Here is a 55,987-nt window from a genome sequence, read left to right as displayed (position 1 = left end):
ATACGGTCGGCTATCGGTGACGCGAGGGCGAAGCTGTTTTCCAGGCCGAAACGTTCGCGGGTAATGGTGTCGTTGCCGCGACGGTCACGGTACAGGTTGAAACCGCGCCCGCCGATGAACGGGCCGCCCACCGCGTTCTTCAGGTTGATGTCGCGATCATCCTTGTACTTCTCATATGTCAGGCCCAGGCGGTTGTCGTCACCGTAGTTCCAGCCCAACTTGGCCAGCACGTTGGTGGTGCGCGCGTCTTCCGGGTTGGCGCCGGTGCGGTCCAGCCCGGTGGCGTTATTGCCGTCATAGGATTCGGTTTCATGGCCGTTGCGCTGGCTCAGGTGCAGCAGGCCGTCGAAGTCCTGCACGCGACCGGCGAGGGTGCCGGACGTCAGCCAGCTCTCATCGGCGGAGCTGTAGCCGGTCTTCAGGCGGGCGCCGACATCCTGGCCGGGCTTGATGATGTCATCCGGGTCGAGGGTGAAATAGCTCACCGCGCCGCCGATGGCGCTGCTGCCATACAGGGCTGAGGCGGGGCCACGCAGGATCTCTACGCGCTTGACGATTTCCGGGTCGACATAGTTGCGGCGGGTCTTGGCGTAGGGGCCGTTGAAAAAGTTGTCGGGTACTTCCACGCCGTCCACTTGGGTGAGGATGCGGTCGCCATCGATGCCGCGGATGTTGAAACCGGCATTGCCCGACCGTGTGCCGGCGCCGCCCACCGACACGCCGGGCTCGTAGCGCGCCAGTTCGCGGATGGTGTTCACGTTCTGACGGTCCAGCGCTTCGCGTTCATGCACGCTGACGGTGCTGGGCACACTGTTCACATCCTGTTCGTTGCGAGTGGCGCTGATGGTCACCTGCTGCAGGTTGAGGGTGCCGCCGGCTGCGCGTTTCTCCAGCACGATGCTGTTATTGCCCAGTTTGCGGTAGCCCAGGTTGGTCCCCACCAACAGCCGGTCCAGCGCTTTTTCCGGCGGCAGCGGGCCGCGCACGCCAGGCGACGACACGCCTTGGCCGAGCTCTGCCGGCAGGCCGACTTGCCAGCCGGTCACGGCAGTAAATGCGTTGAGCGCCGAGACCAGCGGCTGCTGCTCGATGCTGAAGGTGTAATTGCCGTGGCTGCGCGCGGCGGGCTCGGCGGCGCTGGCGGTCATCACCGGCACGCCGGCCAGCAGGATGGCGGCGGTCAGCAAGGACAGGACGGGCGAAGAAGACCGGCGATTGAAACGAGAGGACATCGAGAGCGCTCCGGGGTACGAATCTTATAGTTGCGAACCGAACCAAATAGGAATCAGTTGCATTGGCTAAGACGAGACGTACCACCGAGGGCTATCGAGTAAAAATTGTTCTCATTTAATTCAGGATAACCAGCGCCGGGTATTCCGAGAGCGTGGCCGAGGTGATGTGTGCCAGGGAACGCACCACGTCCAGCGGCTGGTCGAGGCGGTAATTTCCGGTGACGGCGACGCGGGCGAGACGGTCGTTGGTGTTGACGATCCAGCCGGGATAATACCGACGCAATTCGGCAAGCACTTCGCTCATCGGGCAGTTTTCGAAGATCAGCCGGCCTTGGACCCAGGCCAGGTCTTTGTTGGCATCCAGCTTGGCCGGCTGGCCGAAGCCTTTGGGGCCGATGCGGATACTTTGCCCCGCGCTCAGGCGCACGCGGGCGTCGTCGACGGTGTTGCTCAGGTCGACATCACCACGCTGCACTTGCACCTGGGCCTCGCCATTGAGGTAGCGCACGGCGAAGGCGGTGTCACGTACGCTGGCGCGCACTGGGCCGGCGTCGATCTGCAAGGGCTGGTCGTGGTTCGGCGTGACTTCAAAAAACGCTTCGCCCTGGTACAGGCGGGCGATGCGCTGGTGATCCTTGACGTCGCTGGAAAACGCCGAGTTGGTGTTGAGCAGCACTTTGGAGCCATCGTCCAGTTGCAAGCGCTGACGTTCGCCGACCACGGTGAGGTGGTCGGCTTGCAGGCGCACCGGCAAATTGCTGAAGCTGAACAGGCCGATCAACAGCACGGCGGCTGTTGCCAGTGGCTTCCAGTACGGTTTGATCCGGCGCCAGGCGCTGGGCGTGCGCGGCGCCGCCAGGGCCGCGGCGGCGCTGTGTACCGGCGCGCCACCCCAGGCCGCCTGGGCTTTTTCGAAGGCATTGGCGTGGGCCGGGTCGCTGGTCAGCCAGCTTTCAAACTCGGCCTGCTGCCCGGGCTGCGGGCACTGCAGGGCGATCAGCCAGTCGAGGGCCTGGTCCATAGCCGCGTCTTGCAACACCTCATGAGCCAGCTCATGGGCGCGCAGTTTGTTCGGGTCTGTCACGGTGTGCCTCGGGTCTTCGCCACGTTCTATTCATTTTCTACGGCTTGGGTCGACATTTCTGTCGGATGCAGCTTAAGGCCGATCCAGCCGTTCGGCCACACCTACGCAAATGGCCATGATCAATTTCAGTTCTTTTTGCACGGTGCTCAAGGACACGTTCAACTGATCGGCAATCTCCTGGTAGCTGCAACCGTGCAGGCGGCTGAGGATGAAGATCTGCTGCTGGCGCGCGCTTAACTGGCCCAGGCTGACGCTCAGGTGTTCCAGCAACTGCTCGGCCTGGGTGGCGTCTTCGGGGGGGCTGATGGGGGCGGCAACGCTTTGTAGGATGTCCAGCGGTACATCTTCCTGCAACGTACGGGCCTGGATCCGACGCGCGCGCAGGTGATCCAGCGCCAGGTTGCGTGCGGTTTGATAGACGAAGGGTTCGAGGTGATCGATGGGCCGCTCGCTCAGGGCCCGGGTGACGCGCAGGTAGGTTTCCTGCAACAGGTCCTCGGCGGTGCTGTGGTTATTCACCATCCGCTGCAAGGTGCGTAGCAGAATCACCCGTTGGGTGAGAAAGACATGGTTAAAGCGAGATTGGCTCACAGGCGTACCCGACCGATTTTCAGTTAATGATAATGCTTATCATCAACTGAAATGGCAAGTGGCTATTGCTGCAGGCCTACATAGAGCAAATGCGGGAAGGGGGCTTGCCCCGATAGCGCGGTGTCAGTCACCCCCATCTCTGACTGATAAATCGCCATCGGGAGCAAGCCCCTCCCACAAAAGCCACATGCACAACGCTCGTTATTCGGCGTTGCACAGTGCCAGGCAGTTATCCAGCATGCGGTTGGAGAAGCCCCATTCGTTGTCGTACCAGGCCAGCACTTTGAGCAGCTTGCCGCTTACCTTGGTGTGGTTGGCGTCAAAAATCGACGACAGCGGGTTGTGGTTGAAGTCGCTGGAAACCAGCGGCAGGGTGTTGTAGCCGAGGATTTTCGAGTGCTGGCTGGCTTCCTTGAGCAGCGCGTTGACTTCTTCGGCGGTGGCTTCTTTTTTCAACTGTACGGTGAGGTCCACCAGCGACACGTTGATCACCGGCACACGCACGGCCATGCCGGTCAGCTTGCCCGCCAGCTCCGGCAGTACCAGGCCCACCGCTTCGGCGGCGCCGGTCTTGCTCGGGATCATGTTCTGGGTGGCCGAACGCGCACGGTACGGGTCGGTGTGGTAGACGTCGGTCAGGTTCTGGTCGTTGGTGTAGGCATGGATGGTGGTCATCAAGCCGCTTTCGATACCCAGCTCGCGATGAAGCACCTGGGCGACCGGTGCCAGGCAGTTGGTAGTGCACGAGGCGTTGGAGATGATCTGGTGGGACTGGCGCAGAATGTCATGGTTCACGCCATACACCACGGTGGCGTCCGCACCCTTGGCCGGTGCCGAGATGATCACCTTGCGTGCGCCGGCGGTAATATGGGCGGCAGCCTTGTCACGGTCGGTGAACAGACCGGTGCATTCAAATACCACGTCGATCTTGTGTGCGGCCCATGGCAGGTCGGCCGGGTTGCGAATGGCACTCACGGCAATCCGGTCACCATTGACGGTCAGGCTTTCCTGATCGTGGGCGACCTCTGCGTCGAAAGTACCGTGCACGGTGTCGAATTTAAGCAGGTGGGCATTGATCGAGCTGTCGCCCAGATCATTGATGGCGACGATCTGCAAATCCTGGCGATAGCCTTGGGTATACAGTGCGCGCAGGACATTACGGCCGATACGGCCAAAACCATTGATTGCGATACGAAGAGTCATTGGAAGGTGCCTGTCGTCGATTTGTTGTAAGAATTACAAGATTATTCGCATAAAAATAGAAAACAAGCCTTTTTAGTGGCAATATTTTGTTCAATCTACAACGAGTGACCTGAATCAACTGGTCCGATGATTTAAACGACACCCTGCCATCCCATGCGCTGCGGGCGTTTGATCAGCATAGACACTCAGGTCGCCACATCCGTTAGCCTGGAGTTCTACACATGCATCCCCGCGTTCTTGAGGTCACCGAACGGCTTATCGCCCGCAGCCGCGCCACTCGCGAGGCTTACCTTGCGCTCATTCGCGGTGCCGCCAGCGACGGGCCGATGCGTGGCAAGCTGCAATGCGCCAACTTCGCCCACGGCGTGGCCGGTTGCGGCACCGAAGACAAAAACAGCCTGCGCATGATGAATGCCGCCAACGTGGCAATTGTTTCTTCATATAACGACATGCTTTCGGCGCATCAGCCGTACGAACATTTCCCGGAACAGATCAAGAAAGCCCTGCGCGAAGTCGGCTCGGTCGGCCAGTTCGCCGGCGGCACCCCGGCCATGTGCGACGGCGTGACCCAAGGCGAGCCAGGCATGGAACTGAGCCTGCTCAGCCGTGAAGTCATCGCCATGTCCACGGCGGTTGCGCTGTCCCACAACATGTTCGATGCCGCGCTGATGCTGGGCATCTGCGACAAGATCGTCCCCGGCCTGATGATGGGCGCGCTGCGCTACGGCCACTTGCCGATGATCTTCGTACCGGGCGGCCCGATGCCCTCAGGCATTTCCAACAAGCAGAAGGCCGACGTGCGCCAGCGCTACGCCGAAGGCAAGGCCACCCGCGAAGAGCTGCTGGAATCGGAGATGAAGTCCTACCACAGCCCCGGTACCTGCACCTTTTACGGCACCGCCAACACCAACCAATTGCTGATGGAAGTGATGGGCCTGCACCTGCCGGGCGCCTCGTTCGTCAACCCGTACACACCGCTGCGTGACGCCCTGACCCGCGAGGCCGCGCATCAGGTCACACGCCTGACCAAGGCCAACGGCAACTTCACGCCGATCGGCGAAATCGTCGACGAAAAATCCATCGTCAACTCCATCGTCGCCCTCAACGCCACCGGTGGTTCCACCAACCACACCTTGCACATGCCGGCCATCGCCATGTCGGCGGGCATTATCCTCACCTGGCAGGACATGGCCGACCTCTCCGAGGTGGTGCCGACCCTGTCCCACGTGTACCCGAACGGCAAGGCCGACATCAACCACTTCCAGGCGGCGGGGGGCATGTCGTTCCTGATCCGCGAGTTGCTTGAGGCCGGCCTGCTCCATGAAGACGTTAATACCGTCGCGGGCAAGGGCCTGAGCCGTTACATCCAGGAGCCGTTCCTGGTCGACGGTGAACTGGTCTGGCGCGACGGCCCCATCGAAAGTCTCGACGAAACCATCCTGCGCCCCGTGGCCCGCGCGTTCTCGCCCGAAGGCGGCCTGCGCGTGATGGAAGGCAACCTGGGGCGTGGCGTGATGAAAGTTTCCGCCGTGGCCCCTGAGCATCAGGTGGTTGAAGCACCGGCGGTGGTGTTCCAGGACCAGCAGGACCTGGCCGATGCGTTCAAGGCCGGCCAATTGGAAAAGGACTTTGTCGCGGTCATGCGCTTCCAGGGCCCGCGCTCCAATGGCATGCCGGAGCTGCACAAGATGACGCCGTTCCTCGGTGTGTTGCAGGACCGCGGTTTCAAAGTCGCGTTGGTGACAGACGGGCGTATGTCCGGCGCGTCGGGTAAGATCCCCGCCGCGATTCACGTCAACCCCGAAGCCCAGAGCGGCGGGCCGCTGGCGCGGGTGCGCGATGGCGATATCATTCGCGTGGATGGCGTGACAGGTACCTTGGAGCTTAAGGTAGACGCCGAAGAATTTGCAGCGCGCACGCCTGCCACGGGCCTGTTGGGCAATAACGTGGGCGCCGGTCGCGAGCTGTTTGCATTTATGCGCTTGGCCGCAAGCTCCGCAGAGCAGGGCGCCAGCGCCTTTACCTCTGCCTTGGAGACGCTTAAGTGAAGCTTGCGCTGGTCGGTGATATCGGGGGTACCAACGCCCGTTTTGCGTTGTGGCGGGATTCGGCACTGCATTCGATTCGTGTGCATGCCACGGTGGATTACTCCAGCCCTGAAGAAGCGATCAAGGTCTATTTGCAGCAAGAAGGCCTGAACATCGGCGATATCGGCGCAGTCTGCCTGTCGGTGGCCGGGCCGGTGAGCGGCGATGAATTCAAATTCACCAACAACCACTGGCGCCTGAGCAAGGCTGCGTTCTGCAACACGCTGCAGGTGGAGCAACTGCTGTTGGTGAATGATTTTTCGGCCATGGCCCTGGGCATGACCCGTTTGCAGCCCGACGAATACCGTGTGGTGTGCGCGGGCACGCCGGAGCCGTTGCGCCCGGCGGTGGTAATCGGCCCGGGTACTGGCCTGGGTGTCGGCACCTTGCTGGACCTCGGCGCAGGTCGTTACGCGGCGTTGCCGGGCGAGGGCGGCCATGTCGACCTGCCCCTGAGCAGCCCGCGGGAAACTCAGTTGTGGCAACACATTTACAACGAAATCGGCCACGTCAGCGCCGAAACCGCCTTGAGCGGCGGCGGGTTGCCGCGTCTGTACCGGGCGATCTGTGCGGTGGACGGCCACACGCCGGTGCTGGAAACGCCCGAAGCCATCACGGCGGCGGGTTTGGCCGGCGATCCGATCGCCATGGAAGTGTTGGACCAGTTCAGCATCTGGCTGGGCCGGGTTGCAGGCAATAACGTGTTGACCACCGGTGGGCGCGGTGGCGTGTACATCGTGGGCGGGGTGATACCGAGGTTTGCCGACTTCTTTATCACCAGCGGTTTCGCCAAAAGCTTCGCGGACAAAGGCTGCATGAGTGACTATTTCAACGGCATTCCGGTGTGGCTGGTGACAGCGCCGTATTCGGGGTTGACCGGGGCGGGTGTGGCGCTTGAGCAGGCTTTTACGTAGGCATCAAGAACACCCCATAACAACAAGGAGGACCCCGTGAGCGTAATCAGTAAATCGATTCTCCTCGTCGACGACGACCAGGAAATCCGCGAATTGCTGCAAACCTACCTCAGTCGCGCCGGTTTCCAGGTGCGGGGCGTACCGGATGGTGCGGGGTTCCGTCAGGCGATGAACGAGGCGCCGTGCGACTTGGTCATCCTCGATGTCATGCTGCCGGACGAAGACGGCTTCAGCCTTTGCCGCTGGATCCGCCAGCACCCGCGCCAGGCGCAGGTGCCGATCATCATGCTGACCGCCAGTTCCGATGAGGCCGACCGCGTGATCGGCCTGGAGCTGGGCGCCGACGATTACATCGGCAAGCCGTTCAGCCCCCGTGAGTTGCAGGCGCGGATCAAGGCCCTGTTGCGCCGCTGCCAGTTCGGTCAGGAGCGCAGCAGCGGCGGCGATGTGCTGGTGTTCGATGAATGGCGCCTGGACATGATCAGCCATCGGCTGTTTCACGTGGATGGCGAAGAGGTGATCCTTTCCGGTGCCGATTTTGCCTTGCTCAAATTGTTTCTCGACCACCCACAGGAAATCCTCGACCGCGACACCATCGGCAACGCCACCCGTGGCCGCGACCTGATGCCGCTGGACCGTATCGTCGACATGGCCGTGAGCCGCCTGCGCCAACGCCTGCGCGACACCGAAAAGCCGCCGCGGCTGATCCGCACCGTGCGTGGCAGCGGCTATCAACTGGCAGCCAGCGTGGTTGCCGGCAATGCCCACTGAGCCTGTAACCGAACGCCGCCGCCGCTTCCCGGTGCCGCGCTCATTGCTGGGGCGCATGCTGCTGCTGACCTTGCTGGTGGTGCTGTTCGCCCAGGCTCTGTCCAGCGTGATCTGGGTGTCGCAGTTACGCGCGACCCAGCTCGAAGGCCTGGTCACCAGCGCCCGGAGCCTGGCGCATTCGATGACCGCCAGCGTGAGTTACTTCCGTTCGTTGCCGGTGGCCTATCGGCCGTTGGTCCTCGACCAATTGCGCAGCATGGGCGGCACCCGGTTCGTGGTGACGCTCAACGATCGCCCGCTGGAGATGCAGGTACTGCCCGAAACCCCGCGCAAACAAGCGGTGCTGGTCGCGGTCGATGAAGTACTGCGCCAGACCCTTGGTGCCGACGTGGTGATCTCAGTGGAGTTCGTCAGTGCCGAAGACCTGCGCATCTTCAATGCCGGCCTCAAGCTTGATGAGCTGCCGCGCTCCTGGGCTCATTACGCCTTGACGCTGGAGCCCGTGAACCCGCCGGTGCTGGTCACCCAGATTCAACTCGCCCCCGGCGAATGGCTGTACATCGCCTCGCTGTTGCCCGAGCCCTACACCAGCCTTGAGGAACAAGGCCTGCCGTCCCAGCAGGTGTGGTTTATCGTGCTGACCAGTGGTTTTCTGCTGTTATTCATCGGCCTGTTGGTGCACTGGCAGAGCCGCCCACTCAAGCGCCTGGCGCGGGCGGCGCGGGATATGTCGCTGGGCGCCGACGTGGAGCCGGTGGCCGAAGGCGGCGGCAGCGAAGTGGTGGAAGTGGGTCGTGCCTTCAACGCCATGCGCGAGCGCATCAGCCGTTACCTGACCGAGCGCAGCCAGTTATTCAGCGCGATTTCCCACGACCTGCGCACCCCGATCACCCGCCTGCGCCTGCGCGTAGAGCTGCTGGAAGACGAAAACCTGCAAACCAAATTTGGTCGCGATCTGGATGAATTGGAGCTGCTGGTGAAAGGCGCGTTGCAATGCGTCAAAGACACCGATATCCACGAGAACATCCAACCCGTCGACCTCAACCATGTGCTCGAATGCCTGGTGGAACCTTACGTCGCGCCGAACGGCAATGGTCGCGTGACCCTGGATGGCTACGCCCTGGCGGCCTACCCAGGCAAGCCACTGGCGCTCAAGCGCTGCATCGGCAACCTGATCGACAACGCGTTGAAGTACGGGCAGAACGCCCATTTGCATATCGAAGATGATGGCGCGCAGTTCATCCTGCACGTGGATGACGAAGGGCCCGGGGTGCCGGAACAGCGTTTGGAGCAGGTGTTCGAGCCCCACTTTCGTCTGGCCGGGCAGCAGCAGGGTTATGGGTTGGGCCTGGGGATCGCGCGCAATATTGCCCATAGCCATGGCGGGGAAGTGAGTTTGCAGAACCTTCGCGAAGGCGGGCTGAGGGTGACCCTTCAGCTCCCGCGAACGCTGGACTAACTGTGGGTCAGATGCTTTGGCGCAACCGGGCCAAGTCTCTGAGCGGCGGCGCACCAAATAGCCGGCTGTATTCCCGGCTGAACTGCGACGGGCTTTCATACCCCACCCGATACCCGGCCGCCGAGGCTTCCAGCCCCTCGGCAATCATCAGCCTGCGCGCTTCCTGCAAGCGCAGCTGTTTCTGGTACTGCAGCGGGCTCATGGCGGTAATCGCCTTGAAGCGATGGTGCAGGGTCGAAACGCTCAGGTTGACTTCCTTGGCCAGGTCATCGATGCGCAACGGCTGTTCGTAATTGCCATTGAGCCACTTGATCGCCTGGCTCACCCGATGGCTCTGACTGTTGGCCACGGCAATTTCATACAAACGATAGCCCTGTGGCCCACGCAGCAAGCGGTAGAGAATTTCGCGGTTGATCAGCGGCGCCAGCATGGCGATGTCTTTGGGCGTATCCAGCAAGCGCGCCAGGCGCAGTACGGCGTCGAGCAGTTGATGGTCGATCCGGTCCACGTACATCCCGCGCGACGTTGGGCGTGTAGGCACGCCCATGGGGCCGGCCTCGGCGATCAGCGCTGTGAGTTGCGCCGGGTCGATGTTGATGCGCACCGACAGGTTCGGGTCGTCCGGCGTGGCATCGATGATGCGCCCGGCCACCGGCATCGCCACCGAAAACACCAGATAGTTGAGCGGGTCATAGGCGAAGATTTCGTCAGCCAGGCGCACTTCCTTGCTGCCGTTGGCGAGGATGCACAACGCGGGCTCCACCAGCACCGGCATGAAGTCTCGCGGTGTGTTGTGACGGTTCAGGTACAACGAGGTGATTGCGGTGCCGTAGGAACCATCTTCCCAGGTATGCCGGTGCACGATGCTGGCCAGTTCGGCGCGCTGTTTTTCCATCTCGGCATCGAGGGGGGTGGGCTTATGTTCGGGCGACGACATGGCGCGTCCTCTGCGGCGGCTTTGATGGGGCTCAGCTTAGCGGCGGCCTTTGAAAAAGTGTTAGGTCGATTCTGCATAATCCTTGCCTGATCCTGCGGCCTGTCGTCAATCAGGCAAGCGCGAGGCGTTTCATCTGCCTGAAACATGGCGTGTGTGCGTGGAATAAAACCGCTGGGCCAACGTCCTATCTACGCTTCTCGCAGGATCGTGCAATAAGCCGGCAGGAATTGACTAACCGCGCGCTCACCCGCGCCGTTATCGTTGATCCTGTGGCAACACACCCTCACAGTGCTTGCCGAGCATCACTTCTCAACGGGAGAGTCGAACATGTCCACCCCCATTCCCGCGAGCCATATGGCCTTTATCCGCGCCCGCACCGGGTGCAGCACCGAACTCGGTGCACGCTTGAGCAGTTTGATCGAACCGGGCCGCCAGGCTCAGGGTTGCCTGCAGTTCTCGTTGCAGCATTCCCAGGTCGACCCCGATGTGTGGCTGGTTTCGGGCTTTTGGAGCAGTGAGCAGGCGATGAGCGCCTACTTCAACTCGCCGGCCCTGCTGATCTTTACCGAGCTGCTGAACGACATGGTCATCCGCAGCATGGACTTCCAGACCTTCACCGATGCATCCGCTGCACGCGCCTACGGCGAGTACCTGCAACTCGCCGGTTGAACCGGTTTAGAATGGCCGCCTTTCCATTGGCCAGGACCTGCAACATGGCACGTAAACAATTTGCCCTCCACGAAGCCGTTTCCGCCGTAGTACCGGGTGACGGAGGCTACAGCGCCGCCGTGGCCGTCAAGGCGCTGGATGGCATGGGCGCCCCGCGGTTTCACAAGATCCTGGATGGGCAGAGGTTCAAGACCGCCTCGGATGCTGATGATGCCGCCACTGTGCAGCTTGAGCGTCTGGTCGATGTGGACGTAGAGGGGCAACTGACGTGGGCACCTGCCGCTGACTAAAGGTGGGGCTTGCTCCCGATAGCGGTGTATCAGCTACAGATAGGCTGACTGACACAGCGCCATCGGGAGCAAGCCCCCTCCCACCATGGGTTGCATTCCACTCAGGGTTTTGCAGCGCCAGGCCGGTACATCTTGAACAACGCTTCGGGCCCCAGCTGGAAGTAATCCGCCGGGCCGCCGCCGCGTAGAATCGGTTCGGCGGCAGCGGTGTCATAGATGCCGTCCTTGAGCAGCCACTTGGCGATGTGCACCGCGACTACCTCGCCCAGTACCAGCCAGCTTGGCACCAGCTCCTTGTCGGCGCGTTGCAACTGGATGATCTGCGTCACCTTGCACTCGAACGACACCGGGCTCTCACCCACGCGCGGTACGCCAACGATTTTCGAAGCCACCGGCGTCAGGCCGGACAACTCGAATTCATCCACCTGCGGCGAGACCGCCGCGCAGCTCTGGTTCATCTGCTCGGCCAGCGGGCGCGTGGCCAGGTTCCACACGAATTCGCCGGTCTGTTCGATGTTGTTCAGGCTGTCTTTGCGCCCGACACTGGAAAACCCAATGATCGGCGGAATGTAATTGAACGCATTGAAAAAACTGTAGGGCGCCAGGTTCAGGTGGCCTTCACGGTCGTGTGACGAAATCCAGCCGATCGGCCGTGGGCCGACGATGGCATTGAACGGATCATGAGGCAGGCGGTGGCCGTTGGCGGGTTCGTAGAAGTGGATATCGTCGGACATGGGCCGGGGTTCCTGCTGCGGGGTTCTGGGAGGCGACCATACTGCAACCCATGGGCGCGAATTTCCATTGGCCCCATGGAATTTTCATTGATTGCCCACCTATTTTTCACAGCGTCCCGTTCAGTCTGCGGCCAAGGTCGACACTCCATAAGTCGGCCATTGAAAGACTGAGCTTCGGAGCCTTTACCCCTATGAATAAACTTCCTCAGATCACCCTGGCGTTCTGGGTCATGAAAATCTGCGCAACCACCCTGGGCGAAACCGCCGGGGACTTGTTGTCGATGACCTTGAATGTTGGCTACGCACTCAGTTCGATGATCCTGATCAGCGTGTTCCTGGTCACCCTGGTGACACAACTCTGGTCGAAAACCTATAACCCCATGCTGTACTGGATTGTGATTTTGTCCACCAGCACCGCTGGCACGACGATGTCGGACTTTATGGACCGAACCCTGGGCCTGGGCTACGCCACCGGTTCAATGATCCTGATCGTGATCCTGATGATCATCTTTGCGCTGTGGCACCTCAGTGGTGATTCGCTGAACGTGAACAAGGTGCAGACCTTGCGGGGCGAGTTGTTCTATTGGATGGCGATCCTGTTTTCCAACACCCTGGGCACCGCATTGGGTGACTTCCTGGCGGATGATTCGGGGCTGGGCTTTGCCGGCGGCGCCTTGTTGATCGGCTCGACCATCGCTGCGGTAGTGGCGCTCAAGTACTTCACCCAAATCTCGGCGGTGCTGTTGTTCTGGGTGGCGTTTGTGCTGACCCGGCCTTTCGGTGCGACCCTGGGCGACTTCCTGACCAAGCCCCATGAAAAGGGCGGGTTGGATTTCGGCACCATTGGTTCATCGGCCGTGTTGGCTGCAATCCTGGTGGTGATGATTGTCGGCGCGGCGTATGCACAGCGACGGTATGGGCGACCACCAGTGGCAGAGGTGTCCTGATTCACCAAGCGACATAAAACCGATGTGGGAGGGAGCAAGCCCCCTCCCACAGGTTTAGCGGGTCAGGCTTTTAGTCCGTGGTAATCCGCGAGTGCTTGCGGGTGTCCTTCATGGTCACGTAGACCAACAACGACACCGCAATACAGGCGGTCACGTACCAGTAGTAACCGGTTTCCATGCCGATGCTCTTGAACCACAGTGCGATGTATTCAGCGGTACCGCCGAAGATCGACACGGTCAGTGCATAGGGCAGGCCGACGCCCAGGGCGCGGATTTCGGTCGGGAATAACTCGGCCTTCACCACGGCGTTGATCGAGGTGTAGCCGCTGACGATAATCAGCGCCGCCATGATCAGGAAGAACGCGCCCCACCAGGTCTGGATGGTGTGCAGGGTGGTGAGGATCGGTACGGTGAACAGGGTGCCGAGGATGCCGAAGGCGATCAGGATCGGCCGACGACCGACTTTATCCGATAGCCCACCGACGATCGGCTGCAGGCACATGAACAGAAACAACGTGGCCGCCGAGATGGTGGTGGAGTCGGAGATGCTCATGCCGACGGTATTCACCAGGTATTTCTGCATGTAGGTGGTGTAGGTGTAGAACGCCAGGGTGCCGCCCATGGTCAGGCCGACCACGGTCATCAGTTCCTTGGGGTGGCGCATCAAGGTGCGCATTGCGCTTTCCTTGGCTTTTTCTTTTTTGCTGAACGACTCGGTTTCTTCCATGCCACGACGCAGGTACAGCGCGACCACTGCGCACAGGGCGCCGATGGCGAACGGGATGCGCCAGCCCCAGGCATAGAGTTGTTCGGTGGTGAGCACCTGTTGCAGCACGATCAGCACTGCCAGGGCAATGAGCTGACCGGAAATCAAGGTCACATATTGGAAGCTGGAGAAGAATCCGCGACGTTCCCGTGTCGCCATTTCGCTGAGGTAGGTGGCGGAAGTGCCGTATTCGCCCCCTACCGACAAGCCTTGCAGCAAACGGGCGAACACCAGCAGGATCGGAGCCCCGATACCGATGGTTTCGTAGCCAGGGCTCAGCGCGATCAACAGCGAGCCGAAGCACATCAGCAGCACCGAGGCCATCAGCGCAGCCTTGCGCCCCTTGTAGTCGGCGTACATGCCCATCAACCAGCCGCCGATGGGGCGCATCAGGAAGCCGACGGCGAAGATCGCGGCGGTGTTCATCAACTGAGCGGTGGAGGAGCCGGCTGGAAAGAAGGCTTTGGCGAAGTACAGCGAAAAGGCGGCGTAGACGTACCAGTCGTACCACTCGACCATGTTGCCGACCGAACCGCTGAAGATCGATTTGATGCGACTGGTGGTGGTGCGTTCCTGCGCAGGCGCAGCCACCGAGCCCAGAGGCAGGGAGTTGGAGTTATCCATTGAAGGATCCTTCATCTAGTTGTTTTTATGGAGCGGCGCGAACGCTGCCTGGCTGGGGCTATAGCAGGAGCTGTGCCAGGTGGATGAAGGCCCGGTCTAGAGGGGGTTGCGGTTTTTTTTGAGCGGAATGTTGCTGATGGTTTTGCAGCGGTGAGCGGAAATCCGCTCATTGATCCTTGAGAAACATGTCCCGTGCAAGGCCATGGCGCTGCATCTTTTCATTGAAGGTTCGGCGGGGCAGTTGCAGCTCCGCCAACACCTCTTTGATATCGCCTTTATGCCGGGTCAGTGCGGCTTTCAGGCAATGGGCCTCAAAGGCTTCCTGCTGCGCGGCGAGGGATTGCCCGGCTTCGATGCCTTCCGGTTCGGACTCGCCGAGGCCCAGCACCTGGCGCTCGGCGACGTTGGCCAGTTCACGCACATTGCCTGGCCAGTCGTGACTGAGCAGGCGCCCCAGCGCCGCACCGCTCAAGGGCTGGGCAGTGCGGCCCAAGCGCTCTGCGGCGTCATGGGCGAAGTGTTCATACAACAGCGGGATGTCTTCACGGCGCTCGCGCAGCGGTGGCAGGCGCAACTGGGCCACGTTGAGACGATATGCCAAGTCTTCACGGAAGCGTCCGGCGCGGGCCTCTTCCAAAAGGTCCGGCTTGGTGGCGGCGATGATGCGCAAGTCTACGTGGATGCTCTGGTTGGACCCCAATCGCTCCAGCTTCTGCTCCTGCAACACCCGCAGCAATTTCACCTGCTGGGCCAGGGGCATGCTTTCGATTTCATCCAGGAACAACGTGCCGCCGTGGGCGTATTCCAGCTTGCCGATGCGTTTGCCCTGGGCGCCGGTAAACGCGCCGCTTTCGTGGCCGAACAGTTCGGCCTCGAACAGTTGCTCGGGGATCGCCGCACAGTTGAGCGCCACGAACGGTTTTTTCGCCCGCGGCCCACAGTCGTGCAGGCAACGGGCGACCCGTTCTTTGCCGCTGCCGGTTTCGCCTCGGATCAGCACGTTGACCGGCAAGCTCGCCAAATCGAGCACCTGGCGGCGCAGGTTCTGCAAGCCACGGGACACGCCAAGCAGGCTGGATTCGAGTTGCGCGCGGTGATCGGCCTGCTGATGCAGGCGACGGTTCTCCAGGATCAGCCCACGTTTATCCAGGGCGCGGCGCAGACTGTTGAGCAGGGTATCGGGGCTGAAGGGTTTTTCCAGAAAGTCGTAGGCGCCGTCGCGCATCGCCTCGACGGCCATCGGCACATCGCCATGGCCGGTGAGCAGGATCACCGGCAAGTCGGCGTCGCGGCGTTGCACCTCGGCGAGCAGCTCCAGGCCGCTGAGCCCGGGCATGCGCACGTCGCTCAAAATGACCCCGGCAAAGTCCCTGGGCAATTGCGCCAGGCATTCTTGGGCACGGCTGAACAGTTGCACCTCAAACCCCGACAGGCTCAACCACTGTTCCACGGCCGTGCGAATGCTGGTTTCGTCATCGACCACAATCACCGCATTTAACATAGGTCCGGCGTCTCCAGCGCGATGGGCAGGGTCAGGGTGAACACCGCGCCGTCGCCGCGGTTACCGGCGATCAGGCGGCCGCCCAATTCATGCACGATAGCGTAGGACACCGCCAGCCCCAAGCCGAGGCCGTCGCCCACCGGCTTGGTGGTGAAAAAGGGGTCGAACACATTGCTCAAGTGTTCTTCGGCAATGCCGCCGCCGCTGTCGCTGACGCTCAAAACCCAAAGCTGCTGGTCGGCATGCACACGGATTTCCAGGCGTTTGCGCGGCTTGTCCACCATGGCGTCGAGGGCGTTGCGCAGCAGGTTGATCAGCACTTGTTCCAGGCGTATCGCGTCGCCGCGTACCCAGGCCGGGCGGGTCAGGTCCAGCACGACGCCGATGCCTTCATCACGCAGGCGTGCATCGAGCAAGTGCAGGGACTGGTCGACGACCGTGGCCAGGTCCAGGCGCTCGCGCAGGCCGCTGGGGCTCTTGCGCGCAAAGGTCTTGAGGTGGCCGGTGAGCGCGGCCATGCGCGTGAGCATGTCGTCCAGGGGCGTAAGCGCCTTGTAGGCGTCGTCCACGCGACCGTGATCCAGCAGCAGGCGCAGGGTCGCCAACTGCATGCGCTGGGCGGTCAGAGGTTGGTTGATTTCGTGGGCGAGGGCGGCAGACATCTGCCCCAGCGCGGCCAGCTTGGCCGATTGCACCAAACCCTCTTGGGCGGTGCGCAGGGCCTGGGTGCGTTCTTCCACCAGTTGTTCCAGCTCTTCGCGGCTGCGTTGGCGCAAGCGGGCCAGGCGCCAGCGTTGGCTCAGGAACAGCGCCAGGAACACCAGCGCCAGCCAGGAACCGGCGGCGGCCAGGCCAGCGTTGCGTTGGTCTTCAAACGGGAACTGCGGTTTGCGCAACAGGTGCAGGGTCCAGCCTTCGGCCTTCAGCGGCAGGGATTCCCAGATGTAATTGGCGCTGCCGTCGGGGCCGTTGACGCGCATCAGGTGGCTGTTTTCGTCAAAGCGTTGCAGGGTGCTGGTGTCCAGCGGTTGCAGGTGTTTCTTGTCGTATTGGCGGGTGGCCTTGAGTTCGGCCAGGTCGCTGTCCGACAACGGGCGCAGGTTGCGATAGCGCCAGCCCGGCTGGTTGGCGATAAATACGATGCCACGCGCATCACTCACCAGCAGCAGGTCATTGCCCTGGGCCCATTCGCGCTCAAGCTCCGGGAATTCCAGCTTGACCACCATGGCGCCGAGAAACTGCTCCTGTTCATCGAGCACCGCGCTGGAGAGGAAGTATCCCGGAATCCCCGTGGTCACCCCCACCGCATAGAAACGCCCGGTACCCTGGCTTCTGGTCTGGCTGAAATACGGGCGAAACGCATAGTTATGCCCCACATAACTACTCGGCAATGCCCAGTTGCTGGCGGCTACGGCCAGGCCGGTGCGGTCCATCAGCTCCAGGGTGGAGGATTGCGCAGCGCCGTTGATGCGTTCGAGCTTGCGGTTGAGCGTGTCTTGTGTGGCGGCATCCATCGGGCCTTTGAGCGCGCTGATCATTTCCGAGTCCAGCGCCAGCACGGCGGGCAGCGCGCGATAGCGTTCGATCAGGGTGTGCAGGGAGTTGGCGTACAGCGCCAATTGCTGGTTGGCGCGGGCGGCATCGTCGATCAGGGCCTGACGTTCGGCATGGCGCGTGGCCAATGCCGCGGCCAGCACCGCACCGGCGATGATCAACAGGGAATAAAAGGTCAGGCGCAGGGGGCGAGGAATCGCGATCATACGAAGATGAACAGCTGCAATAAGGGTGAGCACAATATCACGCGTTGCCCGGATCTTGTGGTGGCGCGCCCTCATAAAAAAAGGCGACCGGGCTTATCGCCTCGGTCGCCTTTATGGGCCAGTTAAAGTGCTTACTGCACCTCTACCGCCAGGCTCTCACTGATCTTTTTCTGCCAGATGGCAGGACCGGTGATGTGCACGGACTCACCCTTGCTGTCTACCGCGACGGTGACCGGCATGTCTTTGACGTCGAACTCGTAGATCGCTTCCATACCCAGTTCGGCGAAGGCGACAACGCGCGACTTCTTGATGGCTTGCGCCACCAGGTAAGCGGCGCCGCCCACGGCCATCAGGTACACCGCCTTGTTGTCCTTGATCGCTTCGATGGCGGTCGGGCCGCGTTCGGACTTGCCGATCATGCCCAACAGGCCGGTCTGCTCGAGGATCTGGCGGGTGAACTTGTCCATCCGCGTCGCGGTGGTCGGGCCCGCCGGGCCAACCACTTCTTCGCGTACCGGGTCAACCGGGCCGACGTAATAGATGAAGCGGCCTTTGAGGTCCACCGGCAGGCTTTCGCCCTTATTCAGCATCTCGACCATACGCTTGTGCGCCGCATCGCGACCGGTGAGCATCTTGCCGTTGAGCAGCACGGTTTCGCCCGGCTTCCAGCTTTGCACGTCTTCTGGGGTCAGGGTGTCGAGGTTTACGCGACGAGCCGACGGGCCGGCTTCCCAGACGATTTCCGGGTAGGCGTCCAGCGGTGGCGCCTCCAGCGACGCAGGGCCCGAACCGTCGAGCACGAAGTGTGCGTGACGGGTGGCGGCGCAGTTGGGGATCATGCACACCGGCAACGAGGCGGCGTGGGTCGGGTAATCCATGATCTTCACGTCGAGCACGGTGGTCAGGCCACCCAGGCCCTGGGCGCCGATGCCCAGTTGGTTGACCTTCTCGAACAGCTCCAGGCGCATCTCTTCGATACGGTTGGACGGGCCGCGCTTGATCAGCTCGTGGATGTCGATGGATTCCATCAACACTTCCTTGGCCATCACCGCGGCCTTCTCGGCGGTGCCGCCGATGCCGATGCCGAGCATGCCCGGTGGGCACCAGCCGGCGCCCATGGTCGGAACGGTCTTGAGCACCCAGTCGACGATCGAGTCGGACGGGTTGAGCATGGCCATCTTCGATTTATTCTCGGAACCACCGCCCTTGGCGGCCACGTCCACTTCCACGGTGTTACCCGGGACGATGGAGTAGTGGATCACCGCCGGGGTGTTGTCCTTGGTGTTTTTACGCGCCCCGGCCGGGTCGGCGAGGATGGATGCCCGCAGTACGTTCTCCGGCAGGTTGTAGGCGCGACGCACGCCTTCGTTGATCATGTCGTCCAGGCCCATGGTGGCGCCATCCCAACGCACGTCCATGCCCACGCGCACGAACACGGTGACGATACCGGTGTCCTGGCAGATCGGGCGATGGCCGGTGGCGCACATGCGCGAGTTGATCAGGATCTGGGCCATGGAGTCACGGGCTGCCGGCGATTCTTCGCGCAGGTAGGCCTCGTGCATCGCCTGGATGAAGTCCACGGGGTGGTAGTAGGAAATGAATTGCAGGGCGTCGGCAACGCTCTGAATCAGGTCGTCTTGCTTGATCACGGTCATGAGTCGCGCTCCTCTATAAGGGAACATTCAATAAAGGTGGCTTCAGTGTTGCATCGGTCGGCTGGAGCCACCTTTCCAAGGCACGCCAAGTGGTGCAGGCGCGACGCTAAAAAGGCGCGGCAGTATAACCCGGCGCGGTGGCCGATACACCCGACTATGGTCAAACTCTGCCGGGCATGATTCCCTGTGCGGGCCTTTTTGATTCGAGAGTTTCCATGCCTGAACTGTACGTCGGCGAACGCCATTGGTCGGTATCCACCGGCAGCAACCTGTTGGACGCCTTGAACCAGGCGGGCGTGGCGGTGCCCTACAGTTGCCGCGCAGGCAGTTGCCATGCCTGCCTGGTGCGTTGCCGAGGTGAGGTCGAGGACAAACAACCCGACGCCCTGAGCCCGGCGCAACGCCAGGATGGCTGGCGCCTGGCGTGCCAGTGCCGGGTGACGGCGGATGTGCAGGTCGAAGCGTTTGACCCGCTGCGTGATGGTTTGCCGGCCCAGGTGGTGGGGGTCGATTGGCTGAGCGCGACGGTGTTGCGCCTGCGTCTGCAACCGGAGCGTGGCCTGCGTTACCGCGCCGGGCAACATCTGGTGCTGTGGGCGGGGCAGTTGGCGCGGCCGTATTCCCTGGCGAGCCTGCCGCAGGAAGATGCGTTTCTGGAGTTTCATATCGACTGCCGCCTACCCGGTGAATTCTGCGATAGGGCCCGGCTGCTGCAGATCGGCGACCGCCTGCGCCTGGGCGAACTACGCGGCGGCGCGCTGCAATACGACCCCGACTGGCAATCCCGGCCGCTCTGGCTGCTGGCGTCCGGCACCGGGCTGGGCCCGTTGTGGGGGGTGTTGCGCGAGGCGTTGCGCCAGGATCACCAGGGCCCCATCCGTATGATTCACCTGGCCCATGATGCTGGCGGCCATTACCTGGCCGAACCCTTGGCCGCGCTGGCCGCCGGGCATCCGAACCTTACGGTGCAGCTGTGGACGGCGGCTGAGTCGATCCAGGCATTGGCGCAACTGCGGCTTGTTTCAAGGCAAACGCTGGCCTTACTCTGCGGGCACCCCGCCAGCGTCGAGGCGTTTTCCAAGCGCCTGTTCCTGGCCGGGTTGCCGCGCAATCAACTGCTGGCCGATGTGTTCCTGCCCCGTGGTTGAGCGCTGAACTTCACAGCCGCGAGACGCACCATGACCGACGCCATCCTGTTGCAACGCGAGCGCGGGTTGCTGACCCTGCAGCTCAACCGCCCGGACAAGAAAAACGCCCTGACCCGCGCCATGTACACGCAACTGGCCGAGGCTCTGGAGCGGGCCGATGCGGACGCCACCCTCAACGCCGTACTGATCCAGGGCAGCCACGAGTGCTTCACGGCCGGCAATGATATAGGCGACTTTCTCGATCAGCCGCCCAGCGATCTCGACAGCCCGCCGTTTCACTTCATGCAGAGCCTGTTCAACTGCCGCAAACCGGTGGTTGCCGCGGTAGCGGGGCCGGCGATAGGCATTGGTACAACCCTGCTGCTGCACTGTGACCTGGTGTATATCAGCCGCGATGCCAGATTGCGCATGCCGTTCGTCAACCTGGGGTTATGTCCGGAGTTTGGTTCGAGCCTGATCCTGCCGCGTCTGCTTGGGCATGCGAAAGCCGCGCAATTGCTGCTGTTGGGCGAGGCGTTCAGCGGTGAACAGGCCGCCGCGTGGGGAATCGCCACCGAGGCGCTGAGCAGTGGTGATGCGGCATTGGCCAAGGCGCGGGAAGTTGCGTTGCGCTTTGAACACCTGGCATTGGGGGCGGTGCAGGTGACCAAGCAATTGATGAAGAGCGTGGACCGTGAGCAGTTGCGGCAGGTGATCGAAGAGGAGGGCGCGTTGTTTACCCAGCGGTTGAGGTCGCCGGAGGCGATTGCGGCGTTGTCGGGGTTTATCACGCGCAGATAAAGCGTGTCGGCGGGGCCGTCGAATTGAATGAATCAGTAGCCGGCTACAGCAAAAAGCCCCGCCATTCACATGGCGGGGCTCTTGTTTTTCAGCGTGTCACTCAGACCTGCGGGTCGCCCACGTGCAGGATCTTCATGCCATTGGTGCCACCGGTGGTGTGGTAGCTGTCGCCCTTGGTCAGGATGACCCAGTCGCCTTTCTCTACGACGCCGCGTTTAACCAGCTCGTCGATCGCCTTCTGGCTGACTTCGTTCGGTGCCAGCGAGGCCGGATCGAACGGAATGGTGTACACGCCGCGGAACATCGCCGCGCGGGCCTGGGCTTCGCGGTGCGGGGTGAACGCGTAGATCGGCACCGAGGAGCGGATGCGCGACATGATCAGCGGCGTGTAGCCGCTTTCGGTCAGGGCAATGATCGCTTTCACGCCAGGGAAGTGGTTGGCGGTGTACATGGCAGCCAGGGCGATGCTCTGGTCGCAGCTTTCGAAGACCTTGCCGATACGGTGGCTGGAGGTCTTGCTGGTCGGGTGCTTTTCGGCGCCGACGCAGATACGCGCCATGGCCTGCACGGCTTCCAGTGGGTACGGGCCGGCAGCACTTTCAGCCGAGAGCATCACGGCGTCGGTGTAGTCGAGTACGGCGTTGGCCACGTCGGACACTTCGGCGCGGGTCGGCATCGGGTTCTGGATCATCGACTCCATCATCTGGGTCGCGACGATCACCGCTTTGTTATGGCGGCGCGCGTGCAGGATGATCTTTTTCTGAATGCCGATCAGCTCTGCATCACCGATTTCCACACCCAGGTCACCACGGGCAACCATCACGGCGTCGGACGCCTTGATCAGGCCGTCGAGGGTTTCGTCATCGGCCACGGCTTCGGCACGTTCGATCTTCGCCACCAGCCAGGCGGTACCGCCAGCTTCGTCGCGCAGTCTGCGGGCGTATTCCATGTCGGCGGCGTCGCGCGGGAAGGAAACGGCAAGGTAGTCCACTTCCATTTCTGCGGCGAGCTTGATGTCGGCCTTGTCTTTCTCAGTCAGGGCTGGTGCGGTCAGGCCACCGCCACGACGGTTGATGCCTTTGTGATCGGACAGCGGGCCGCCGATGATCACCGTGCAGTTCAGTTCGGTTGGAGTGGCGGTGTCGACGCGCATGACGACGCGGCCGTCGTCCAGCAGCAGTTCGTCGCCGACGCCGCAGTCCTTGACCAGATCGGGGTAGTCGATACCCACCACGTCCTGGGTGCCTTCGGTCAGCGGATGGCTGGTGGAGAAGGTGAACTTGTCACCGATCTTCAGCTCAATGCGCTTGTTGGCAAATTTGGCGATACGGATTTTCGGGCCTTGCAGGTCACCCAGCAGTGCAACGAAGCGGCCATGTTTGGCGGCCAGGTCACGCACCAGCTTGGCGCGAGCCTTGTGCTCGTCCGGGGTGCCGTGGGAGAAGTTCAGACGGGCAACGTCCAAACCAGCCAGAATCAGCTGTTCGAGGACTTCCGGCGAGTTGCTGGCCGGGCCAAGGGTGGCGACGATTTTGGTACGACGGACGGACATGCACGGACTCCTGAGTTCAAGCGCTGAGGAAGGCTACTATGCTCTTTCGTTGTAGTCATTGTTCGTTTGCACTACTTATCGACGATTGACTTGTTTTGGTTGTGGCTGAATAGACGAACTGCCTTGAAGATTTTTGACGAGGGGTCGATACACTGCACAAGACTGGAGAACCCTCATGCGAATTCTGCTCATTGCTGCACTGGCCGTCAGTGTTGTCGGCTGCACCCGCTGGTCAATGGACCACCATTTGAACAACGCCTACCGTGCTTACAAGGTGGGTGACTGTGAGCGCGTTACCCTGGAATTGTCCCAGGTCGACCGCACAAGCCGCACTCGGCGTTATGTGCAGCCCGAGGTCTCAATGCTGCGTGGGCAATGCCTGGAACGGCAGAAACTGTTCGTCGACGCGGTGCAGACCTATCAATTCATCATCAACCAATACCCGTCGAGCGAGTACGCCTACCGTGCCCGCGCCAGACTGGACACCCTGCAACAACTGGGGCATTACCCCGGTGCGAGCGTTGCGAAGCCGAGTCCAGCGTCACTGTAATGCTATTCGTCATTTGTTAACTGGCCTCTTGCCAGTCTTGGGCTATCCTTTGTATGTTCGTTTGTATAAGTTTTACTCGAACGAATGAGGGGCCCGGACTCGGCAGCTGTCCAGTGACAAAACGTTTTCTGTTGTCACACCGAGATCCAGGGAGAGCGAGTGTTTGTGCTCGTTCCGAATCACTGGCACGGCCAAATAATGGCCACTGGATGGCGATCTCACCATGTTTACCGACCGACGGATCGAGCGGCATCAACTACCTTATTTCCTGCAAGTGTTTAATCGTCTTACCGATAAACCTATCGGCTTCTTGGGTAATGTCTCGGGGAATGGACTGATGTTGATCAGCCAGTTGCCCATGATGGTCAATGCGCAATTCGAGCTGCGCTTGAAGATCCCCGAGGCTGACGGCACTTTCCATGCAATTGACCTTACGGCGACCTGCCTGTGGAGCCACGAAGATATCAACCCGCAGTATTACGATTCGGGGTTCAACGTGCTTCAGGCGCCCGAGGAATATGAGCAATTGATTGGTGTGTTGGTGCAGTACTTCAGGTTTGACCCCCTGCAGGCATCCGTCTGATTACCGCACGGTGGTTGACCCGGCTCGGGTAATGCTACCCGGGCCGTGGCCAGGCGTTAATGGTTCAGAACACGCCGGCTTTTTTCCAGCCCAGATAATGCGTCACCAGGGCCGCTCCCATGGCTGATGGCAAAGTGTCCAATACCGAGAGGCCGTGCGCGTTCAAACGGTCATGCAGTTCATCCCGGGTGTTGAGGTAGTCCACCGTTGCGCTGTAGGCCAAGGCTTCTGGCATTGTTTGCACGGGCGACTGGCGCAGTCGATCGAGTACTTCTTCACGCAAGCTGGCCACCAGCACCCGATGCTGGCGACTGATGCGCTTCACGGCAGTCATCAACGCTTCGTCATCTTCATCGCGCAGGTTGGTCACCATAATCACCAATGCCCGACGTTTTTGCCTGGCCAACAGTTGGCTGGCCGCCGCCTCGTAGTCGGCGGCTCGTCGAGTGGTGTCCAGGTCGTAGACCGAGTTGAGCAACAGGTTCAATTGGCCACTGCCTTTGACGGGAGCGAGGTAGCGTGGTTGGTCGCCGGCAAAAGTGTACAGCCCCACCGCGTCGCCCTGGCGCAACGCGACGTAACTGAGTAGCAGGCAGGCGTTGAGCGCGTGGTCAAAATGGGACAGTTCGTCATCCTGGCTGCGCATACGTCGGCCGCAATCGAGCATGAACACGATCTGTTGATCGCGCTCGTCCTGGTACTCTCGGGCAATGGGCGTACGTTGCCGTGCGGTGGCTTTCCAGTCGATCTGCCGCAGGCTGTCGCCCTCACGAAACTCGCGCAACTGATGAAACTCCAGGCCCAACCCACGCCGCTGGCGTTGACGCACCCCCAGTTGGCTCAGCCAGTTGTCTACGCCCAGCAGTTGCGCTCCATACAAACGGGCGAAGTCCGGGTAGACGCGAGTGGTGTCGTGGGCTTCGATAAAGCGCCGCGCGGACCACAGCCCCAAGGGGCTCGGCAGTTGGACTTCACAGCGACTGAACGTGAAATGCCCCCGTCGCAGAGGGCGCAGGCGATAGCCCAGCTCACTGCGTTCACCGGGGCGCAGTTCGATGGCCTGGGGTAGGTTTTCCCTGCCTAAACCATCGGGGACATGGTCGAACACCTGGACTGTCAGCGGCTGTGGGTAGTCGCATTCCAGGCTCAGGCGTACTTCGCCCCAGCGGCCCAACGCCAAGCTGCCGGGCATCTGCCGTTGCACCCGTGGCGAGGGCCGGTGCCGCAACCGTAGCGCGTCGAGCATGGCCAGCAGCAACAGCGCCAGGAGCAAGCCCCACGCCACCGAATGTACGGTGTCGGGCACTTTGAACTGCAATGCTGCGGCAGTGCCCAGCAAGATGTTCAAACCCAGCAATAGGCCGAGCCAGATCAACAGCAGACGGGTTGGCTTCATGGTCAGCTCATTGGCGGGGTGCTGGGATCTGGTCCAGCAGCTGCTTGAGCACCTGGTCGACCTCCAGCCCATCGATGTCCAGTTCTGGTGCAATGCGTACCCGATGGCGCAGTACCGCCAAAGCGCAGCCCTTGATGTCATCCGGGGTGACGAACTCGCCGCCGCGTAACAATGCCCGGGCGCGGGCGCCGCGCACCAGTGCAATGGACGCACGTGGGCCGGCACCTATGGCCAGCCCTGGCCAACTGCGGGTGGCCCGCGCCAGGCGCACGGCATAGTCGAGCACTTGTTCATCCAGGGCCAGTTCACTGGCGATTTGCTGCAATTGCAGCACGTCCGAGGCTTGCAGCACGGTGCGCAACGGTTGCACATCCAGCATGTCGGCCCGTGACGAGCGCGTCACTTCACGCACCATCTCCAGCTCTTGCTGTGCATCGGGATAGTCCATGCGCACCTTGAGCATGAAACGGTCCAGTTCTGCTTCCGGCAGGGGGTAGGTGCCTTCCTGTTCGATGGGGTTTTGCGTGGCCAACACCATAAACGGCTGCTCGATGGGCAGCGCCTCGCCTTCGAGGGTCACCTGCCGCTCCTGCATGGCTTCGAGCAAGGCTGCCTGGGTCTTGGCCGGGGCTCGGTTGATTTCATCGGCCAGCAACAGGTGGGTGAACACCGGCCCCTTGCGCAACTTGAATTGCTCGGTGTGCAGGTCGTACACGGCGTGGCCGGTGACATCGCTGGGCATCAGGTCCGGGGTGAATTGGATCCGCGCGAAGTCACCCTCAAAGCATCGCGCCAGGGCACGTACAAGCAGAGTCTTGCCCAGCCCTGGGACGCCTTCGAGCAATACATGGCCGCCGGCGATCAGTGCGGTGAGCACGTCGTCGATCACCTGCTCCTGGCCAATCACTGCTTTGCGCAGTTCAACGCGCAGAGCCTGGGCCTGCCGGCTGGCGCGTTGCAGGGTTTCGGTCGTCAGGGTGTTGGCGCTGGTAAATTCGCTCATAGGGCGTTCCTGAGGGTTTGCAGGCATGCCACCCGCCGGCTGAAATCGGCGCTGGAAAGCCGTTTTGCCGGGAGTGGGCCAAGGGCCTGGCTGATGACATGAGGGGGTTGGCGCGTCAGGTGTTCAAGTACTCGCCATTGTTCGGTGTTGTCGAGGTGCTCAAAGCCAGGATGGCGGCGCCGGGCGGCACGCTGGATATCGCGCTGCAACGCGTGCAATAGCGAACCCTGGCTGCTGCGGCGCAGCAGGAAGTCGGCGCTGGCCTTCAAGTGTTCCTGCAACTGCCGGCGAGCCTTGGGAGCGGGTGCCTGGATCGGGCCTTGGCGCATACCTGCCTGCCAGAGCGCCAGGGCGACCAGCGCAATGAGCGCGACCGCGGCCTGGGGGAAATAACGCAGCAGCAGGGTCAGCAGGTTGTCCACGTCACTGTTGAACAAGAAAGTCACCGCCGTACCCTGGTTCAGGTACCACAGCAGCCAGGCGTTGTCGTGTTTGCCGATATCGGTGGTTTTCCACAGGTCGCTGTCGGTAATCACGGTCACACGGCCTTGCCCGAGGTCTCGTTGCATCAGGTGACTTGACCTGGCGCTATTGGCTGAAAACTGGGCAAGGTGCTTGGGGTCGGTGAGGTTGAAGTCGGTGTCGAAGCTGAAGTACGCCGGGGCGGTTTCATTGTCGACATAGAGTTTGGTCAGGTCCGGCGCTTTCTTTTTGCGGGGTGGGGTGGGCTCAGCCGGCTCCTCACTCAGGGCCTGGTGGATATGCAGGCTATCGAGTAATAAGTCACCGCTTTTGCCGGTTTCTTCATCCCATAGCGCCTCGGCGACCAGGAGCAGATGGCCGCCGGATTTGGCCCAGTCGAGCAGTTGCCCGGCCTGGCGTGGCGACATATTGCTACGTTCGCCCAGCAACAACAGGCTGTTGCCCTTGGCGGGCAGGGTGGCCAGGCGATCAAGGCTATTGACATGCTCCACCGTCAGGCCTTGCTTGCGCAAAAAGTGTTCGGCCGCCAGGTAAGGGTTGGCCAGCACTTGTGGGGCAGGGCCGCGATCCACGACTTCGTCATAGGGCGTCGCGTTGCTCCAGGCGTAAAGGCCACCCGCTCCGATCAGGCATATCAATAACAGCCCAACCCACACCAATAGCCGGCTCATTGATGACCCCCGTAACTGAACAGGGCGCGCCAATCACTGCATAATTTTTGCTGGGTTGAGGCAGAGGGAAGGTGATGACCGTAGGCAAGGTTTTGCCAGTGTCGGGTCAACTCGTCGCTGAAGGCCAGCAGTTGCGGTTGCTGTAATTGTTGAACGCGTGCCAGCACCTGGCCTTCGGTATCGGCGCTCTTAAGCGGCAGGTTGAAGTCATGCAGTAACCGGCTCAGCAGGCCGCGATACAGAAGGCCAAGTGCTTCCCTCGGTTGAGTGGGCCACAGTTGCTCGGCGGTGCTGGCGATATCGACGGGCAAGGTGTCGGTGCCCAGCTCCAGGCCGAACAATTGCGTGGGGAGCGGTGGGGTTGCTTTGGCGCTGGGTGGCCCGCGTCGGCTGACAAATGTTTGCAGCCAGTCGCGATAGCGCCAGACCAGCAGGGCCAGGCCACCTGCCAGCAGACTCCATAACAGCACCTCCAGGCCTTGGGCAATGTGCTTGAAAGCATTGCTGTTGAGGTTGCCCAGTAGCGTTTGCAGCCATCCCGGCAGTTTACTGTCGGCGTGTGTCTTGTTTTTTGCGGCGGGCTTTTCTTCGCCAAAGCGATAGCGGGTCACGGTTTCCGGGTTTTTGAAGGGGGGCTTTTCCAGCATCGACTTGATGGATCGGCGCGCGTCCTGGGTACTCAGCGGCTTGGCTTCGCCTGCCATGACAGGAGGGTTGAAGGGCAACAGTGTCAGCCCGATCACCAGCAATAACAGCGTGGCCACATGACTCAGGCGTTGGCGCAAGCGGCGGAACACCAGCTCCAGGTCCCACGCCTCCAATACGGTGCGACGATTGAGATAAAGGCTGAAACCACACGCGACGTAAATGGGCTCCCAGAACACCAGGATCAACGCGTAGAAAGCGTTGCCCAGATGCTCCAGCCACAGTCCTTCGGTGGTGGTCGCCAGTGCCAGGCGCTGCCAATCCCAATCCAGTTCAAGTTGCTGCGGAATGAACAGGTAGAACAGCGCCATGCAGCCGAACCACAGTCCGATTTCCAGGTGTACGCCAACCGTGGTCAACCACCTCGCGGCACCGGCGTTGCGTTGTTGCAGCACGCCCAGGCGTTTTTGCCTTGCCTGGCCGTCCAGGCCTTCAAGTTGACTGACCGGCATCACAAAGCTGCGGCTGAGGCTGAGTCGGCGCCAGGTCAGGCTGGCCAAGAGTTGACCCTTGAGCAGGCGGGGCCACTGGCGCACGGCCTGCTTGAGGCTGGGCGTTTCTCCGAACAAGGCCTTGGACAGGATATAGAGCGGCAAGCGGTCGAAGGCCGGTTTGAACCACCAGAACAGGAACATGGCGGTGGAGGGGTATTTCCACAGCAGCGCGCTTAGCACGGCGAATACCGGCAAGCTCACCAGCGCCCAGCTACCCATTAGCAACCGGCGATGTTCCCTGGCCATTAGTACACCGAGGTCCATGGCTTCCCAGGCCGTGCGCGGTCGAATCACCACGCTGGAGTCACTCAGGCGCATGGCGAGCCCTCCCGGCAAAAGTCAGGTAAGCGATTACCAGCAGCCAGAGTGCAGCCCCAACCACGTATTTGACCCAGGGGGCGATCTGGGTAGTGGACGACCAGTAGGCTTCGATGAACGCGGCGATCAGCAAGAACATCATCACACCGCAAAGCAATTGCACGCTTTTGCGTGCCGCGAGCCGCAAGGATTCCCCGCGGGTCAACTGCCCTGGGGCGATCAGCGCCCAGCCCAACTGCAAGCCTGCCGCACCGGCGAGGGCGATGGCCGTCAACTCAAAGGCACCATGGCCGATGACGAATGACCAGAAGGTCTGGCCGTAGCCGATCTCGGTCAAGTGCCCGGAAATCGCGCCGATGATCAGCCCGTTGAAAATCAGGAAAAATACGCTGCCCAGGCCAAACAGCAAACCGGCGGCAAACGTCTGGAAGGCGATACCGATGTTATGCATCACGTAGTAGCCGAACATCATCCAGTCTTCGCTCGATGCCCGTTCGGCGGCGCGCCCCAGGCGGCTGGCTTCAGGGTTATACATACTTTGCATCTCGGCCACTTGTTGCGCGCTGACAATGCTGTAGATCAGGTCAGGAAACAGGTAGACCAGCAGTGCAATACCCAACAGGCTGGTAAAGAACAGCAGGCTGGCGATCAATACGAAGCGCCACTGCTCGCGCACCAGTCGCGGGAAGTCCGCCAGGACGAAGCTCAGCACGTTGCTCGCCAATTGGCTGCGATGACGGTACAGCTGTTGATGGCCGCGTAACGCCAATTGTTGCAAAGGATCCACCAGGTAACTGCTGTAGCCGCGCTCCTGAGCCAAGGCCAACTGCTGGCACAGACGCCGGTATTGATGGGGGAAATCGGCTACATCAGCGGCCTTGGCCTTGCCTTGTTCCAACTGCGTCAGTCGTTCGGCAAAGGCGTGCCATTGGGGCTGGTAGCGGCTTTCGAACATGCTTTGCTTCATGTCGGCCCCAACAGGCCGCGGGCCACGCCATTGAGTTGCTCGGCGGCGCGCGCCGGGGATACTTGCAAAGGCGTCGCGAGGATAGCGGCCAGTTCATGCACGCGTTCAGCAGAGAGTTCACCCTGGCGTTCGGCGAAGCCGAGGATCGCCCGTTGCTCACTCAGTTCCAGCGCAAACGGCAAGCGCAGGGCCGCAGCTTGCGGGACCCGAGGCCGCGCCAGGGGCAGTTCGCGGTAGACCACCAGCGTGCCGGCGGCCAAGTCGCCAAGGCGTTTGAAATTAGGATGCTGCAGGCAGCTGATAGCGCCAAGAAAGTAGCCGAAAGGCAACATGTCGACAAACCGCAGCAGGTTGCGAATGAGCGACGCCGACCAGCCGATGGGGGTGCCGTCGTCCTGTACGACGCGCAGGCCCATGACTTGTTTACCGGGTGAGCAGCCTTGGTTGAGCACTTCGAACAGCACCATGTACCACCAGCTCGCCACGAACAGCAGCAGTGAGCCCAGGCCGATTCCAATATTGCCGAGCAGCGCCAGCGGCACCAGAAGCACACCCATGACCACGCCGCGCGCACCAAGGTCGAAGGCGAAGGCCAACGCCCTGGGCACCAGGCCGGCGGGGCGCAGCGGGAGGTCGATACCCTCAGGGGTTTCGATCTGGTAGCGGGTGTCCAACGGGGTTGATGGCATCGCGATCCTTGGCAGTGCGGAGCGTTTGGAGACACGGATGCTAGCAGTGTCGGCGATGGAAGCAACTCTCCAAGATTTTACTGGGTGTTTGTACAGTGCATTTGGTGCTGGCCCCGAGTGCTGTTCAGCGCCTAGACTTTGCCGATCTTCAGCACAGGAATAGCCCGTGACCTCGATTTTCTGGTACGACTACGAAACCACCGGCATCAACCCGCGCAACGATCGCCCATTGCAGGTGGCGGGAATCCGTACCGATTTCGAGCTCAACGAGGTCGGCCCGCCGGTCAACCTTTATTGCCGGCCCAGCGACGATATCCTGCCCCATCCCGCCGCCTGTGCGATCACCGGCATCACCCCCGGAATACTGGCGGAAAAAGGCCTGGCCGAAGCCGATTTCATGACGCGGGTGCATGCGCAGCTGGCCGCGCCGGGTACCTGTGGCGCCGGCTACAACACGTTGCGCTTTGACGATGAAATGACCCGCTACAGCCTGTATCGCAATTTTTTCGACCCTTACGCGCGGGAATGGCAGGGCGGTAACAGCCGTTGGGACTTGATCGACGTGGTTCGCACCGCCTACGCCCTGCGGCCGGAAGGTATCGAGTGGCCGCTGGAGGGCGGGCGCGTGACGCTCAAGCTTGAGCGCTTGACCGCCGCCAACGGTATCGACCATGGCCAGGCCCACGATGCGTTGTCCGATGTGCGCGCCACGATTGCGCTGGCGCGGTTGGTTCGCCAGAAGCAGCCCAAGCTTTATGACTGGCTGTTTCAACTGCGCAGCAAGCAGCGCGTGATGGATCAGGTGCGCTTGCTGCAACCCATGGTGCATATCTCCGGGCGGTTTTCCGCCGAGCGTCATTATCTGGGCGTTGTGCTGCCGTTGGCTTGGCACCCACGCAATCGCAATGCGTTGATTGTCTGCGACCTCGGGCTCGACCCTCAGGCGCTGCTGAACGAGGATGCCGACACGCTGCGCCAGCGCCTGTACACCCGCCGTGATGAGCTTGCCGAAGATGAACTGCCGGTGCCGCTCAAGTTGGTACATATCAATCGTTGCCCGGTGGTTGCGCCCTTGAGCGTGTTGCGCGCCGAAGACCGTGCACGTTTGCAATTGGACATGGACGTTTATCAGGCGCGGGCGCTGCGGCTAACTGAAGCACAGGCACTTTGGTGCGATAAGTTGGCGGCCATTTATGCCACGGAAGATTTTGCCTCGAGTGCAGACCCGGAACAGCAGCTTTACGACGGTTTTATCGGTGATCGCGACCGACGCTTATGTGAACAAGTCCGCATGGCCGAACCCGCGCAATTGGCGCTCCAGCAGTGGCCTTTTGATGATCATCGGTTACCGGAATTATTGTTTCGCTATCGGGCACGCAACTTCCCCGATACGTTGAACAATGAGGAGCAACAACGCTGGAAACTTTTCTGTCAGCAGCGCTTGTCAAATCCTGAATGGGGCGCGCCGAATACCCTTGAGGCATTTAAGCTGGCCAGGCAGGAGTTGGCCGTTAATGCGACTCCGTTTCAGCAGCAGGTGTTGGCACTTTGGCAGGAATATGCTGATTCTTTAGCGGCCCGCGTGGCGCGGTAATCAGCGTTGTAACAAAATAGACGGGCATTAAAAAACGCCAGCAAGCTGGCGTTTTTTATGTGTTGCGTATCAGGTGCAGGCCTGTCGAAGCTTAGCCCAGCAGGGTAGCCCAGCCTTCAACGACGTCGCCGCCCCACTTGGCTTTCCACTCTTTCAGCGTTTTGTGGTTGCCACCTTTGGTTTCAATCACTTCGCCGTTGTGCGGGTTTTTGTATTGCTTGACCTTACGGGCACGTTTGGTGCCGGTAGTTTTCACGGCGCCGCGAGGTGCTTTAACTTTCGACTCTGGATCCAGCAGCGCGATGATGTCACGCAGGGATTTGGAGTATTCACCCATGAGGGTGCGCAGTTTGCCTTCGAATTCCAGCTCGGTTTTCAGTTTGTCGTCTTGGGACAGGTTCTTCAATCGGGCTTGCAGCTCTTTGATAGCTTCTTCGGTGGCACGGTATTCGTTGATCAGAGACATGTGGACTACCTTATGTAGAGCGCTGATTGACAGGGACAGTGGCCAATAATAGTCAGGCAGTTTGCCCAAGTAAACATTTAAGCGTGCATTTATGTGAATTACTTTGATTGTTTTTAGCGAATCTATGCAATCGAGTTAATTATAGGGCGCAGCGCTTAAGCCAATACCCCAGGTATTCAGGGTAACGCCCGCGGGTAACGCAATAGATTCATATATGAGGGATAAAACCCTGGGCTATTGAGGGGTATGACGCGGCATCGCGGTCAGAATAGGCGATAACGAATACTGCAGTTTTTCTGCGCAAACGCTAGAATGGCGGCCTTTGCGAAGTCCTGGAGTTCCCCCCTAATGCGCACTTTTCGGCTGGTGATTGCTTGCCCGGACCGGGTTGGCATCGTTGCCAAAGTCAGTAACTTTCTGGCCTCCCACAACGGCTGGATCACCGAGGCGAGCCATCACTCGGACAACCTCAGCGGTTGGTTTTTCATGCGTCACGAGATCCGTGCCGACACGCTGCCCTTTGGTCTTGAGGCTTTTCGCGAGGCATTCGCGCCAATCGCCGAAGAGTTTTCGATGACCTGGCGCATTACCGACACCGAGCAGAAAAAGCGCGTGGTGTTGATGGCCAGTCGCGAATCCCATTGCCTGGCCGACTTGCTTCACCGTTGGCACAGCGATGAGCTGGACTGCGAAATCGCCTGTGTAATTTCCAACCATGACGACCTGCGCAGCATGGTCGAATGGCATGGCATCCCGTACTACCACGTGCCGGTCAACCCGCAGGACAAGGAGCCCGCGTTCACCGAGGTTTCCCGCCTGGTCAAGCAACATGAAGCCGACGTGGTGGTACTGGCGCGCTATATGCAAATCCTGCCGCCGCAGCTGTGCCGCGAATATGCCGGCAAGGTGATCAACATTCATCACAGCTTCTTGCCGTCGTTTGTCGGCGCCAAGCCTTACCACCAAGCTTCCCTGCGGGGCGTGAAGTTGATTGGCGCAACCTGCCACTACGTCACCGAAGAGTTGGACGCCGGTCCGATCATCGAGCAGGACGTGGTGCGCGTCAGTCATAGCGACAGCATTGAAGACATGGTGCGTTTCGGCCGCGATGTCGAGAAAATGGTCTTGGCGCGTGGCTTGCGATATCACTTGGAAGACCGAGTGCTGGTGCACGGCAACAAGACTGTGGTGTTCTGATTTATACGTGTTGATTGAAGAAAGGGCCTGGGCGTTTAATCGCTTCAGGCCTTTTTTGTTTTTAGCTGACCGTCAGGACAACGCCATGAACGATCCGCTCGATAAAGCCACGTCCAGGGCGCCCGCCACACTCGGTGAGGGGTGCCTGAGTCGTTATGATCCGGATGCGCTGGATGCCGAGGATGGCACGGATTTCCCGGACGCTGCGCAGTTGTGGAAGCAGTTGCAGGCGTTGGATGAAGCGCCTGCCGCACCTGAAGAGGACGCTTGAGCCGCCCTGGCACAAGGCTCGGTTCATGATCGGGTAGCGAGCCAGGCGGCTTTGGTCATTGGGATGCGTCCCGCGTTCAGCATGCGCTGCAAGGTCTCAAGCCAATAGCGACGGGAAAACTCGTGGCGCATGTCCACCGGGTGCAGGCCCAGGCGGATGACTTGGGCTGTCTTCCAACGGTGCTCGCGGCAATCACTGAGTGCTTTGGACAGGCGCCGGCGCCAGGCGCTGCGGGCACTCCACACCAGGCCGGGGGCGTCGATACGCGTGAAGTCGGGAAGCCGGTACAGGTGCTGCGGGTCGCTGGTGTAGCTCAGCGGTAATTGGCGCAATGCCTGGCGGGTGCCTTGGCTCATCAACCAAGCGGGCGCGACGAAACCCGACAATGGCCAGTCGTTGCGTTGGAATACTGCTATGCCCTCATGAAGTCGATTCAGGGCCTGGACATATGACAGGCGATAAAACTCACCCTCGTGGGTATACACGCGGCGCATGAGCCAGTCTTTGGGCGTGCGCGGTGCCGGTTGGTCATCGCAGTGGTAGTAGCCGTGCAACGCCAGTTCATCACCCCTGGCGACGCGGCTGTCGAGCAGGCGTCGGAACTCAGCGTGATCGTGCAAGGCATCGCGATGGTGAAAGTCCGGCACCACCAGCCACGTGATAGGCACCGCGCCGAGTGCATCCACGGCCTCGACAAAGGGACGATAGTCCGCCCAATTGTGCGGCGCGACATCGTGCAGCACCAGTAACACGGCGGTTTCAGCCATGACAAAGCATCGTGTCGTGGCTGCCCAGTACGGCATGGTAATGCCCGAGCAGGCTGTCGACCACGCTGTCCCATGCGTAATGCTGTTCCACATAACGCCGAGCCTGGGCTCCCAGGCGCCGGCTGTCGGTGTTGAACAACTCGCGTACGGCGTCGGCCATCGCCTGTGGGTGGTTGGGCCTGCATAACAGACCGCAGCGTTCATTGACGATCTCATTGAATGCGCCGGCTGCCACGGCGACCACGGGGGTGCCGCAGGCCATGGCTTCGAGGATGACCAGGCCAAAGGTTTCCTGGTCGCCGGCATGCAGCAAGGCGTCGGCGCTGGCCATCAGACGGGCAACGTAAGGGGCCGGGCGAAACCCGTCGATGACGGTGACGTTGCCTGGAACGCTGGCCGGCATGCCGGAACCCACCAGCAATAAATGGTAACCGTTGCCCAGGCGTTTCATGCAGCGCAGCAGGACCGGCAGGTTTTTCTCCTTGGAGCCGCGCCCGGCAAAGATCAGCAGGCGGGTGTCCTGGTCGATCCCCAGTTCGGCGCGCAAGCCCGGGTCGCCGGCCTGCGGAGTAAAGGTCTGCAGGTCCACCCCCAGGGGCTGGACGAAGACATTCTTCACCCCCAGGCCTATGAGTTTGTCGGCCATCACCTGGCTTGGCGCCAGTACCCGGTCAAAATTCCCGTAGAGTTTTCTGACATAGGCTTCAACATTGGGTGTAAACCACGGCCCCATGCGGTTGCTCACCAGCAGCGGTAAGTCGGAGTGGTAAAAACCGATGACCGGCACATCCAGCTGGCGCCGAGCATCCAGTGCGGCCCACGCAGTGAGGTAGGGGTCTCCTACCTCGATCAGATCGGGCTGTAAATCGCGCAGGACATTTCGCCAAGGAGCCAGGCGCACCGGGAATCGATAGCCCTTGCCGAAGGGCAGGGCGGGCGCCGGCACTTTGAACACGCCATCGCGTTCGCTCAAGTGCGCGCCGGGTATTAAAAGGCTGTGGCGAATGCCGGGTTTGAGGGCCAGGCGGCGGTGCTTGGCATCCAGATAAGTGCGTACGCCGCCGCTGGCTGGGGCGTAGAACATGGTTATGTCAGCGATATGCACGATGAACATCCCTCCGATCCATTGCTCTCCTAAACGTGGACCTGAGCTAAGGATAGATGTTCGGTTGGTGTTCATCGTGCAGGCGTCGGTCCGGCGCCTGGGTGGCTCAGATGCGGAAACTGCCCACCAGCTGTTTCAGCCGCGCAGCCTGCTGTTCCAGATCGGCACAGGCACGCAATGTCGATTGCAGGTTTTCCACGCCTTCCTGATTGAGGGTGTTGATTTCCGTGATGTCCATGTTGATCGATTCCACCACCGAGGTTTGCTCCTCGGTGGCGGTGGCCACTGACTGGTTCATACCGTCGATCTCGCCAATGCGCAGGGTCACGCTATTGAGGCGTTCACCGGCGAGGTTGGCGATTTCCACACTGTCATGGCTGTGACGCTGGCTCTGGCTCATGGTGGTCACCGATTCCCGGGCGCCGACTTGCAGCTCTTCGATCATGGTTTGTACCTGTTGTGCCGATTCCTGCGTGCGATGGGCCAGGTTGCGCACCTCGTCGGCCACCACCGCAAACCCACGGCCCGCTTCACCGGCCCGTGCCGCCTCGATGGCAGCGTTCAGCGCCAGCAGGTTGGTTTGCTGAGAGATACTGGTGATTACCTCGAGAATCTGGCCGATATTCACGGTCTTGCTGTTAAGTGCTTCGATATTGCTGCTGGAGGCGCTGATCATCTCGGACAGTTGGGTCATCGCCTTGATGTTGCGATCGACCACCTGTTGGCCGTCCTCAGCCAAGTGGCGGGCATCGCTGGCCTGGTTTGAAGCCTGCGCGGCGTTGCGCGCGATTTCCTGGGCGGCAGCCCCCAGCTGATTGATCGCGGCGGCCACGCTGTTGGTTCGGTTGGCCTGCTCGTCGGAGTTGACCATCGACGAGTTGGAGGCGCTTACCACCCGCAGGGCCACTTCATTGACGTGCTCGGTGGCCGAGGACACTTCGCGGATCGATGTGTGAATGCGCTCTACGAAGCTGTTGAAGGCATTTGCCAAGGTGCCGAACTCATCGTGGTTCTGGATGGCCAGGCGGCGCGTCAGGTCACCTTCGCCGTCGGCGATGTCCTGCATGGCGCGGGTCATGACGTGCAGCGGCTGCAGCAGTACGCGGATCAGCATGCCCAGCAGGGCGATGATGATCACCACGGCGATCACGGTGGCAATCACGGCAGAGGTGCGGAATTTGCTGAGCATCGCGTAGGCTTCGTCTTTATCCACCGATACTCCCAGATACCAGTTCACCGACGGCAAACCTTTGATCGGTGTGAAGGTGACGATGTTGACCTTACCGTTGCTCTCGACTTCGCTGAAGTTGCCGCTGATTGCCGGCGTGTGGCTGGGATAGACATCGGCGAGGGTCTTCATCACCAGGTTTTTGTCGGGGTGTACCAGCACCTTGCCGTCGGCGCTGACCAGGAACGCATAGCCCATTCCGCCGAAGTTCAGCGCGCCGATGTTGTCCACCAGTGTCTGCAGGCTCAGGTCGCCGCCGACCACGCCGACAGCCTGGCCGCCCTTGGTGCTGGGGGTCGCGATGGAAATAATCAACTTGCCGGTGGCGGCATCGATATAGGGCTCGGTCAGGGTCGAGCCGTTGCTGCTCTGCGCCCCTTTGTACCAAGGGCGAACGCGCGGATCAAAGCCGTCCGGCATTTTGGTGTCGGGGCGGATGGTGAACGCGCCCTGGCTGTCACCCACGTAGGTGGCCATGAACGACGAGGTCAGGGTTTTCTGGTCCAGCAGGCTCGCGACGACGCTGGGCTCAGGGTTGATGGCGATGTTCTGTGCGGCGTTTTCCACCAGCGCAATACGCCCGCTCAGCCAGGTCTGAATGCTGCTGGCGGTGACGTCACCCATCTCATGCAGATAGCTGTTGAGGTCCTCGCGTATGGCATTGCGCTGCAGGTAATCGTTATAGAGGGTAAACAACGCGAAGGCGGCGATGACAATAAGGGAGGCTGCAAGCAGGATCTTATGGCTGAAACGCAGATTTTTATTCATGGCTTGAAGGGTCCGCTAAGGTCATAAATATCCAACGCGCGTCCTTGTGGAACACGCTGGAGGGTAGCGTCAAAAAAAGTTTGATATTTCCGTTGTTCCCTGTAGGAACTATCTGAGCGTTTTTTAGACTTTGTGGGTCTCACATCTGTCTTATCGACCTGGCGACACTAAAGATTAACCATGGGTGACGAAATGCCTGACTCCACGCAACTCCTTATAGGTGCCGGCCTTGATGGCCAGCCCATCGCCCAGGCCATGCGCCTGGCCAATCGTCACGGGTTGATTGCCGGCGCCACGGGTACGGGCAAGACGGTCACGCTGCAACGCCTGGCCGAAGCCTTCAGTGATGCGGGCGTGGCGGTGTTTGCCGCGGATATCAAAGGTGACCTCTGCGGCCTGGGCGCCGCGGCTTTTCCACAGGGCAAGGTGGCCGAGCGTATCGCCGGCATGCCTTTCCTGAATTACACGGCTCAGGAGTATCCCGTCACGTTGTGGGATATCCACGGGCAGTCCGGTCATCCGTTGCGCACCACCATCAGCGAAATGGGCCCGTTGTTGCTCGGCAGCTTGCTGGAGCTGACGGACAGCCAGCAGTCGGCCCTCTATGCGGCGTTCAAAGTGGCGGATCGCGAAGGCTTGCTGCTGCTGGACCTCAAGGACCTCAAGGCACTGCTCAACCATCTGCGCTATCACCCGGAGTTATTGGGTGACGATGCCGCGCTGATGACCACCGGCTCCAGCCAGGCACTGTTGCGGCGCCTGGCGGTGCTGGAACAGCAGGGCGCGGAGGCGTTGTTCGGCGAGCCGGCCCTGCAGCTGGAAGATATCCTGCAGCCGGCCAGTGATGGGCGCGGGCGTATCCACCTGCTGGATGCCAGCCGCCTGGTGCACGAGGCGCCGAAGGTGTACGCGACGTTCCTGCTGTGGCTGTTGGCCGAATTGTTCGAGCAACTGCCCGAGCGTGGCGATGCGGATAAACCGCTGCTGGCGCTGTTTTTCGATGAGGCGCATTTGTTGTTCGCCGACACCCCCAAGGCCTTGCAAGAGCGCCTGGAGCAGGTGGTGCGCTTGATTCGTTCCAAAGGGGTGGGCGTGTATTTCGTGACTCAATCGCCTGGCGACCTGCCGGACACGGTGCTGGCTCAACTCGGCTTGCGCATCCAGCACGGCCTGCGCGCATTCACCACTAAAGAGCAGAAATCCCTGCGCGCGGTGGCAGACGGTTTCCGGCCCAACCCGGCATTTGATGCCTTGTCGGTGCTTACCGAGCTGGGCACCGGTGAGGCGTTGGTGGGCACCTTGCAGGAAAAGGGCACGCCGGAGGTGGTCCAACGGGTACTGGTAGCGCCGCCGCAATCGCGTATCGGGCCGCTCAGCGAGGCCGAACGCACGGCACTGATTGCCCGTTCACCCCTGCAAGGGCGCTATGACAAACCGATCGACCGGGAGTCCGCTTATGAAGTGCTGATGGCACGCAAGGACTTGAGCCCTGCCGAAGACGCTGTGCCAGCTGCCGAGGAGCCGAGCTTTACCGACAAGGCCGGTGCGTTTCTGGGAACGGCAGCGGGCAAGGCGCTCAAATCAGCGATGCAACAGGCGGCCAATCAGATGGGGCGGCAATTGGTGCGCGGCTTGTTGGGGTCTTTGCTGGGCGGCGGCAAGCGCAAGTAACGGTTCAGGGCTTGGGCTTGCCGTGGGCGGCCAGCCGCTCAAGCGCGGCGCGCAAGCCCGGGTCGCTGATCCCGTCGGCCGTGGCCTGAATGGTCTCGGCCGCACTTTCCGACAGGTCCATGGTGTGCCCCGCCGCGCCTTGCTGAACGGTCGGCGGTTGCACCTTGAACTGGATGCGCGTCAGGCTGGCGAACTCTTCAAAGGCCATTAATTGACGCTGCAGGCGTTTTTGCTGATAGCGCAAGCGGGTCGCCCAATGGCCATCTGTGACAATCAGCAGCAGGTTGCCTTCACGCCAGGACGCCACATGGCAATGTTCACGTGCGGCCGGTTGCAACTGGCTTTCGAGCAGGCGCTGCAAATGGCCCAAGCGTTGCGCATGGCCAAAGATGGCTTTCAACGGCTTGGCTTCGCGAAGCAACACGCTGGGCGCGCGGGCTGTAAGAGGGCGAAATGCCATGATTGGACACCTTAGGTAACAGAGCGGCCATCTTAGCAGAAAGCGCCTGCACGCCTTCCAGGCAAAGCGTCGACGCGGTTTTTTGCGTGAAATCAATAGGTGACTTCTGCGCGGCATGGGTTGAAGTTCCGACAAAAGCCCTTATTTTAAACAAGCCCTCTCACAGCGCCGTGCCCGCATCGGGGAACAACGCCACTTTCCTCACCCACGATTCCGGGTAGAATGCGCGTTCGCATGCGGCCGTGAGGGCTGCTCGGGCCACTCACGGTGCGCCCTCCATCCCTATGTGTGGAAGAACCTGCCGATATGTTTGCGCCTTTGTTAAAGAAACTTTTTGGAAGCAAGAATGAGCGCGAAGTCAAACGCATGCTCAAGACGGTGCAGCTGGTCAATGCCTTCGAAGAGCAGATGGTTGCCCTGTCGGACGAGCAATTGCGCGCCAAGACCCAAGAGTTCAAGGCCCGCATAGCCAAAGGTGAAACCCTCGACAAACTGCTGCCCGAAGCGTTCGCGGTTGCCCGTGAAGCCGGTAAGCGTGTCATGGGCATGCGCCACTTCGACGTGCAGTTGATCGGCGGCATGACCTTGCATGAAGGCATGATTGCCGAAATGCGTACAGGTGAAGGCAAGACCCTGGTAGCAACCCTGGGTGTTTATCTCAACGCATTGTCCGGCAAGGGCGTGCACGTTGTGACGGTGAACGACTACCTGGCTCGCCGGGACGCCAACTGGATGCGCCCGCTGTATGAATTCCTCGGCCTGACCGTCGGCGTCGTGACGCCGTTCCAGCCGCCGGAAGAGAAGCGCGCCGCCTACGCCGCCGACATCACCTACGGTACCAACAACGAATTCGGTTTCGACTACCTGCGCGACAACATGGCGTTCAGCATGGAAGAAAAATTCCAGCGCGAACTCAACTTTGCCGTGATCGACGAAGTCGACTCCATCCTCATCGACGAAGCTCGTACCCCGCTGATCATCTCCGGCCAGGCCGAAGACAGCTCGCGCCTGTACACCGAGATCAACAAGTTGATCCCGCGCCTTGAGCAGCACATCGAGGAAGTGGAAGGCGTGGTGACCAAAGAAGGTCACTTCACCATCGACGAGAAGACCCGCCAGGTCGAACTTAACGAAGCCGGCCACCAGTATGTCGAAGACATGCTGACCCAGATCGGTTTGCTGGCTGAAGGCGAAAGCCTGTACTCGGCGCACAACCTGGGCCTGCTGACCCATGTGTATGCCGGCCTGCGTGCCCACAAGCTGTTCCATCGCAACGTCGAATACATCGTGCAAGATGGCCAGGTGGTACTGGTCGACGAACACACCGGCCGTACCATGCCGGGTCGCCGTCTGTCCGAAGGCCTGCACCAGGCCATCGAAGCCAAGGAAATGCTCAACATCCAGGCCGAAAGCCAGACGTTGGCGTCCACCACCTTCCAGAACTACTTCCGTTTGTACAACAAGCTGTCCGGCATGACCGGTACGGCCGACACCGAAGCGTTCGAGTTCCACCAGATCTACGGTCTGTCGGTAGTGGTCATCCCGCCGAACAAGCCGCTGGCGCGTAAAGATTTCAACGACCTGGTGTTCCTGACCGCCGAAGAGAAATACGCGGCGATCATCAACGACATCAAGGATGGCATGGCCCAGGGGCGCCCGATCCTGGTGGGTACCGCCACCATCGAGACTTCCGAGCACGTGTCCAACCTGCTCAACAAGGAAGGCATCGAGCACAAGGTCCTCAACGCCAAGTTCCACGAAAAAGAAGCCGAGATCATTGCCCAGGCCGGTCGCCCAGGCGCATTGACCATCGCCACCAACATGGCCGGTCGTGGTACCGACATCCTGTTGGGTGGCAACTGGGAAGTGGAAGTGGCCTCCCTGGACAACCCGACCCCCGAGCAGATCGCCCAGATCAAGGCCGATTGGCAGAAGCGTCACCAGGCCGTGCTGGAGTCCGGCGGCCTGCAGGTGATCGCCTCCGAGCGTCACGAATCGCGTCGTATCGACAACCAGTTGCGTGGTCGTGCCGGTCGTCAGGGTGACGCCGGTTCCAGCCGCTTCTACCTGTCCCTGGAAGACAGCCTGATGCGCATTTTCGCCTCGGACCGGGTGAAAAACTTCATGAAGGCCCTGGGCATGCAGTCCGGTGAAGCGATCGAGCACCGCATGGTGACCAACGCCATCGAGAAGGCCCAGCGCAAGGTTGAAGGCCGCAACTTCGACATCCGTAAGCAACTGCTCGAGTTCGATGACGTCAACAACGAACAGCGTAAAGTGATCTATCACATGCGTAATACGTTGCTGGCCGCCGACAACATTGGCGAGACCATCGCCGATTTCCGCCAGGACGTGCTCAACGCCACCGTCAGCGCGCACATTCCGCCACAGTCCCTGCCTGAACAGTGGGATGTCGCCGGCCTGGAAGCGGCATTGAAGAGCGACTTCGGTGTCGACTTGCCGGTTCAGCAATGGCTGGACGAAGACGACCACCTGTACGAAGAAACCCTGCGCGAAAAACTGATGGCCGAGTTGCTGGCCGCGTACAACGAGAAAGAAGAGCAGGCGAGTGCCGAAGCGCTGCGCACCTTCGAGAAACAAATCGTACTGCGCGTGCTGGACGACCTGTGGAAAGACCACCTGTCGACCATGGACCACCTGCGTCACGGTATCCACCTGCGTGGCTACGCCCAGAAGAACCCCAAGCAGGAATACAAGCGCGAGTCGTTCACGCTGTTCTCCGAGTTGCTGGATTCGATCAAGCGCGATTCGATTCGCGTGCTGTCCCACGTTCAGGTGCGTCGCGAAGACCCTATCGAAGAGGAAGCTCGCCTGCGCCAGGAAGCCGAGGCACTGGCGGCGCGCATGCAGTTCCAGCACGACGAAGCACCGAGTCTGGACGCACCTGAAGTACTGGGCGAGGAGGTCGATGTGGCCCTGGCCCAGACACCGGTGCGCAACGAGCAGAAGCTGGGCCGCAACGAGCTGTGCTATTGCGGCTCGGGCAAGAAATTCAAACACTGCCACGGCCAGATCGAATAAGATTTTCGCCTGACGCTGCAACACTCCGCGCCGCGACCGGCCTCTGCCGTCGCGGCGTTTTGCCATTAATTTCACCGTCGATCATGGCGGCACAGACATCACCTAATTTTAAGGAGCGCATTCATGGCTGTTGGTCTTGGTCCTTTGCCCACATTGCACCCGGTTGCCGGTTTTGAACTGGGTATCGCTTCGGCCGGCATTAAACGTGCGGGGCGCAAGGATGTGGTGGTGATGCGCTGTGCCGAAGGCTCGACCGTCGCCGGTGTGTTCACCCTCAATGCGTTTTGCGCCGCACCGGTGATCCTGGCCAAGCAACGTGTTGCAGGCTCCATTCGTTACCTGCTGACCAACACCGGCAATGCCAACGCCGGTACCGGCGAGCCTGGCCTGGTGGCTGCCGCGCGCACATGCGCCAAGCTGGCTCAACTGGCCGGCGTGGATGCCAGCCAAGTGCTGCCTTACTCCACCGGCGTCATCGGCGAACCGCTGCCGGTCGAGAAAATCGAAGGCGCCCTGCAAGCCGCACTGGATGACCTGTCTGTGGATAACTGGGCCGCCGCCGCGACTGGCATCATGACCACCGACACCCTGCCAAAAGGCGCGAGCCGCCAGTTCGTGCATGACGGTCAGACCGTCACCGTCACCGGCATCAGCAAAGGCGCGGGCATGATCCGTCCGAACATGGCCACCATGCTCGGCTACATTGCCACCGACGCCAAAGTCTCTCGCGATGTGTTGCACAGCCTGATCCTGGACGGTGCCAACAAGTCGTTCAACCGCATCACCATTGATGGCGATACTTCGACCAATGACTGCTGCATGCTGATCGCCACCGGCCAGGCCAACCTGCCGGAAATCACCGAGGCCAGCGGCCCGCTGTTCGCGGCCCTCAAGCAGGCGGTGTTCGAAGTGTGCATGGACGTGGCCCAGGCCATCGTGCGTGACGGTGAGGGGGCGACCAAGTTCGTCACGGTCGAAGTCAACGGCGGCGGCAATCACCAGGAATGCCTGGATGTCGGCTACACCGTGGCCCACTCGCCACTGATCAAGACTGCGCTGTTCGCTTCCGACCCGAACTGGGGCCGCATCCTCGCCGCTGTTGGCCGTGCCGGTGTGCCGGACCTGGATGTGAGCAAGATCGATGTGTTCCTCGGTGACGTGTGCATCGCCAGCCGTGGCGCCCGCGCCGAGAGCTACACCGAAGCCCAGGGCTCGGCGGTGATGCAGCAGGAAGAAATCACCATCCGTATCGAGTTGGGCCGTGGCGATTGCAGCGAAACCATCTGGACCACCGACCTGTCCCACGAGTACGTGAAGATCAACGCGGAATACCGTACCTGAAGCCTGGAGGATGAGCGCGGTGAAACGAGTGCATGTAGCAGCAGCGGTGATCCGCGGTGTCGATGGCAGGATCCTGCTGGCGCGCCGCGCCGATACTCAGCATCAAGGCGGCCTCTGGGAGTTTCCCGGCGGCAAGGTGGAGGCGGATGAATCGGTCGCCGCCGCCTTGTCCCGCGAGTTGCAGGAAGAGTTGGGCATCCAGGTCACCACGGCGCGGCCGCTGATCAAGGTGCAACACGACTACCCGGACAAACAGGTATTACTGGATGTCTGGGAAGTTTCGGCGTTTACCGGCGAACCGCATGGCGCCGAGGGTCAACCCTTGGAGTGGGTGGCGCCTCGGGATTTGCTCAACTATGAATTCCCGGCCGCTAACGCGCCGATCGTTGCCGCCGCGCGCTTGCCCGCCGATTACCTGATCACTCCTGGCGAACTGGAAACCCCGACACTGTTGCGTGGGATTCAGAAGGCTGTGGCTGGCGGCATCAAGCTGGTTCAACTGCGCGCGCCCAACGGCTACGACCCCAAATACCGCGACCTGGCGGTGGATGCGGTGGGCCTGTGCGCGGGCAAGGCACAATTGATGCTCAAGGGGCCGTTTGAATGGCTGGGGGATTTTCCTGCGGCCGGCTGGCACATGACCTCGGCCCAGCTGCGTAAATACGCGAGCAAAGGCCGACCGTTGCCGAAGGACCGCTGGCTCGCGGCGTCGTGCCACAACGCTGAAGAACTCGCATTGGCGCAATTGATGGACGTGGATTTTGTCACGCTGTCGCCGGTGCAACCGACCCAGACCCACCCTGGCGCGCAGCCGTTGGGCTGGGAGCAGGCGATAGAGTTGATCCGTGGGTTCAGCAAGCCGGTGTTTTTGCTGGGTGGTGTTGGGCCGGCTGAACGAGAGAAGGCTTGGGAGGCTGGGGCGCAGGGTGTGGCAGGTATCAGGGCGTTCTGGCCGCAGGAGTGATGGTGTTCTGACGGGCCTCATCGGGAGCAAGCCCCCACATTTGACCGGGGCATACCCTTTGGAGTGCGGTTCAGTGTGGCTTGGCTGCCGCCTGCCACAAAACCTCCGCTACTCCCTGGCGCCTGGCAATCACCCGCGCCGCCACAAACAGCAAGTCCGACAACCGATTGATATACGCCAACCCAACGCCTTCCAACGGCTCCACCGCATTCAGGTGCTGACATCGCCGCTCCGCGCTGCGCGCCAGGCTACGGCACACATGGGCCTGGGCAATCAGCGCCGAGCCACCGGGCAGGATAAAGTTCTCCAGTGGCCCGACCTCTTCATTCCAGCGATCAATCGCCGCTTCCAGCCGATCCACTTCCGCGGCGTTCAACGCCTTGTACACCGGCATCGCCAGCTCACCGCCCAGATCGAACAATCGATGCTGGCAAGGCGTCAGTACCTCAACCACATCCTTCAGTTGCGGATGCTTGCCGCTTTGCTCTTCAAGGCCTGCCAGCAACAACCCCAGCTGGCTGTTCAGCGCATCGACTTCGCCGATGGCCTCCACGCGCGGATGGTCCTTGGGCACCCGGCGGCCGTCGCCGAGGCCGGTTTCGCCTTTGTCGCCGGTACGTGTGTAGATTTTCGACAGGCGAAAGCCCATGGTCAGTGCTCCAGTTGGGTGCGTTCGTAGGGTGGCAGTTGGCTGCCGGCCAAGGGGATGCGCAAGGTAAAACAGGTGCCTTGGCCGAGGGTGGAATGTACTTCCATTTGGCCTTTGTGGTTGTTGGTGATGATGAAATACGACACCGACAGCCCCAGCCCTGTGCCCTGGCCGATTTCCTTGGTGGTGAAGAATGGCTCGAAGGTGCGCTTGCGCACATTCTCACTCATGCCGATGCCGTTATCTTCCACCTGGATCTCTGCCCATGGCGGGTTGAGGCGGGTGCGCAGGATGATGCGCCCCGGCTCGCGATCGTCTTCACGCAGGTGAATCGCCTGGGCGGCGTTTTTCAGCAGGTTGAGCAGCACCTGCTCCAGTTCGTTGGCGGTGCCGGGCACCGGGCCCAACTGCGGGTCGAACTGGCGGATGATCGCCTGGCCCTTGAAGTCGAACCCTATGGCCAGGTCGAAGTCGTTGCCGGCAATTTCAACGGCTTGATCGATCAGCGCGGGTAAGTCGCAAGGCGCCATCTGTCGATTGCTGCGCCGGCTGAAACTGAGCATGTGCGTGACGATTTTGGCGGCTCGTGCCCCGGCTTGCTGGATGCCATCGAGCAGTTGTGGCACTTCGCGACCTTCCAGGTAGCGGTTGATCGTCGCCAGTTCCACGCCTGTCTGTTCGGCGTATTCCAGATTCTTGGGCAGGTCGGCGGACAAACGGCGGCGGATGTTCTGTACGTTGTGCAGGATCGCCCCCAGCGGGTTGTTGATTTCGTGGGCCATACCGGCGGCCAGCCCGCCGACGGAGAGCATTTTTTCCGACTGCACCATCATTTCTTCCAGGGACAGGCGCTGGGTGATGTCATCGATGCGGATCACCACACCGCGCCCGGCACCGCCCATCAGTGGATAGAACGTCAGGGCGTAATGCTTGGGCTCTTCATCCTTGATCCAGGTCACACGTTCGATGCGTTCTACCGTGTGTTGCTCGATCGTGGCCTTGATTTGCGCCAGGAAAGGCTTGAGCGGTTCGAAGGCGAGATAGATCGGCTGGTTCAGTGCTTCGTCCAGGCGCGTACCGGAAAGCGCGCTGGCTTCCTGGTTCCACTGGGTGACATAGAGCTGCTCGTCCAGGGCGATCAGCGCCGAGGGCATTGAGTCGATGATGCTGTTGAGGTAGTTCTGGAAACCGGTGAGTTTTTTCTCGATTTTGCTGCGAACCTGGACTTCCAGCTCCAGCTTGCGGTTAGTGTGGCGGGTCTCTTCAGCCAGGCCCTGGGCCTGGTCGTAGGCGGCCTGGGAGTCGTCACGTGCGCGCTTGAGCTGTTGCTCGCGGGCTTCGATACGCGACAACATCGTGTTGAACGCTTCGGCCAGGCTGCCGATTTCATCGTGGTTGCCACGGCCGGCGCGCAGGGCGTAGTTTTCTTCGCGGGTTACCTGGCGTGACAGTTCTTCCAGTTCGTGGATCGGCCGGGTGATCAGGCGTTTGATCTGCCGCGCGATCACTAACCACAACAGCACGCTGAAAATCAGGATGCCCAGGCTGGCCGTCAGCGTGCCGGTATAGAACGCCACCGGCAGCTCACTGCTGGCCACCAGCAGCAAATGCCCTGAAGGCTGGCCGGCGCGGGGCAGGGTGATCACCTGGTTGCTGCGAAACTCGGTCACGCGCCACGCCTCGATATGCCGATAGTTGTCGGGCAAATTCAAGCGATCACCGTGTTGCATCTGCGCCAGGCGGTTGCCTTCGCCGTCGTACAAGGCGGCAGCGCGCAAGGGTGAATAGCTGGTCAGTTCATTGAGCAGCGCTTGGGCTTTGGCGCTGGATTCGAGGGCTTCGGCGGCGAGGGCCGGGTTGGAGACCAGCCGACCGATGGCCTGCAAGGCCTGGGGAGCCATGCTCTCCTGGGAGATCCAATAGGCGGCGCTGATAAAGGTCAGGTTGGCCACCAGTAATACGGTGGTCAGCAGCACCAGCAGGGCGGCCAGCAGTTTCTGCCCTACCGGTAAGTTTTCAAGACGCTGGCGCAGCGGCATCAGGGTTTTCCCAGGTGATAGACAGGCTGGCAGGGTAGCGCGTGGTTCAGTCGCGGGGCAATCGGCGTACCACTAACTGGTCGATCAAGCGCTGCTGCAACTGCTGCAAATGCGGCAGCGTCAATTGGTGGCGGGTTGCCGCCTGGCAAGCATAGCCCAACAAGTAGCTGATTTCGGTGCGGCGGGCGTTGGCCACGTCCTGGTACATGGAGGAATAGTTGGCGGCGGTGGCGTGGATCACCCGTTCCACTTCTGCTTGCAGATCCTGCGCGGCGGCGGGTTGGCCGCAGCATTCCAATAGTTCGCCGAGTTCGGCGCACAGGGTGGCCACTTCGCATTGATGCTTTTGCAGCTCGCCATTGCGGCACTGGTAAAGCACGGTCAGTGGGTTGATCGCGCAATTGAGCGCCAGCTTGCGCCATAGCCGCGTCAGGATATCGGTACTCCATTCGTGGGGGATGCCGGCGGCTTGCAACTCGTCCAGCCACACCGGTGGCGTCGGCCGGGCCGAGTCGCCCAGCCAGGTGTAGCCATGACCCGCAAAGACCACGCGCCAGTCCGCCTGGCGAAACGCGCCTTCGGTGCTGGAGGCAAAGATGCAGCGTGCCTGGGGCAATTGCGCGGCCACCGCGTCTTGGCTGCCAAGGCCGTTTTGCAGCAGGATCAACTCCGCGTCTTGCATCAGCCGGTGTTGCAGCTGTGCGACCGCGCTTTGGGCGTCGTAGGCTTTGCACGCTACCAGCAGGCGATGAATTGGCTCCGGGCCGTGGGGCGTTTCGCCAATGACTGGATATGTCTGCTCTACGCCGTGCTCGACCAACGTCAGCCCCTTTGCGGCCTGATAGTTGGCCAGGCGCGCCTCATCCCGCAGGATCAACCTCACGGGCAGCCCGGCGCGGGCCAGGCGCGTGGCCCAGAGTGTGCCCAGGCTGCCGGCGCCGAGAATATGCCAGATGGTCGACATCAGTTTTTGCTCCGTAGGGTCGCCTGCGGTGAACGGGGCGAAAGAACCGCTATAATGCCCCGGCATTTTAGCTCGGGCGCGCTCCATCTCTACTGAGCCCGCCCCTTTATTATTGGAGAAATCACATGCCTTCGTTCGACGTGGTATCTGAACTGGACAAACACGAAGTCACCAACGCCGTCGAGAATGCCGTCAAGGAGCTGGACCGTCGCTATGACCTCAAAGGCAAGGGCAGCTTCGAGTTCAAGGAAAAAGAACTGACCGTCAACCTGACCGCTGAAGCCGATTTCCAGCTGGAAGCGATGATCGAGATCCTCAAGCTGTCACTGGTCAAGCGCAAGATCGACGCGCAATGCCTTGAAATCAAGGACGCCTACGCCTCCGGCAAGCTGATGAAGCAGGAAGCCGTGCTCAAGGAAGGCATCGACAAGGAGCTGGCGAAGAAAATCGTCGCGCATATCAAGGATGCCAAGCTGAAAGTCCAGGCCGCCATCCAGGGTGAGCAAGTTCGTGTGACCGGCAAGAAGCGTGACGATCTGCAAGAGGCCATCGCGGCCCTGCGCGCCAAGACCTTCGACATGCCATTGCAGTTCAATAACTTCCGCGACTGATGGCACTTTGCGGAACCTGTGCGCGTTTTTGACGTCCCACGCCCCAGAATCCGCGCCTACACTTGAGCCCTACGGGGCTCATTTGCGTTTTTAGGCAGTCAATAAAGCCGCACATCCGCTACACAGGAGAAGCTCCATGGATTTAAACGCTGAAATGGATCACTTGATCAAGACCTCACAGTCGTGGATCCCGATGATCATGGAATATGGCAGCCGCGTATTGCTGGCGATGATCACCCTGGCCATTGGCTGGTGGCTGATCAATGTATTGACCCACCGAGTGGGCCGCCTGCTGGCCCTGCGTAACGCAGACCAGGCGCTGCAACATTTCATCACCAGCCTGGCGAACATCGCGCTCAAAGTCATGCTGGTGGTCAACGTGGCCTCGATGATCGGCGTGGCGACCACCTCGTTCGTTGCCGCCATCGGTGCCGCTACCCTGGCTATTGGCCTGGCCTTGCAAGGCAGCCTGGCGAATTTTGCCGGTGGCGTGCTGATTCTGTTGTTCCGCCCGTTCCGCATTGGTGACTGGATCGAAGCCCAGGGCACCTCGGGTACCGTCGACAGCATCCAGATCTTCCACACGGTGTTGCGCACCGGCGACAACAAGACGGTGATCATTCCTAACGGCAGCCTGTCCAACGGCCTTATCACCAACACCAACCGCCAGCCGACCCGCAAGGTGGTGTTTGACGTGGGTGTGGACTACGAGGCGGACCTGCAGAAAGCCCGCGAAGTTCTGCTGGAGCTGGCCAAGGACCCACGCGTACTGACCGATCCTGCCGCGGTCGCGGTGGTTTCGACCCTGGGCGACAGCTCGATCACCGTTTCCCTGCGCTGCTGGACCAATACGCCGGATTATTGGGACGTAGTGTTCATGCTTAATGAATTGGCGCGTGATCGTTTGAAGGCGGCGGGAATTGATATTCCATTTCCGCAGCGGGTTATTCGCGTAATGCAGGAAGCCGCACCGAAGTAACGGGAAGCGTCATGTTTAACTTGGCCGAAAGGTCAGGTTAAACGTGTTGGTTTAATCTCATTAGTTACTTAGCTTGCTAGTTATTATCGGGCGACATGAAACTGCAATAAAAAAGCCGCTCCCTTGCAAACAGGGGAGCGGCTTTTTGTTTAAGGCCGAAGCCTTAAGTCATCGTTGTAATTGAACGGGCAATTACAGGATGTTCAGCGGGTATTGCGCGATCAGACGCAGTTCGTCGAGAGAACCCGAGTAAACCTGATCAGACGAGCGATAGGTCGCTTGACGTACGCGCAGGCTCAGGTCCTTGGCCGGACCGCTCTGGATCACGTACTTGGCTTCGATATCGCGTTCCCACTCTTTACCGTTGTTAGTCGTGGCGATGTTGGCGCCGCGACCGGTTACGTAACGAGTCATGAAGCTCAGGCCTGGAATGCCGAAGGTCGCCATGTTCAGGTCATAACGAGCTTGGTAGGACTTCTCGTCTTCAGCGTTGAAGTCGGAACGGGCGATGGAGTTGGCCAGGAAAATCGTGCCGCCGCCGTCTACGCCGTAGCCGTATTGGCCGTCGCCGCTGACTTTCTGAGCTGCCAGGGTGAAGGTGTGAGCACCAATGGTGTACGCGCCTTGCAAGCTGAATGCACGGTTGTCGAGCTTGGTGGTCTTGTCTTTGTCGGACCGTACCAGGCCCGCGCCGTCGCTCTTGGTGTCGTAGATGTTGAAGTCGACAGCCACGGATTGGTCATCGCTAAGCGCGTGTGTCCAGTTCACGTTGGCGTAGATCTTCTTCCAGTAGTCTTCCACTTTCGAGTAGTAGAGGCTGGTGGTGAACTCTGGGGTCCAGGAGTACACGCCGCCCACGAAGTTGGCGTCGCGCAGGCCGCGGCTCGAGCCCGGCTCAGAGCTGGAGATACTGTCGCGGTAGGTCTGGTCTTGGGCAACGATCGAGGTGAAGTGACCGGCTTCCAGTTTCAGATCTTTGATTTCGTTGCTGGTGATGGAAACGCCTTGCGGCAGTTCCGGCAGCAAACGGCTGTCATCGGAGGCGAATACTGGAGCGGTGGTGTATTGATCACCGACCTTCAGAACCGTGTTGGAAATACGGAACTTCACGGCAGCGCCGGCTTTGGAATAGTCGTCCTGCGAACGGCCGTCGGAACCTTCAGGGAACAGACCGGTACCTGCGCGCCCTTTGCCGCTGTCGAGTTTGACGCCCAGCAGGCCGATGACATCGACACCAACACCGACGGTGCCTTGGGTGTAGCCCGAGCTGAAGAGGCCGTGGAAGCCCAGACCGGATTCTTCAATACGGCTTTGCTCCGCATCGTGATTACGGCGGTCACGGCTGAAGTACAAGGCACGCGTCAGGATGCTGGCGGTGCTGTCTTCGATAAAGCCCTTGGAATCGTCCTGGGCGGACGCCATTGCGAACTGCGAGGTGCCTGCTGAAACAGCCAGGGCGATCATGCTCCACTTCATCACGCGCATCGTGATTTGCTCCTTTGGTTTTAGGAAGAGTACTGCCGTCCCACCTGTATTTTTATCTGGGCGGCTCTTTCTTTTTTGTGTCGGCGCAAAGTTATATCACGCCGGCTCTATTGACGATACTTACCCATCTTTCCTTTCAGCTTCTTTACGAGGCTGTCGTAAATTGCTAGCTCCGTGTCGCAAATTCACAGCCCGACTGTAAATGGGCTGACAACTTCAATGCTGTTTTCAAACGCCTTTCGAAGTTTGAAACCTTCCCTGAGATGCATTGAAACGCCACTGTTCTTTATCGCGTAACACCTGCTTCCCGGCAGGTGCCGTTGCCGACGATAACGGGGTGAATGCAACAAGCGCGCCCAACTCGGTAACCGAATGTCATTTTTTCGTGAAAAATGTGATGGACCTGTAAAAACCTCATAAACACGGGCTTTTTAAGCCGTTTGGTTTGGGCTTGACGCCCTAGTGTTACTTCTGTTCGCAGGTACAAAAAAGCTGTTCCAGGTAAAAACGTTACCGGTCCACCCCACGAAGTGGGTAGTTCGCGGGCCCCTTTGAAGCACGGGTGGGTCATTTTGGTGCATCCCGGGGAGGCCCGAGTTAGCGTAGCTCAAATAATTGCCTGCATCGAAAGGGTGCAGGTTTTTTGCAGGATTGCGCGGGTGCGTGTGCAATCGCCGTGAAGCCTGAGGCATTCAACGGTATGCTGGGCGCCCTGAACCTGACCTGCCGAACGGAGGCCCGCGGTGTTCGCCTTAGATCAACGCCTGCAACAAGACACACTGGTCATCGGGGATTTCCCGTTGTGCCGCCTGCTGCTGACCAACGACTCGAACTACCCCTGGTTCATCCTGGTGCCGCGCATCGAAGGTATCAGCGAAGTGTTTCAGCTGAGTGTCCAAGATCAACAAACTCTGTGGCAAGAGACGACAGCCCTGGCGCAATGGCTGAACCAGGGCCTGGACGCCGACAAGATGAATATCGGTGCACTGGGCAACGTGGTCAGCCAACTGCATGTGCATGTGATCGTACGCAAGCGCGATGACGCCGCCTGGCCGGCACCGGTGTGGGGCAAGCATCCTGCGCAGCCCTATACTGACGAGCAAGTGGCGGGTATCCGCGCACGTCTGCGCGAGCTGCTGCCCGCCGATTTCAAATTTACCCAGAGCTGAATCATGGATCTGCAAGCACGCGTTACCGACCTGGAAAGCCGCCTGGCCTTTCAGGACGACACCATCGAGACCCTCAATGACATCCTCGTCGCCCAGCAACGCGCGGTTGAGCGCCTGCAACTGCAGATGACTGCGCTGCTCAAGCGCCAGGAAGAAATGGGTGGCCAGTTCGAAACGTCCGAAGAAGAAGCGCCACCGCCTCACTATTGATCCGGGGGCAATAAAAAACCGCGACCCGGCAGCGCCGGATCGCGGTTTTTTTACGGCTGCTAAAGCGGTATCAGCGACGCGGCAATGCCGCGATCACGTCTTCGGCTTGCAGGCCCTTGTCGCGATTCATCACGGAGAATTCCACGCGCTGGCCTTCCACCAGGACGCGATGGCCTTCACCGCGAATGGCCCGGAAGTGGACGAAGATATCGTCGCCCGAATCACGGGAAATAAAGCCGAAGCCTTTGGACGTATTGAACCACTTGACGGTACCGGTATCCCGGTTGGTCATATCGTAGTTCTGCGACGCGGCCGCCGGCGACGAACGGTAGAAGCTGATGGCCAGGTGAAGAACGATGGCGACCACAGCAATCACCAGGCTGAGCAGGATGGCCGGATGACCACCGACTTCAGGCATGGGTGCCAGGAGGGTGAGGGTTTGTACGACAACGGTCAGTACCAGCAGCGCGCTGACCAGGTTTTGCAGTTGATGACGGGTGCCTTTGTTCCAGTAAGGGATTACCGGGGCGAGGGTCAGGTTAAGAAGGCCGAACAAGGCCAGATACAAAGCATCATGTTGTTGCAGGTAGGGCAGGCTTTCAGGCTGCAGGCTCGGGATAAAGGACAGCAGCAACGCTGCAACGCCCGTTAGCAGGTGGACGATTTTCAACATTTTGATTAACTCACGTTAAGACGGATCACCAGGAAGAGCTGACTGGCACGGTTCGCTTCTGAACAATGGGAGGCGTTGGGCACGTGCACGGGTATCAGCCTATGCCGCTTGCCGTGGTCATTAACGGCGGCGACACGCTGCCTATTTAACAGCAAAGGCCGTGCCTACTCAAATCAAGCATTTACGGGGCGCGTGAGGCTTTGGGCATTTGCAGGGCAAACACTTGTCCTAGACAGGTGCGCGCGATTTGCCGCACGTCGCCTGGGTGTATCCGGCTGCGTATCGCCGGCACTCTTGCTAGAGTGGTGCGGCACCTGGTCAATGAATGTTGCTCAATTGAAGGGGATAAACATGGCAATCGATATCGGCATCAGTGAAGAAGATCGCAAATCCATCGTCGACGGGCTTTCGCGGCTGCTTTCCGATACCTATGTACTGTATCTGAAGACCCACAACTTCCATTGGAACGTCACAGGCCCCATGTTTCGTACGTTGCACTTGATGTTCGAAGAGCAGTACAACGAGCTGGCGCTGGCGGTGGACTCCATTGCCGAGCGTATCCGCGCCCTTGGGTTCCCGGCACCGGGCGCCTATTCGATCTACGCCCGGCTTTCTTCTATCAAGGAAGAGGAAGGCGTACCCAGCGCCGAAGAGATGATCAAGCAGCTGGTGGCCGGCCAGGAGGCGGTCACCCGCACGGCGCGTGGCATCTTCCCATTGCTCGATAAAGTCAGCGATGAGCCGACGGCGGACCTGCTGACCCAGCGCATGCAGGTCCATGAGAAAACCGCGTGGATGCTGCGTTCCCTGCTCGAAAATCAATAATTCACGCATCGGAGTGGCGCCGTCCTGGCGCCACTCGCTTGTTTCTGCGCACTTCCTGGCGTTGTCCTACAACTATCGACTCCGCGTCTTCTGGCTGCCACCGGTCTCCCTGCTGTTCCATAGAGCCATCGCCCAATGGGAATAACCCCTGGGTTACTGTTTGGCAATGGAGTGTCAGGTGTATGTCACGCGCGGTGGGTAATGGAGTGATGGAAACCTGTGGTTTTCATAAGATAAAAGTCGACCCGTTTGCTAAAGGGTTCGACATGGCGCTGGCCAGGCCCTTGTCCCGATCGGTCAGGCTCAATGGGTTTTCAACGTGCCTGCGGCTTGAGCAGGTCTATTGGAACATCCTTACGGAAATAGCCCGGATCAATGCCTGTTCTGTCAGTGCATTGTTGTCTTACGTCGACCGGGAAGTGCATTTGCGTTACGGCGGTGTGAAAAATTTCAGTGGGCTCGTGAGGGTGGTGTGCGTCGTTCACTTGCTAAAAAGCTGCGCCACCTCGCCGAACCCTGAGTAAACCCGTGACCCCGCAGCCGGCCCGCCGCCCAGGCGGGCGAGGCTTCGGGTAGAAAGCCGGCTGCGCTGCCTCGATTTACCAGATATAATCCCGCGCTTTGCTGCGCATGCCGCCGACCCTTAGGGCAGGCGTGGCGCAGTAACGTTCTGATCGCCGAGACATCTCCATGCCCATGTACGACTATCAATGTGCTTCCTGTGGTCATCAGTTGGAAGCCATTCAGAAGATCAGCGCAGCGCCGCTGGTCGATTGCCCAGCCTGCCAGGCTCCGGAGCTCAAGAAGATGTTGTCCATGCCGGGCTTCCGCTTGAGCGGCAGCGGCTGGTACGAGACCGATTTCAAGACCGGCTCGAAGAAGAATCTGGCGGGCGGCGACAAAGCAGACTGAGTTGAACTCTACGCGCAGGCTCCTGCATTATCCG

At 60.6% G+C, this 55,987-nt stretch carries 52 protein-coding genes and 1 pseudogene (1 of these 53 running past the window's edge); 25 read left to right on the top strand and 28 right to left on the bottom strand.

The window, feature by feature from the left end:
* The 4 genes from KSS96_RS23095 to gap form a co-directional block, all read right to left on the bottom strand.
* Window positions 1–1,232 carry the start of a TonB-dependent receptor gene (locus tag KSS96_RS23095; protein WP_116079248.1) on the bottom strand. Its footprint begins 1,333 nt before the window's first position, so the window shows 1,232 of its 2,565 coding nt (coding positions 1–1,232); it begins with the start codon at window positions 1,230–1,232; its stop codon lies beyond the left edge, outside the window.
* A gap of 115 nt (window positions 1,233–1,347) precedes the next feature.
* Window positions 1,348–2,316, bottom strand: a complete 969-nt coding sequence (locus KSS96_RS23090; RefSeq protein WP_065879542.1) for a FecR family protein — start codon at window positions 2,314–2,316, stop codon at window positions 1,348–1,350.
* A 72-nt stretch (window positions 2,317–2,388) separates the two neighbouring features.
* Window positions 2,389–2,907: an RNA polymerase sigma factor gene (locus KSS96_RS23085; protein ID WP_017529260.1), complete on the bottom strand. Its 519-nt coding sequence runs from the start codon at window positions 2,905–2,907 to the stop codon at window positions 2,389–2,391.
* Window positions 2,908–3,108: 201 nt separating this feature from the next.
* Window positions 3,109–4,110 carry a type I glyceraldehyde-3-phosphate dehydrogenase gene (gene gap / locus KSS96_RS23080; protein WP_003175856.1) on the bottom strand — a complete coding sequence of 334 codons (1,002 nt, stop codon included), beginning with the start codon at window positions 4,108–4,110 and terminating at the stop codon, window positions 3,109–3,111.
* Window positions 4,111–4,331: 221 nt separating this feature from the next.
* On the opposite strand from gap, the gene edd reads away from it, so the two are divergent.
* From edd to KSS96_RS23060, 4 genes are read left to right on the top strand one after another with little or no spacing between them, the layout of a single operon-like run.
* Complete coding sequence (gene edd / locus KSS96_RS23075; protein ID WP_003175855.1) at window positions 4,332–6,158, top strand: phosphogluconate dehydratase; 1,827 nt, start codon at window positions 4,332–4,334, stop codon at window positions 6,156–6,158.
* Window positions 6,155–7,111 (top strand): glucokinase, encoded by a 957-nt coding sequence (locus KSS96_RS23070; RefSeq protein WP_065876985.1) that lies wholly within the window; start codon window positions 6,155–6,157, stop codon window positions 7,109–7,111. The genes edd and KSS96_RS23070 overlap by 4 nt, the downstream gene beginning before the upstream one ends.
* A gap of 36 nt (window positions 7,112–7,147) precedes the next feature.
* The gene (locus tag KSS96_RS23065; RefSeq protein WP_017529258.1) at window positions 7,148–7,882 is read left to right on the top strand and encodes a response regulator; all 735 of its coding nucleotides are present in this window, start codon (window positions 7,148–7,150) and stop codon (window positions 7,880–7,882) included.
* Window positions 7,872–9,341, top strand: a complete 1,470-nt coding sequence (locus KSS96_RS23060; protein WP_017529257.1) for an ATP-binding protein — start codon at window positions 7,872–7,874, stop codon at window positions 9,339–9,341. The genes KSS96_RS23065 and KSS96_RS23060 overlap by 11 nt, the downstream gene beginning before the upstream one ends.
* 7 nt (window positions 9,342–9,348) lie before the next feature.
* Here the strand turns inward: KSS96_RS23060 and KSS96_RS23055 are convergent, their stop codons facing one another.
* Window positions 9,349–10,278, bottom strand: coding sequence for an AraC family transcriptional regulator (locus KSS96_RS23055; protein WP_017529256.1), 930 nt, complete (start codon window positions 10,276–10,278; stop codon window positions 9,349–9,351).
* 327 nt (window positions 10,279–10,605) lie between these two features.
* Between KSS96_RS23055 and KSS96_RS23050 the strand changes: the two genes are divergently transcribed.
* Both KSS96_RS23050 and KSS96_RS23045 read left to right on the top strand, forming a co-directional pair.
* Window positions 10,606–10,947, top strand: a complete 342-nt coding sequence (locus KSS96_RS23050; protein ID WP_017529255.1) for a putative quinol monooxygenase — start codon at window positions 10,606–10,608, stop codon at window positions 10,945–10,947.
* Window positions 10,948–10,991: 44 nt separating this feature from the next.
* Entirely contained in the window at window positions 10,992–11,237 is a 246-nt protein-coding gene (locus KSS96_RS23045; RefSeq protein WP_137220240.1) for a hypothetical protein, read from the top strand.
* A 101-nt stretch (window positions 11,238–11,338) separates the two neighbouring features.
* On the opposite strand, the gene KSS96_RS23040 is transcribed toward KSS96_RS23045, so the two are convergent.
* Window positions 11,339–11,971 carry a flavin reductase family protein gene (locus KSS96_RS23040; RefSeq protein WP_065876983.1) on the bottom strand — a complete coding sequence of 211 codons (633 nt, stop codon included), beginning with the start codon at window positions 11,969–11,971 and terminating at the stop codon, window positions 11,339–11,341.
* Between the two features lie 191 nt (window positions 11,972–12,162).
* Here KSS96_RS23040 and KSS96_RS23035 point away from each other — a divergent pair, with 191 nt between their 5' ends.
* The gene (locus KSS96_RS23035) at window positions 12,163–12,918 is read left to right on the top strand and encodes a COG4705 family protein (RefSeq protein WP_065876982.1); all 756 of its coding nucleotides are present in this window, start codon (window positions 12,163–12,165) and stop codon (window positions 12,916–12,918) included.
* A gap of 70 nt (window positions 12,919–12,988) precedes the next feature.
* Here KSS96_RS23035 and KSS96_RS23030 read toward each other — a convergent pair whose 3' ends face one another.
* The 4 genes from KSS96_RS23030 to KSS96_RS23015 form a co-directional block, all read right to left on the bottom strand.
* Entirely contained in the window at window positions 12,989–14,308 is a 1,320-nt protein-coding gene (locus KSS96_RS23030; protein ID WP_017529251.1) for an MFS transporter, read from the bottom strand.
* 166 nt (window positions 14,309–14,474) lie between these two features.
* Complete coding sequence (locus KSS96_RS23025; RefSeq protein WP_065876981.1) at window positions 14,475–15,809, bottom strand: sigma-54-dependent transcriptional regulator; 1,335 nt, start codon at window positions 15,807–15,809, stop codon at window positions 14,475–14,477.
* A complete protein-coding gene (locus tag KSS96_RS23020) occupies window positions 15,803–17,569 on the bottom strand; it encodes a sensor histidine kinase (RefSeq protein WP_017529249.1) in 1,767 nt (588 codons plus the stop codon). Before KSS96_RS23020 ends, KSS96_RS23025 begins: the two co-directional genes overlap by 7 nt.
* A gap of 131 nt (window positions 17,570–17,700) precedes the next feature.
* Entirely contained in the window at window positions 17,701–19,224 is a 1,524-nt protein-coding gene (locus KSS96_RS23015; RefSeq protein WP_017529248.1) for a fumarate hydratase, read from the bottom strand.
* A gap of 215 nt (window positions 19,225–19,439) precedes the next feature.
* On the opposite strand from KSS96_RS23015, the gene KSS96_RS23010 reads away from it, so the two are divergent.
* Both KSS96_RS23010 and KSS96_RS23005 read left to right on the top strand, forming a co-directional pair.
* Window positions 19,440–20,372, top strand: coding sequence for an iron-sulfur-binding ferredoxin reductase (locus tag KSS96_RS23010; RefSeq protein ID WP_068937509.1), 933 nt, complete (start codon window positions 19,440–19,442; stop codon window positions 20,370–20,372).
* Between the two features lie 30 nt (window positions 20,373–20,402).
* On the top strand, window positions 20,403–21,152 hold the full coding sequence (locus KSS96_RS23005) for an enoyl-CoA hydratase (RefSeq protein ID WP_217855342.1): 750 nt from the start codon (window positions 20,403–20,405) through the stop codon (window positions 21,150–21,152).
* 100 nt (window positions 21,153–21,252) lie between these two features.
* Here the strand turns inward: KSS96_RS23005 and pyk are convergent, their stop codons facing one another.
* A complete protein-coding gene (gene pyk, locus KSS96_RS23000; protein WP_017529245.1) occupies window positions 21,253–22,704 on the bottom strand; it encodes a pyruvate kinase in 1,452 nt (483 codons plus the stop codon).
* Between the two features lie 175 nt (window positions 22,705–22,879).
* Here pyk and KSS96_RS22995 point away from each other — a divergent pair, with 175 nt between their 5' ends.
* Entirely contained in the window at window positions 22,880–23,254 is a 375-nt protein-coding gene (locus KSS96_RS22995) for a tol-pal system YbgF family protein (RefSeq protein WP_017529244.1), read from the top strand.
* Between the two features lie 223 nt (window positions 23,255–23,477).
* Complete coding sequence (locus KSS96_RS22990) at window positions 23,478–23,837, top strand: PilZ domain-containing protein (RefSeq protein WP_017529243.1); 360 nt, start codon at window positions 23,478–23,480, stop codon at window positions 23,835–23,837.
* Window positions 23,838–23,901: 64 nt separating this feature from the next.
* Here the strand turns inward: KSS96_RS22990 and KSS96_RS22985 are convergent, their stop codons facing one another.
* The 6 genes from KSS96_RS22985 to KSS96_RS22960 are packed head-to-tail and all read right to left on the bottom strand — an operon-like array spanning window position 23,902 to window position 30,563.
* Window positions 23,902–25,233: a DUF58 domain-containing protein gene (locus KSS96_RS22985; protein ID WP_217855341.1), complete on the bottom strand. Its 1,332-nt coding sequence runs from the start codon at window positions 25,231–25,233 to the stop codon at window positions 23,902–23,904.
* A gap of 7 nt (window positions 25,234–25,240) precedes the next feature.
* On the bottom strand, window positions 25,241–26,236 hold the full coding sequence (locus KSS96_RS22980) for an AAA family ATPase (RefSeq protein ID WP_017529241.1): 996 nt from the start codon (window positions 26,234–26,236) through the stop codon (window positions 25,241–25,243).
* The gene (locus KSS96_RS22975; protein ID WP_065876978.1) at window positions 26,233–27,390 is read right to left on the bottom strand and encodes a DUF4350 domain-containing protein; all 1,158 of its coding nucleotides are present in this window, start codon (window positions 27,388–27,390) and stop codon (window positions 26,233–26,235) included. The genes KSS96_RS22980 and KSS96_RS22975 overlap by 4 nt, the downstream gene beginning before the upstream one ends.
* Window positions 27,387–28,907: a DUF4129 domain-containing protein gene (locus KSS96_RS22970; protein ID WP_065876977.1), complete on the bottom strand. Its 1,521-nt coding sequence runs from the start codon at window positions 28,905–28,907 to the stop codon at window positions 27,387–27,389. The genes KSS96_RS22975 and KSS96_RS22970 overlap by 4 nt, the downstream gene beginning before the upstream one ends.
* The gene (locus KSS96_RS22965; RefSeq protein ID WP_217855340.1) at window positions 28,894–29,874 is read right to left on the bottom strand and encodes a stage II sporulation protein M; all 981 of its coding nucleotides are present in this window, start codon (window positions 29,872–29,874) and stop codon (window positions 28,894–28,896) included. The genes KSS96_RS22970 and KSS96_RS22965 overlap by 14 nt, the downstream gene beginning before the upstream one ends.
* Window positions 29,871–30,563 (bottom strand): RDD family protein, encoded by a 693-nt coding sequence (locus tag KSS96_RS22960; RefSeq protein WP_017529238.1) that lies wholly within the window; start codon window positions 30,561–30,563, stop codon window positions 29,871–29,873. Before KSS96_RS22960 ends, KSS96_RS22965 begins: the two co-directional genes overlap by 4 nt.
* A 166-nt stretch (window positions 30,564–30,729) precedes the next feature.
* On the opposite strand from KSS96_RS22960, the gene sbcB reads away from it, so the two are divergent.
* Entirely contained in the window at window positions 30,730–32,157 is a 1,428-nt protein-coding gene (sbcB, locus tag KSS96_RS22955) for an exodeoxyribonuclease I (RefSeq protein WP_065876976.1), read from the top strand.
* Window positions 32,158–32,248: 91 nt separating this feature from the next.
* Here sbcB and mvaT read toward each other — a convergent pair whose 3' ends face one another.
* The gene (gene mvaT / locus KSS96_RS22950; protein ID WP_003175830.1) at window positions 32,249–32,623 is read right to left on the bottom strand and encodes a histone-like nucleoid-structuring protein MvaT; all 375 of its coding nucleotides are present in this window, start codon (window positions 32,621–32,623) and stop codon (window positions 32,249–32,251) included.
* A gap of 348 nt (window positions 32,624–32,971) precedes the next feature.
* On the opposite strand from mvaT, the gene purU reads away from it, so the two are divergent.
* Both purU and KSS96_RS22940 read left to right on the top strand, forming a co-directional pair.
* Window positions 32,972–33,820: a formyltetrahydrofolate deformylase gene (gene purU, locus KSS96_RS22945; RefSeq protein WP_017529236.1), complete on the top strand. Its 849-nt coding sequence runs from the start codon at window positions 32,972–32,974 to the stop codon at window positions 33,818–33,820.
* Window positions 33,821–33,905: 85 nt separating this feature from the next.
* Window positions 33,906–34,091 (top strand): hypothetical protein, encoded by a 186-nt coding sequence (locus tag KSS96_RS22940; protein ID WP_017529235.1) that lies wholly within the window; start codon window positions 33,906–33,908, stop codon window positions 34,089–34,091.
* A gap of 23 nt (window positions 34,092–34,114) precedes the next feature.
* Here the strand turns inward: KSS96_RS22940 and gpgD are convergent, their stop codons facing one another.
* From gpgD to KSS96_RS28400, 4 genes and pseudogenes are all read right to left on the bottom strand, one after another.
* The gene (gpgD, locus tag KSS96_RS22935) at window positions 34,115–34,858 is read right to left on the bottom strand and encodes an N-acetylglucosaminyl phosphatidylglycerol deacetylase (protein WP_068937493.1); all 744 of its coding nucleotides are present in this window, start codon (window positions 34,856–34,858) and stop codon (window positions 34,115–34,117) included.
* Window positions 34,851–35,972, bottom strand: coding sequence for an N-acetylglucosaminyl phosphatidylglycerol synthase (gene gpgS / locus KSS96_RS22930; protein WP_065876974.1), 1,122 nt, complete (start codon window positions 35,970–35,972; stop codon window positions 34,851–34,853). Before gpgS ends, gpgD begins: the two co-directional genes overlap by 8 nt.
* Window positions 35,973–36,069: 97 nt before the next feature.
* Window positions 36,070–36,834 carry a methyl-accepting chemotaxis protein gene (locus KSS96_RS28405; protein WP_370737723.1) on the bottom strand — a complete coding sequence of 255 codons (765 nt, stop codon included), beginning with the start codon at window positions 36,832–36,834 and terminating at the stop codon, window positions 36,070–36,072.
* Window positions 36,835–36,927: 93 nt separating this feature from the next.
* A pseudogene (locus KSS96_RS28400) lies at window positions 36,928–37,959 on the bottom strand (cache domain-containing protein); the annotation flags it as partial.
* A gap of 192 nt (window positions 37,960–38,151) precedes the next feature.
* Between KSS96_RS28400 and KSS96_RS22920 the strand changes: the two are divergent.
* Window positions 38,152–39,630, top strand: coding sequence for a helicase HerA-like domain-containing protein (locus tag KSS96_RS22920; protein ID WP_026067372.1), 1,479 nt, complete (start codon window positions 38,152–38,154; stop codon window positions 39,628–39,630).
* Between the two features lie 4 nt (window positions 39,631–39,634).
* Here KSS96_RS22920 and KSS96_RS22915 read toward each other — a convergent pair whose 3' ends face one another.
* Entirely contained in the window at window positions 39,635–40,090 is a 456-nt protein-coding gene (locus KSS96_RS22915; protein WP_017529230.1) for a DUF721 domain-containing protein, read from the bottom strand.
* Between the two features lie 306 nt (window positions 40,091–40,396).
* On the opposite strand from KSS96_RS22915, the gene secA reads away from it, so the two are divergent.
* From secA to KSS96_RS22900, 3 genes are all read left to right on the top strand, one after another.
* Window positions 40,397–43,132, top strand: coding sequence for a preprotein translocase subunit SecA (gene secA, locus KSS96_RS22910; RefSeq protein ID WP_068937492.1), 2,736 nt, complete (start codon window positions 40,397–40,399; stop codon window positions 43,130–43,132).
* Window positions 43,133–43,255: 123 nt separating this feature from the next.
* Window positions 43,256–44,473 (top strand): bifunctional glutamate N-acetyltransferase/amino-acid acetyltransferase ArgJ, encoded by a 1,218-nt coding sequence (gene argJ / locus KSS96_RS22905; RefSeq protein WP_017529228.1) that lies wholly within the window; start codon window positions 43,256–43,258, stop codon window positions 44,471–44,473.
* A gap of 19 nt (window positions 44,474–44,492) precedes the next feature.
* The gene (locus tag KSS96_RS22900; RefSeq protein ID WP_217855339.1) at window positions 44,493–45,437 is read left to right on the top strand and encodes a Nudix family hydrolase; all 945 of its coding nucleotides are present in this window, start codon (window positions 44,493–44,495) and stop codon (window positions 45,435–45,437) included.
* A gap of 70 nt (window positions 45,438–45,507) precedes the next feature.
* On the opposite strand, the gene KSS96_RS22895 is transcribed toward KSS96_RS22900, so the two are convergent.
* From KSS96_RS22895 to KSS96_RS22885, 3 genes are read right to left on the bottom strand one after another with little or no spacing between them, the layout of a single operon-like run.
* Window positions 45,508–46,086, bottom strand: coding sequence for a cob(I)yrinic acid a,c-diamide adenosyltransferase (locus tag KSS96_RS22895; RefSeq protein ID WP_017529226.1), 579 nt, complete (start codon window positions 46,084–46,086; stop codon window positions 45,508–45,510).
* 2 nt (window positions 46,087–46,088) lie between these two features.
* Complete coding sequence (locus tag KSS96_RS22890; protein ID WP_065876969.1) at window positions 46,089–48,125, bottom strand: sensor histidine kinase; 2,037 nt, start codon at window positions 48,123–48,125, stop codon at window positions 46,089–46,091.
* A gap of 46 nt (window positions 48,126–48,171) precedes the next feature.
* The gene (locus KSS96_RS22885) at window positions 48,172–49,089 is read right to left on the bottom strand and encodes a putative 2-dehydropantoate 2-reductase (protein WP_068937510.1); all 918 of its coding nucleotides are present in this window, start codon (window positions 49,087–49,089) and stop codon (window positions 48,172–48,174) included.
* A gap of 125 nt (window positions 49,090–49,214) precedes the next feature.
* On the opposite strand from KSS96_RS22885, the gene KSS96_RS22880 reads away from it, so the two are divergent.
* Both KSS96_RS22880 and KSS96_RS22875 read left to right on the top strand, forming a co-directional pair.
* On the top strand, window positions 49,215–49,700 hold the full coding sequence (locus KSS96_RS22880; RefSeq protein ID WP_003175814.1) for a YajQ family cyclic di-GMP-binding protein: 486 nt from the start codon (window positions 49,215–49,217) through the stop codon (window positions 49,698–49,700).
* 136 nt (window positions 49,701–49,836) lie between these two features.
* Window positions 49,837–50,679, top strand: a complete 843-nt coding sequence (locus KSS96_RS22875; RefSeq protein WP_017529223.1) for a mechanosensitive ion channel family protein — start codon at window positions 49,837–49,839, stop codon at window positions 50,677–50,679.
* Between the two features lie 192 nt (window positions 50,680–50,871).
* Here KSS96_RS22875 and KSS96_RS22870 read toward each other — a convergent pair whose 3' ends face one another.
* Entirely contained in the window at window positions 50,872–52,164 is a 1,293-nt protein-coding gene (locus KSS96_RS22870; RefSeq protein WP_068937491.1) for an OprD family porin, read from the bottom strand.
* Window positions 52,165–52,907: 743 nt separating this feature from the next.
* Here KSS96_RS22870 and KSS96_RS22865 point away from each other — a divergent pair.
* Entirely contained in the window at window positions 52,908–53,333 is a 426-nt protein-coding gene (locus KSS96_RS22865; protein ID WP_065876967.1) for an HIT domain-containing protein, read from the top strand.
* Between the two features lie 3 nt (window positions 53,334–53,336).
* Window positions 53,337–53,543 (top strand): SlyX family protein, encoded by a 207-nt coding sequence (locus KSS96_RS22860; RefSeq protein ID WP_003175810.1) that lies wholly within the window; start codon window positions 53,337–53,339, stop codon window positions 53,541–53,543.
* A 70-nt stretch (window positions 53,544–53,613) separates the two neighbouring features.
* Here KSS96_RS22860 and KSS96_RS28140 read toward each other — a convergent pair whose 3' ends face one another.
* The gene (locus KSS96_RS28140) at window positions 53,614–54,216 is read right to left on the bottom strand and encodes a cold-shock protein (protein ID WP_005790922.1); all 603 of its coding nucleotides are present in this window, start codon (window positions 54,214–54,216) and stop codon (window positions 53,614–53,616) included.
* A 351-nt stretch (window positions 54,217–54,567) separates the two neighbouring features.
* Here KSS96_RS28140 and KSS96_RS22850 point away from each other — a divergent pair, with 351 nt between their 5' ends.
* The 3 genes from KSS96_RS22850 to KSS96_RS22840 all read left to right on the top strand — a co-directional run bounded on the left by KSS96_RS22850 (window position 54,568) and on the right by KSS96_RS22840 (window position 55,953).
* On the top strand, window positions 54,568–55,041 hold the full coding sequence (locus KSS96_RS22850) for a Dps family protein (RefSeq protein ID WP_003193874.1): 474 nt from the start codon (window positions 54,568–54,570) through the stop codon (window positions 55,039–55,041).
* A gap of 182 nt (window positions 55,042–55,223) precedes the next feature.
* Entirely contained in the window at window positions 55,224–55,565 is a 342-nt protein-coding gene (locus tag KSS96_RS22845; protein ID WP_017529220.1) for a ribbon-helix-helix domain-containing protein, read from the top strand.
* Window positions 55,566–55,731: 166 nt separating this feature from the next.
* On the top strand, window positions 55,732–55,953 hold the full coding sequence (locus KSS96_RS22840) for an FmdB family zinc ribbon protein (RefSeq protein WP_010208103.1): 222 nt from the start codon (window positions 55,732–55,734) through the stop codon (window positions 55,951–55,953).
* Window positions 55,954–55,987: the final 34 nt, after the last annotated feature.

It is taken from the genome of Pseudomonas asgharzadehiana, assembly GCF_019139815.1.
Taxonomy (GTDB): domain Bacteria; phylum Pseudomonadota; class Gammaproteobacteria; order Pseudomonadales; family Pseudomonadaceae; genus Aquipseudomonas; species Aquipseudomonas asgharzadehiana.
The sequence above is the reverse complement of the archived record's forward strand: the minus strand, read 5'-3'. Positions and strand labels throughout refer to the sequence as shown.

What these genes read in the sequence shown, in the direction of transcription:
- KSS96_RS22990 (WP_017529243.1), top strand. Translation starts at nt 23,478, where the DNA reads ATGTTTACCGACCGACGGATCGAGCGGCATCAACTACCTTATTTCCTG.
- KSS96_RS23020 (WP_017529249.1), bottom strand. Translation starts at nt 17,569, where the DNA reads ATGATCGCGATTCCTCGCCCCCTGCGCCTGACCTTTTATTCCCTGTTG.
- KSS96_RS23005 (WP_217855342.1), top strand. Translation starts at nt 20,403, where the DNA reads ATGACCGACGCCATCCTGTTGCAACGCGAGCGCGGGTTGCTGACCCTG.
- KSS96_RS22915 (WP_017529230.1), bottom strand. Translation starts at nt 40,090, where the DNA reads ATGGCATTTCGCCCTCTTACAGCCCGCGCGCCCAGCGTGTTGCTTCGC.
- KSS96_RS23015 (WP_017529248.1), bottom strand. Translation starts at nt 19,224, where the DNA reads ATGACCGTGATCAAGCAAGACGACCTGATTCAGAGCGTTGCCGACGCC.
- KSS96_RS22940 (WP_017529235.1), top strand. Translation starts at nt 33,906, where the DNA reads ATGAACGATCCGCTCGATAAAGCCACGTCCAGGGCGCCCGCCACACTC.
- KSS96_RS22975 (WP_065876978.1), bottom strand. Translation starts at nt 27,390, where the DNA reads ATGAGCCGGCTATTGGTGTGGGTTGGGCTGTTATTGATATGCCTGATC.
- KSS96_RS22980 (WP_017529241.1), bottom strand. Translation starts at nt 26,236, where the DNA reads ATGAGCGAATTTACCAGCGCCAACACCCTGACGACCGAAACCCTGCAA.
- KSS96_RS22840 (WP_010208103.1), top strand. Translation starts at nt 55,732, where the DNA reads ATGCCCATGTACGACTATCAATGTGCTTCCTGTGGTCATCAGTTGGAA.
- KSS96_RS23010 (WP_068937509.1), top strand. Translation starts at nt 19,440, where the DNA reads ATGCCTGAACTGTACGTCGGCGAACGCCATTGGTCGGTATCCACCGGC.
- KSS96_RS28405 (WP_370737723.1), bottom strand. Translation starts at nt 36,834, where the DNA reads ATGGTCAACTCCGACGAGCAGGCCAACCGAACCAACAGCGTGGCCGCC.
- KSS96_RS22885 (WP_068937510.1), bottom strand. Translation starts at nt 49,089, where the DNA reads ATGTCGACCATCTGGCATATTCTCGGCGCCGGCAGCCTGGGCACACTC.
- KSS96_RS22870 (WP_068937491.1), bottom strand. Translation starts at nt 52,164, where the DNA reads ATGCGCGTGATGAAGTGGAGCATGATCGCCCTGGCTGTTTCAGCAGGC.
- gpgS (WP_065876974.1), bottom strand. Translation starts at nt 35,972, where the DNA reads ATGTTCATCGTGCATATCGCTGACATAACCATGTTCTACGCCCCAGCC.
- argJ (WP_017529228.1), top strand. Translation starts at nt 43,256, where the DNA reads ATGGCTGTTGGTCTTGGTCCTTTGCCCACATTGCACCCGGTTGCCGGT.
- edd (WP_003175855.1), top strand. Translation starts at nt 4,332, where the DNA reads ATGCATCCCCGCGTTCTTGAGGTCACCGAACGGCTTATCGCCCGCAGC.
- KSS96_RS23040 (WP_065876983.1), bottom strand. Translation starts at nt 11,971, where the DNA reads ATGTCCGACGATATCCACTTCTACGAACCCGCCAACGGCCACCGCCTG.
- KSS96_RS22845 (WP_017529220.1), top strand. Translation starts at nt 55,224, where the DNA reads ATGTCACGCGCGGTGGGTAATGGAGTGATGGAAACCTGTGGTTTTCAT.
- KSS96_RS22895 (WP_017529226.1), bottom strand. Translation starts at nt 46,086, where the DNA reads ATGGGCTTTCGCCTGTCGAAAATCTACACACGTACCGGCGACAAAGGC.
- secA (WP_068937492.1), top strand. Translation starts at nt 40,397, where the DNA reads ATGTTTGCGCCTTTGTTAAAGAAACTTTTTGGAAGCAAGAATGAGCGC.
- mvaT (WP_003175830.1), bottom strand. Translation starts at nt 32,623, where the DNA reads ATGTCTCTGATCAACGAATACCGTGCCACCGAAGAAGCTATCAAAGAG.
- KSS96_RS22850 (WP_003193874.1), top strand. Translation starts at nt 54,568, where the DNA reads ATGGCAATCGATATCGGCATCAGTGAAGAAGATCGCAAATCCATCGTC.
- KSS96_RS23030 (WP_017529251.1), bottom strand. Translation starts at nt 14,308, where the DNA reads ATGGATAACTCCAACTCCCTGCCTCTGGGCTCGGTGGCTGCGCCTGCG.
- KSS96_RS23050 (WP_017529255.1), top strand. Translation starts at nt 10,606, where the DNA reads ATGTCCACCCCCATTCCCGCGAGCCATATGGCCTTTATCCGCGCCCGC.
- gap (WP_003175856.1), bottom strand. Translation starts at nt 4,110, where the DNA reads ATGACTCTTCGTATCGCAATCAATGGTTTTGGCCGTATCGGCCGTAAT.
- KSS96_RS23060 (WP_017529257.1), top strand. Translation starts at nt 7,872, where the DNA reads ATGCCCACTGAGCCTGTAACCGAACGCCGCCGCCGCTTCCCGGTGCCG.
- KSS96_RS22995 (WP_017529244.1), top strand. Translation starts at nt 22,880, where the DNA reads ATGCGAATTCTGCTCATTGCTGCACTGGCCGTCAGTGTTGTCGGCTGC.
- KSS96_RS22970 (WP_065876977.1), bottom strand. Translation starts at nt 28,907, where the DNA reads ATGCGCCTGAGTGACTCCAGCGTGGTGATTCGACCGCGCACGGCCTGG.
- KSS96_RS22965 (WP_217855340.1), bottom strand. Translation starts at nt 29,874, where the DNA reads ATGAAGCAAAGCATGTTCGAAAGCCGCTACCAGCCCCAATGGCACGCC.
- KSS96_RS22860 (WP_003175810.1), top strand. Translation starts at nt 53,337, where the DNA reads ATGGATCTGCAAGCACGCGTTACCGACCTGGAAAGCCGCCTGGCCTTT.
- KSS96_RS22985 (WP_217855341.1), bottom strand. Translation starts at nt 25,233, where the DNA reads ATGAAGCCAACCCGTCTGCTGTTGATCTGGCTCGGCCTATTGCTGGGT.
- KSS96_RS23055 (WP_017529256.1), bottom strand. Translation starts at nt 10,278, where the DNA reads ATGTCGTCGCCCGAACATAAGCCCACCCCCCTCGATGCCGAGATGGAA.
- KSS96_RS23045 (WP_137220240.1), top strand. Translation starts at nt 10,992, where the DNA reads ATGGCACGTAAACAATTTGCCCTCCACGAAGCCGTTTCCGCCGTAGTA.
- KSS96_RS22880 (WP_003175814.1), top strand. Translation starts at nt 49,215, where the DNA reads ATGCCTTCGTTCGACGTGGTATCTGAACTGGACAAACACGAAGTCACC.
- KSS96_RS23035 (WP_065876982.1), top strand. Translation starts at nt 12,163, where the DNA reads ATGAATAAACTTCCTCAGATCACCCTGGCGTTCTGGGTCATGAAAATC.
- pyk (WP_017529245.1), bottom strand. Translation starts at nt 22,704, where the DNA reads ATGTCCGTCCGTCGTACCAAAATCGTCGCCACCCTTGGCCCGGCCAGC.
- KSS96_RS22960 (WP_017529238.1), bottom strand. Translation starts at nt 30,563, where the DNA reads ATGCCATCAACCCCGTTGGACACCCGCTACCAGATCGAAACCCCTGAG.
- KSS96_RS22920 (WP_026067372.1), top strand. Translation starts at nt 38,152, where the DNA reads ATGCCTGACTCCACGCAACTCCTTATAGGTGCCGGCCTTGATGGCCAG.
- KSS96_RS22875 (WP_017529223.1), top strand. Translation starts at nt 49,837, where the DNA reads ATGGATTTAAACGCTGAAATGGATCACTTGATCAAGACCTCACAGTCG.
- KSS96_RS23025 (WP_065876981.1), bottom strand. Translation starts at nt 15,809, where the DNA reads ATGTTAAATGCGGTGATTGTGGTCGATGACGAAACCAGCATTCGCACG.
- KSS96_RS22890 (WP_065876969.1), bottom strand. Translation starts at nt 48,125, where the DNA reads ATGCCGCTGCGCCAGCGTCTTGAAAACTTACCGGTAGGGCAGAAACTG.
- purU (WP_017529236.1), top strand. Translation starts at nt 32,972, where the DNA reads ATGCGCACTTTTCGGCTGGTGATTGCTTGCCCGGACCGGGTTGGCATC.
- KSS96_RS28140 (WP_005790922.1), bottom strand. Translation starts at nt 54,216, where the DNA reads ATGTTGAAAATCGTCCACCTGCTAACGGGCGTTGCAGCGTTGCTGCTG.
- gpgD (WP_068937493.1), bottom strand. Translation starts at nt 34,858, where the DNA reads ATGGCTGAAACCGCCGTGTTACTGGTGCTGCACGATGTCGCGCCGCAC.